Origin of the sequence: Runella sp. (genome assembly GCF_027484545.1) — a bacterium.
GTDB lineage: Bacteria > Bacteroidota > Bacteroidia > Cytophagales > Spirosomataceae > Runella.
The window spans coordinates 1-53,207 of record NZ_JAIXST010000276.1; the positions used below are offsets into that span (position 1 = coordinate 1).

The window sequence follows — 53,207 nt, forward strand, 5'->3', positions numbered from 1 at the left end:
AAAATGTAATGGACCTTGAACACACAAGGCATCGAAATCCAACCAATGCTTTTACTCACTCGTTGGCTGCTATCTGTGCCTATTCTTTTTACCAAAGAAAACCCAAAGTTAGTATAGCAATACCATTGGTATTGAGCCAGTATTGCCCTCAAATGGTTGCTTAGATTTGAAAAGTTCACGTAAGGTTAAGATTTTTTCAGCAGCTTCTAAAACGGCTACTGCTTGCTTATAATGGACTGAAGGAAAATCTACTAAAAATGTGGACAAAGTATCGCCTTCTTTGAGGTAGTCAAAGAGATTTTTTACAGGTACACGAGTGCCTGCAAATACAGGTTCGCCGCTTTGAATATTGGGAGATATGGTGATTAATGAGTTCATGGCTCGTTTTTTACAAATTTAAGGTTTTTCCAATCTATTGACTACAAATTAAACCAATACGTCAGCTTTGCCTGAATGGAGCGGTTGCGAGATTGACCGTTGGCGGTGTTGTAGTTGTCAATATAAACCAAGAAGAAATCAGATACCGGGGCAAATCGCCACTGAAAACGTGTATTTATGTTCATGTTTTCAAATTGACTGTTGTACTGCAAAAAAGTCGTCAAAAAAACCTTTTTAGAGAAGGTCCAATCTAACCGCGGACCCATTAAAAAAACGTTGTTTTTACCGATAGGCAAATCAATGTGATTGTAAGTAAAATTCATGGCCAACGCAATATAAGGTTGATAACGAAAATTGAGTGAGCCAGCCAAACTCACGATGTTCCCGTCGTAATATTGCCCGATGAGCGGTTGGGCAAAAAGCCACACTTTTTTACGTTGGTCGGAGAAATAATTAAGCGAGGCATTGTAATAGGTGTATCCTTGTCCTTTTTTCAAAGGAGGGAGTTTGTTGTTGCTGCGCAAAGCATCAAAGTCGGCAAACAGAAAGGTATAGTTCTGATTGACAGAGAATAACATCCGTGCAGAATTGTTGAAAAACATAGATAAAAAAGGACCCGCAGTACGGTCAGTTACGCCTACATTGGGCATGGTGTATTGTTCCAACGCCACTCCCACACTATACCGATTGACGAGTTTGGTACGCGGATAAAACGAAAGTCCAAAGGTAGGATTGATTCGTAAGTAATCTTTGCGCGGCACAAAACCCACTTCGGCATCGTAGCCTTTGCCCACCCAGTCGTGTGCCCAGCGGAAGGTGTATTTCAGTACGCTGTACATGAGTGAGAAGCCGTTCGCAAAGGCATTTTTTTGCTTGACTTCGCTAAATGATTGGTGATAATACGCTTTCCCCTGCCAACGACTGTCTTTGGACGTAAAATTGTATTCCAAGCCGCCAACCCGATTGAAATCAGTCAGTTTAGGGCTCATTTCGGGGTGAATCGTTTGTTTGTTGACAAAAATCCCCGCAATATTTGACCGGTTAAAGATTTTTCGTTGAAAGGAAGCTACCGTAAAGTTGGCTCCGGAAATCCCCTTAAATTCGTCGTCGGCCGTTTGGGCATTGAGCAAACCGACCCGCCAGTTATCATCCAATTTTCCACTTAAACGCGCTCCGTACAGAATCCGGTTGGGTACGCCCAAGCCTGTTGTAGAATCTTTGGCAATCCCGATTTGGCGAGAGAAAAAGGGGCTGATGATTTGATTGCCGGCTCCTCCCAAATTGCTCTGTGGCGGTAAAAAAGGATTGATGACGTAGCTTCCAAAACCCGAAAATAAATCGGAATTTTCAAGGAAAAACTGCCTTTGCTCGGGATAATTGATGTCAAAACGAGAAAGGTTAATGACTTGTCGGTCGGCCTCTACGTTAGAAAAATCGGGATTGATGGTCAAATCCAAATTAAGGCCCGACGTAACCGCGATTTTGGCATCACCCCCAAAATTGAGCCGACTTCCGTTGTTAGGGTTTTTGGGGTTGACAAAATCCTGCGCATTTCCTGCTGAAATATAGGGAATCAGCGAGATGTTGGCACCTGATTTTTTTAACGGCTTTTCAAATTGAATGGGAACGGCATACCCCAAATTCATGATGATTTGGTTTTGAGGAATTTGCACTAGTGTACTTTGCTCATTGATTTGAGTATCAAAGCGATAACTCTTAAATAGCCATTGAGGCGTGTTTTCTTTAAACCGCAGAGTGGTAAAAGGAATAGCTATCTCGGTGGTCCAGTAGTTATCATAAATTTTTGACTCACCTTTCCATTTGTTGTCCCAAAATTCGCTGAAAAATGAGTTGTCAGTAGCACCATTGTACAGCAATGCTTCACGCATCACGCCCAAGGGATTCATTCCAAACAAAAAAGCGTTGGTGCGGTCATTGAAGGTATCAAATGCAAAGGTAATATTGTCGTTGCCGCCAGCTCGGTAATCTCGCCGGTAGGACAAAATGACAAATTTGTTGCTTTTGGTATAGCACTTGGCACTGACATAAACGAACTTGTTGTCGTAGGCAATTTTTACCTCCGTCTTATAGGTCGCTTTCAAGGTGTCAGAAGGGAAATACTGCCAAAAGTCGCCCAAAGTGGTGCTTTTTCCCCAAGTATCTTCGTCTAAAACGCCGTCAATTTTAATCTTTTCCGTCGTAAAATTAACCTTGTAAGGGGCTTCAGATTGGGTAAAAGCAAGAATGGGTAATAAGAGCAAAAGTATAATTATTCTCATAAAGTTAGGTATAGCGAGGAATGAAACGATATAACACAAATTAAACCCCTATTTGTTCGACTACAGTGAGTCATTTTCAGACTCACTGTGCATAATTTTAAAAATCAGCTGTTTAAAGGTGCTTCTTCAACTCCGTACGTTTACATTCACAAATACTTCCAAAATCGCCACGCTTTTCTCGTTTTGAGATACGCTAAATTTTTGTCGTTAGAATAGGCCTCCCGCTCAAAACTGATGTTGAGATACGCCTGATGATGGTGTCCATATTGTACCCAACGAACCAAAAACTCCAGTCCATACCATACGTAAAACAAAAACAGCCCCAGTTCAACCTGTTGGCGCAAATGAATCCTTTCGTGATTAATGAGCCAGGCAGGCGGCTTGGCGTGTTTAAAAAATACCCATGGAAACAGTGTCAATCCACCTACCCAAAGGGAGGGAACGTGCACTGCAATCATGGGTAAACGAAAGCGGTTCAGCATGTGTTTTGAGCAAATTACGAAATCGGCGCTCCGGCCCACACTTCTTTGTGCGGTTGTAAAAGCGAAAGACTGCCGTCTTTATCTTCGGCCATGAGAATCATACCGTTGGATTCATTGCCCATAATTTTGCGCGGGGCAAGATTGGCAATGAACGTTACTTGGCGGCCAATCATTTCTTCGGGGGTGAAATGCTTGGCGATACCGCTCAGGATAGTGCGTTTTTCAAAGCCGTCGTCCACTAAAAACTTCAATAATTTATCACTTTTGGGTACCCGCTCGGCTTCGAGAATAGTCCCGATACGGAGGTCTAACTTGGAAAAATCATCAAATTGTACTGTAGGTTTCAGTTCAGGTACCGATTTGGTTGCTAACTCATTCATTTTTTTTGCGTCGTGTAATTTTTGGATTTGTTTCTCAATGACGGCGTCTTCCATTTTTTCAAACAATAAAAATGCTTCGCCAATCGCAGCACCGGTAGGCAGCAAATCGGCGTTGCCCGCATCCTGCCATTGGTGACTTAATGATTGGTGGTTGGTGATTGATTTCTGCATTCCCAACTGTTGGCATAACTTGGCTGCGGTAAAAGGCAGAAACGGTTCGCTTACAATGGCCAAACTCGCCGCGATTTGCAGCGCGATGTTCATGATGGTATTTACCCGTTCGGCATCCGTTTTGATGACTTGCCAAGGTTGGGTTTCGGCCAAATATTTATTTCCCAGACGCGCAAAATCCATTAAAAACGACAGCCCTTCCCGGAAACGATAATTTTCGATGGCTTCCCCTATTTTGGCAGGAAAATCAGCCAAAGTTGTCAGCGTCTCTTTATCAAAATCGGTCAATTCACCGCGTGCAGGTACTTTTCCGTCGCAGTATTTATGCGTCAGCACCATGGCACGGTTGACGAAATTGCCGTAAATCGCTACCAACTCGCTGTTGTTGCGGGTCTGAAAGTCTTTCCAGGTAAATTCACTGTCTTTGGTTTCGGGTGCATTGGCCGTTAGTACATAGCGCAGTACATCCTGCTTGCCGGGCAGTTCTTGCAAGTATTCATGCAACCAAACGGCCCAATTGCGCGAGGTCGAAATCTTATCGCCTTCCAGATTCATGAACTCATTGGCCGGGACGTTGTCTGGTAAAATAAACCCTTCTCCTTCTGCCATTAACGTAGCAGGAAAGATGATGCAGTGGAATACAATATTGTCTTTGCCGATAAAATGCACCAATTTGGTGTCCTTGGCCTTCCACCAGGTTTCCCAACCGGCATCGTTGCCGTTTTTCTGCATCAACCAGTCTTTGGTGGCTGAAATGTACCCAATCGGTGCTTCAAACCATACGTACAGCACTTTGCCGTCGGTGTCGGGCAGGGGAACTTTGATGCCCCAATCCAAATCGCGGGTCATGGCCCGGGGACGAAGCCCGTCTTTCAGCCACGATTGACACTGTCCGGCTACGTTGGTTTTCCACTCGGTATGGCTGTTGACGTATTCCGCAATTTGGGGCTGCATTTTGTCCAGTGGCAGAAACCAGTTTTTGGTGGACCGTAAAACGGGTTTTGAACCGGATAAAGTGGAATGCGGCTCCTTCAATTCCATCGGACTCAGGGCGGTACCGCAACGTTCGCATTGGTCGCCGTAGGCGTTGGGATTGGCGCAAACGGGGCAAGTACCTACAATGTAGCGGTCTGCCAAAAACTGCTGAGCCACTTCGTCGTAATATTGCTCGCTGACCTCTTCAATGAAGCCGTCTTTGTCGTAAATCGTCTTGAAAAATTCCTGCGACGTTTCGTGGTGAATGGGCAAACTCGTCCGTGAATAAACGTCAAACGAAATGCCTAAATCAACGAATGACTGCTTGATTTGGGTGTAGTATTTATCCACGACTTCCTGCGGTGTAATTCCTTCTTTTTTGGCACGAATCGTAATGGGTACGCCGTGCTCGTCAGTGCCGCTTACAAAAGCCACTTCGGCTCCTTTGGCTCGCAGGTAACGCACGTAAATATCGGCAGGTACGTAGCAGCCCGCCAGGTGGCCGATGTGAATGGGGCCATTGGCATAAATAAGCGCGGCTGTAACGGTATATCTCATAGGTAATGTCAAGTTTAGAGGGCAGAATGTCGAATTCTGCATAACAAATGTTCAAAGATGGATGTTTCGAACGGCAAAATTAGTAAAATAGCGTGGCAAAGGAGAATTGTTTAACTTTGAGCCTGCCGTTATTTCTTTTCAAACATGGATAATTTCATCAAAAACCTCGAAATCAAGAATTTCAAATCTATCAAGCACCTTACGCTCGACTGCAAGCGTGTGAATGTGTTTATTGGTAAGCCCAACGTGGGGAAGTCGAATATTTTGGAGGCTTTGGGGTTGTTTTCATCAGAATTCATGATTGATAATTTGAATGAATTGATAAGAATGAAAAAGTTGGATGATTTATTCTTTGACTTTTTTCTCTCAGACGAAGTTGATATACGACTTGATAATAAATTTCGTTTGAGCTTATCTTTCAAAAGTGAGCGCAATGGCGTTGCTGTATTCTTTTTAAATCTTTATAAGAATGACGATCATATTGAATCAATCCCTCTTATAAGAGATGGTTCAATCAAATGGAGCGATGGCTTTACTTCAAGAGTTATTTTGGCGAAATATTATAAATACACACCTTTTGAACCCAAAGAGACCTCGTATTTAAAAAGTTATTTATATCCTCCATTCGGTGAGAATTTGTATGAGATAGTTAACAACTATCCAGAAATACGTTCCAGAATTGTGGCAATGCTAAAAGAACAAAATTTAGAATTTGTCAGCATAGCCAAAGAAAGTGACTTTAAGCTGCAAAAAAATATTGATGGCTTTGTAACCCAATGCCCATACTCCAGCATTGCCGACACTTTCCAACGCTTTATTTTTTACTTAGCAGCTATAGAATCCAATAAAGACTCAGTGCTAATTTTTGAAGAGCCAGAAGTCCATTCTTTTCCACCTTATGTAAAGGAATTGGCCGAACGGATGATTCTGAAAGATGATAATCAATACTTTGTCTCCACGCACAGCCCTTATTTACTGCAAACTTTTATTGATAGTTTGGATGATACACAACTCAACGTGTACTTGACGTATTACAAGGATTATCAAACCCACGTCAAAGCACTGACTCCTGATGAATTAAGGGACATTCAGGATTTTGGGTACGATGTATTTTTCAATCTTCGGAAGTTTGAGCCCAATGACTAAACCTCGATTTCGGATTATACCTGAGTGTCATGCCGATACGGCTTTGGCGCGTTTTTTTGTGCCTAACGTCAAACAGGAAGACCACGCCAACGGCAGTTCAAACGTTGCCTCCGAAATGAAAAGAGCGGGTTTCTCAGAAGTGATTCTGATTGGCCTTATTGATAACGATAAGCTAAAGCATACACCTCGCTATTTTGATGATTTTATAGAGATAGAGCGTGGTCAATGCGTCAGTTTTCGGCAAAAAGAAGATGTCCGAGTCGAGCATTATTTGATTGTGTTGGAAAGAGCTATTGAGACTTTTTTGCTCTACAATGCCGCGCAGGTAGGCATCAACGTGGCTGATTTTGGTTTTTCAGAAGTACAAAAAGAATTTCAGAAAAACCTTAAAAGCCAACAGATTGAAGACAGTGAAAATTATCAATCATTGCTGAAAGCCCTTCGCGATCAACAAGCCCCTGATTTTATAAAAATTGAGGCATTTTTGAATCAGTTCCTTTAATCTGTGGGAATCTGCGTGTCATTCAATCTGCGAAAATCGGCGAGAAATCTTTATTCATCATTCCCGCGTTTGAGGTCGCGTTCTTTGATGGATTCACGTTTGTCGTAGGTTTTCTTTCCTTTTGCCAGTGCGATGTCAATCTTGGCGAGCCCTTGGTCGTTGATGAAGAGTCGGGTCGGAACAATGGTGAGACCTTGGTCTTTTAACTTCAACGCCAACTTTTTGAGCTCCCGTTTTTTGAGCAACAATTTGCGGTCACGTACTGGATTGTGATTGGCGTAGGTACCTTTTTCGTATGGAGAAATGTGCAAATGATGCACAAGAAGTTCGCCTTCCATAAAGATACAGTAGGCATCGGTCATGTTGACTTTGCCCTCCCGAATGGATTTGATTTCGGTTCCTGTCAGCACTACGCCTGCGGTATAGGTTTCCAAAAAGAAATACTCAAACGAGGCGCGGCGGTTGCTTATATTTATGTTCTTGCTCATTTTCTAACTTTCTTAACTTCTGATTTCTGATTTCTGATTTCCGATTTCCGATTTCCGATTTTTTGGGGTGCGAAGATAACGATTTCCTTTCTTTTCCCCCTTATCCGAACAGCTTAATCAACAACTCCTTAGAAAGTTCTCGCTCTTGATTACTTTTGTGATAGTTATACATTCATCCCTTCTAAATCCCTCAATTCGTATGAGAAAAACGTACTTTCTTTTTGGGCTTATCATTTCTTCAATGGTAATGGCTCAACCCAAACCTAAGCCCGCGATGGGCTGGAAAGATGTGCTCAACTGGCAGGCAATCCCCGCTTTTGGAGGAACGCAGCTTTCGCCCGATGGCCAATGGTACGCGTATGTGCTCGCTAAGTACGAGAGCGATGCTGAGCTTATTATCCAAAAAACGGCCGATACCACCAAATACGTATATTCAATCGGTACGCCTTCGTTTGCCCAAATGAGTTTCTCGGACAACAGTAAGTGGATTGCGTTCAAAGTGTTTGCAAAAGACAAAGACAAAAAAGCAGCCGCTAAACCGGGAGGAAAGCCGGTGCCTGACAAGCTGTTTTTAGTGGAATTGGCATCCAATAAAAAAACGGAATTTGACCGGGTGAAATCATTCGCTTTCAACGGAGAAAAAGCAACTCACTTGGCTGTACTACTTACCGCAGCAGGCGGTGGCGGTGCTCCTTCGGGAGCGGGCAGCGGTGCTTCGGATGCGGCGAAAGGGGCTGATTTACTGTTGTTTGACCTTGCTGCGAGCAAAACCCAAAACATGGGGAATGTATCAGAAATGGCCTTTGACAAAGCGGGAAATTGGTTGGCAATGACCATTGATGCCAACGAAAAAGCAGGAAACGGTGTACAACTTCGCAATATGAACACGGGCGTAACTTTGACGATGGACAACGACAAAGCCCGTTATCAATCGCTCAACTGGACTGAAAAAGGCGATGCATTGGCCTTGCTTAAAAGTACCAAAGACGAGAAGTACAAAAACGAAAGAGTAGGAGTGTTGGGTATCAAAAATTTTAGTGCGATGCCCGAATTGACGGTGTATGAGCCTAAAACGGACAGCGTTAATTTCCCGAAAGGAATGACCGTAAGTCCAAACCGAACTCCGTATTGGTCCGACGATTTGACTCGTCTGTTCTTTGGCGTTCATAAATTGGAATTGGCAAAAAAGGACGACAAAAAGCCGGCAGAAGCCAAAAAAGATACTACTAAAAAACTTTCTGACACAGAGAAGTTAGCCAAAATCAAGGCCGATACTACGCTCAAAACCATCGAAGATTTGCAGAAAGCATTGGCTAAAATAAAAGCAGATACCACCAAAAATGCCGTTGCTGAGAAAAAAGACGATATTGATAAACCCGAAGTAACGGTTTGGCATTGGCAGGATAAACGCCTGCAATCTCGTCAGCAAGTGCAGGAAATGCAGGATAAAAACCAGAACTATCTGTCAATGTATGATGTAGCAACTAAGAAGTTTGTACAATTGGCCGATAGTACTGTAAAAAATGTGTCGGTTGCTGCGAAACAATTGTATGGGTTAGGAACCGACAATACCAACTACGAGTTGGAAAGCAGTTTGGATGGGCAAAATTACGCAGATGTCTATTTGGTGGACCTCAAAACGGGCAAACGTGACAAAATTCGTGACAAACACTATCTGCCGAATTTTTGGGCAGGCCCTCAAACGTCGCCCGATGGTACTAAGTTTTTGTACTGGGAAGGGACGAATTATTTTCTGTATGATATGGTCAGTAAAACGTCACGCAATCTAACTCAAGACATAAAAACCTCATTTGTGGATGTTGACGACGACCACAACCAAAAAACGCCACCCCAAGGAATAGTCGGTTGGAGCAGTGACAGCAAATCGGTATTGTTGACGGACGGTTGGGATATTTGGCAAGTACCAACTGATTTGAAAGATGCCAAAGGAAAAGCACTTGTTGCGTTCAATTTGACACAAAACGGCAAACGCGACGGTATACGATACGAGCAGCGTTATCAGCTTGACCCCGAAGAAAAAGGGATTGATTTGAAGAAATCCATCTATGTACGCATGTATGGTGAGCGAACTAAGAAAAGCGGTCTTGCCCGGATTGAAAACACGAAAGTGTTGATAGTGAAACCCTTGTTGTGGGAAGATGCGGCTATCGGAAGCCTTACCAAGGCTAAAAAAGCGGATGTGTTTGTGTTTGCCAAAGAAACCTTTACCAAGCCCCGTCAGTATTTTGTGAGTAACAGTGTGGACTTGACGGCAGAAAAACAAATGACCAAAAATGCGCCTTCGTTTGATAAATATGCGTGGTCGGCGGGTACGCGTTTGGTGGATTATGTGAGCGACAAAGGTGATTCGTTGCAGGGGGCGTTGTTTTTGCCGGCAGGTTATGAGCAGGGCAAAAAATACCCAACCATCATTTATTATTACGAAAAGATGTCACAATCGCTGCACAATTTCGCGAATCCGGGCTATGCAGGAACGGGTTGGAGTCCTTCTATTTATACCTCCAATGGCTATGCTGTATTTATGCCCGATATCGTGTACAAACTCAACGACCCAGGCATGTCGGCTGTTTGGTGCGTATTGCCAGGCGTCAAAGCGGCCATTAAAACGGGCGTGATTGACGAAACTCGCATGGGCATTCACGGACATTCGTGGGGAGGATATCAAACCAGTTTCCTCATTACTCAAACCAATCTATTTAAAGCGGCGGCGGCCGGTGCTCCGTTGACCGACATGATTTCGATGTACAATCTGATCTATAAAAACAGCGGAACCAGCAACGGTACCATTTTTGAAGGCTCACAGGGGCGCTTAGTAGCTCCTTGGGAAAATTGGGACGCTTACCACCGCAATTCACCGATTTATCACGTTACCAAAGTGCAAACGCCTTTGCTGATGTTGCACAATGATGCCGACGGAGCCGTAGATTTCACTCAAGGGGTAGAGTTTTATACTGCGTTGCGTCGCTTGAAAAAGCCGGTCGTGATGATGCAGTACAAAGGAGAGAACCACGGATTGGCAAAACAACCCAATCGCAAGGATTATTCAGTACGGATGATGGAGTTTTTTGATTACCAACTCAAAGGCAAACCTGCGCCGGAGTGGTGGTCAAAGGGTATTCCTCGTCTTGATCTGGAACAACATTTGGACAAACGTATTTTTGAAGATTAAGCACAGTTACGTTAACCGTTATCTGTGTATCTGTTATCCGTAAGTACGCAATGACCCTGATGATATTCAAACCTTGTCAGGGTTATTTATTTCTTCTCGAAACTTTACATAAATATGCTCGTTCCACAGTTTTTCTTCTTTAAAAACCGACTGATGGAGAATGGCTTCTAAATGAAATCCCGCTTTTTCTAAAACCCGCATAGACGCCGGGTTGTACTCAAAAACACCCGCATAAAGGCGGTGAATATCAAAATGTTTGAAGGCATATTGGGTCATTTCCTGCACGGCTTCAGTCACAATTCCTTTTCCCCAAAACGGTTCCGCCAGCCAATAACCAATCTCGGCATTTTTACGAAAAATATCTTTTTGTAACACAATTCCGATAGCTCCTATTACCTCGCCCTCTACATCAATGGCAAAAACCGTAGGTTTGGTTTCGCTTTTACACAGCTCAATCCATTGACGGGCATCTTCCAAGGTATAAGGTTGGGGGAAAACATCGCGCACGTTCCGCCATATCTGATAGTTATCGGCATTTTTTGCGAGAGAGGTTTCATCGCCGTCGCGATAGGGGCGGAGGTGGAAGAAGGGACTCATAGCAACAAAATCAGATAGTATATCAGTAAATGAATAGTACCTGCGGGTATTATTTGGCACTTTTTTGAGAGTTTTTCAATCTAAAAATTCTGCGGGAATATGCTTTCGTACTGCACTTAATGATCGCATTAGCATCGTAAAAGACGATTTTCGAGACAGTAGCTTTTTAAGCTTAGTTTTTGCTTCAAATTTAGATTGGTCGTCCAAAGCTCCTTGCCATTCTATAATTGTGTTTAAAACTTCGTATTGCTTTTTTGCAATTAAGTGACGTAGGTTGGCGGTTTTTCTTTTAGACTCTTCATCACTTCCGTTATGAATTTTATCTAAAAGTTTTGCAGTATTTACCGCTTTGATATTATTACCATTCTGTGCTTCAAAACTTGCCTCTCCACCAAATAAAACAACATATAATATTTCTTTTTCCACATCGTCTTCCTCTGCACAAGGGTCTAAATAACCTCCTTCGGGTTCGTTGCGTGGCTTGACCATATTAGCGTCATGGTCGGCTGGATAGAGATTTGCCCATTCGTATTTCAGGTCAGGATATTGGTCAAACGCTTTTGACTTAAAATGTTCCACATCCATTGCCCATGAATTCTCAAAGCGTCTTTCGGTTAAATAACATTTGGCGAAAAAAACACTGTCAAAAGCATTAAATAAGTCCGCATTGCGGTATTCAGCGTTACATTTTGGTTTGGGTTGTTCAGCCCAGTTTGCTTCCGAAAGGCTTTTATAGGTTGCCAACTCATCAAGGTACTGTTTGATTTGTGGTGTTTGCAGCGATGCAGGTGCTTCGCCTCGTTGGACGTTAATCATCTGTATCGTAGTCTATTGAAGTTCCAAAATCATTGATTCTAATTCTAATTGCATTGCAGGAGAGAGATAACGCTCGTTTTCTGTCAAGACGGTTTGTAATCTTTTTTTGCGAGCTTGTGGGTCGGTTTCAGTTTTAATGATATGATTGATTTGGGCAAAAATATCATCTGCAATGTTGGAATATTCATTGTCTAATCCAAAGTGAGAAACCATTAATTCTGAAAAACTGCTTCCTACGATGCTTTCCGTTTCGGTACTTTTAGAAGTAAGATCAAAAACCGTTGCGTTTTTAATACTTGAAATGACAGCGGGCGAGTGCGTAGCGACAATAAACTGCACATTTGGGAAAAGCCCCGTTAGCAGTGGCATTACTTCATATTGTAATTTGAGGTGAAGATGGGTTTCGGGTTCGTCAATCAGTACAATACCGCAGGGGTTATAACTAAAATCCTTGACTTCTTTTCGGATAATGTCCACGCGCATGAACAAATCCATCAGGATGCTGATTAATGCAGAGAATCCATCGGATAGATTTTCAAAGGTGATTTTCTGACCGGTGGATAGTTGAAGATGAAAGTCGAAATTCTCCTTGACAAAAATTAACTCTAATTTTGGGTCTTCCAAAATATTCCGAAAACTCTGAGTCATTAAGCTGAAAAAACGTTCAGTATCAGCTATTTTGGCTTGGTTATTATCTAAAATATCAAAAGCCTGATTTACTTTTTTATTGACTAAATACTGCTTGAATTGTTTAATAAAAAATTCGGAAGAGTTTTGCTTTTCTAAATGGTCATTTAAATCATCATCTTTCACAACAGTAGAAACAGGTTCTATTTTACTGCTTCTTGTAGCTTGTAGGAAAGAATAAATCGAGAACCGATAGTTAAGAGACTCTTTAAAAGATATATCAGTACTATTTAAAAGTATAAATTCTTGTTTGTCTTGATAGTTTAAATTCTCATAAGCGACTAAACCACCATTTGAAATTCTGTTCATAAATTGTTGAATACGCTGATCTTTTGATATATGTTGGTAATAAAAATTACTCAAAGATGCATTTAGTGACTTTAAAATAGTAGTCTTTCCCGAACCATTTCTGCCTGTCAAAACCAAATGACTAAATGGGTTGTCTTTATTGAGGATGATATCAAAATTTTGATAAGCGTAACAATCATTAACGTGAATTTTGGTAATATAGGGAAAACCTTGCGGTACAAGGAGAAGCATAGTTTTAGAACTTTGTTTTTACAAAAATACATAAAACTTATGTAGAATTTATGAGGCAAATCAAGTGAAGGGGTTATTATACATTTCTCAACGGTTTGCCTCAATAAATGCCTGCTAATGGGTAATTTCCCGAATCCCCCACTTTTTTGTAAGATTGCAACAGAATTTAAAACCACCCAATCAATCATGCTTAAACTTGGATTTGTAAGCGCTATTTTAGCCGATTTTGGCTACGAACACGTCATAGATTTTGCGGCTAATCACAGTTTTTCCTGCGTGGAAATGATGTGCTGGCCTACCGATAACGCCGATGCTCGCCGTTATGCAGGGGTAACCCACATTGATGCTGACCGCGTACTGACGGATACTCCCTATGCGCTTCATGTCGTGCATTATGCCAAAGGAAAAGGAATAACTATTTCAGGGTTAGGGTATTATCCCAATCCTTTAGACCCCGATACAAAAAAGGCAGAGTACTATCGCGAGCACATCAAGCAGTTGATTCGGGCGGCGGCCAAGTTAGGATTGCACAATGTTAATACCTTTATCGGGAGGGACCCTTCCAAAAGCATTACCGAAAATCTCAAAACCTTCGGCAAAGTGTGGCCGGACATTGTGAAGGTAGCCGAAGAACACAACGTGAAAATCGGGATTGAGAATTGTCCGATGTTTTTTACGGATGATGAATGGCCCGGAGGTAAAAATCTGGCCACAACCCCTGCCGTTTGGGACCGAATGTTTGAGATTATTCCAAGCCCGATTTTAGGGCTCAATTACGACCCTTCGCACCTAATTTGGCAAATGATGGACGAAGCTAAGCCTATTTATGACTACAAAGACCGGCTGCATCACATCCACCTCAAAGACGCCAAACTCTACAAAGACAAACTCGACCGCGTAGGCATTATGGCCAATCCGCTCGAATACCACAGCCCCAAACTCCCTGGGCTGGGCGATGTGAACTGGCGAAAGTTTTTTGCGGCGCTCACCGACGTGCGCTACCGTGGCCCGGTCTGCATCGAAGTGGAAGACAAGGCCTACGAAGGCAGTATTGAAGATGTAAAATCGGCTATTTTGACGAGTCGAAACTATTTAAGGCAATTTTTGGGTTAACTTACAAACCTCACAGGTTTGATTAGCGACGATTATCAAACCTGTGAGGTTTCACAACAACCATGAATCGCAACTTCTCAGACGGACTTAATTTCTTTTCTAAACTTACGCGCAAGCGGGTTTGGAATGCGTTGAAGGTACTGTACAGTTACTACGAGTCCAAAGCCACGGGACGCGCCACGCACCGCGGATTGCCCATGAGTATTTCCTTTGAACCTACCACGTCGTGCAATTTGCGTTGCCCGGAATGTCCCAGTGGACTACGCTCTTTTACGCGCCCGACAGGTATGCTGGAGGGGGATTTGTTTCGTCGGACTATGGATGAACTTTCAGATACGTTGCTGTATCTTATTTTCTATTTTCAGGGAGAGCCTTATTTGCATCCTAAGTTTTTGGAATTGGTAAAATATGCTGCTCAAAAAGGGATTTACACGGCTACCTCCACCAATGCCCACTACCTGACCGATGCCGCCGCCCGCCGAACGGTCGAAAGCGGTCTTGACCGTTTGATTGTTTCGATTGACGGCACCACGCAGGAGGTCTATCAGCAATACCGAGTAGGAGGAAATCTGGAAAAAGTGCTGGATGGAACGCGAAACATTCTGAAATGGAAACGTGAATTGAAATCCAAAACTCCGCACGTGGTGTTTCAATTTTTGGTGGTTCGTCCCAACGAACATCAGATTGGAGATGCTGAACAACTGGCAAAAGAAATCGGCGTAGATGAAATAGGCTTTAAAACCGCCCAAATTTACGACTATGAGCACGGTGACCCGCTGATTCCAACCATTGATAAATACTCACGTTACACCCAACAAACTGACGGAACCTACCAAATTAAAAATGGCCTCGACGGTCATTGTTGGAAAATGTGGCATTCGTGCGTCATCACGTGGGATGGGAAAGTGGTTCCCTGCTGTTTTGACAAAGACGCTCACTACCGCCTCGGCGACGTATCGGAAACTTCTTTTAAACAATTGTGGCAAAGCGATGCCTATCGCCAATTTCGTCAATCCTTAATCCGTTCGCGGTCAGAGATTGAAATGTGTAAAAACTGCACCGAAGGCACGCAGGTGTGGGCATAAAGCTTTCATAAACTTTCTCCTTCGTTCGTTCTTACAAACACTCCTGTTTGTGGAATATCATTCCGTAAATAGTAGTATTTATCTTTAATATTCACTTTTTCTAAAGTTTTTAGCCCTTCTAATTTTCCGAGTTTTTCCTCAAATGACATTAATTTAATACCAGTACTGCCTCTCCAACTGCTTGGAATAATCAATTTTGTATTGAATATAAATACTTTGGACTGATTATTCTCAGCTTTGCTGTGAGCTAAAAGGTCTAAATCATTTTCAATATAAGAAATAAAACATAAATTTGATGTTGATATATAAACCTCTTCCAAGTACTGATTATAAGTTTGATAAGCATTTAAATAGACTTTTAATATTCTGCCATTTTCAAACGCAAAAAGCATAAAGCCTTTAAAATTGGTTGTGCCACAGCAATAAATATGCTTTTCATCTTTTTCAAAAGTTAGATTTGATAATACATCTTCAGCATTTCTAAAATTTTGATTTTTGATAGAATAAACGCGCTTATAATTTGTAAATACTAATATAAAAGCGTGCTTAAATGTCTCAGGATGCCACTTTGATTTGCTTATTCCTTTTTCAAGTATAAAATTTTTTACTTTTTGTTGGCCTGTGTCTGTATCCCTATCCTCAGTGATGGGTCTTTCTGTATGAACTTCAGCTTCTTCTGTTGATCCAACGATTTCTCCAACTGCTGTTTCAAGCTCTGAAAGAGCAACTTTTGAGATTTCTCCTTTGATAGTTGAGATGAGAGTATCTGTAGTTTCGATTATTTCGATTATTTTGTTGGCCTGTGTCTGCATCGCTATCCTCAGTGACGGATCTTTCTGCATGAACTTCTTCTGTTTATCCAACGATTTCTCTAACTCCTGTTGCGAGTTTTGCAAGATTGTCCTTTGAGGGCTCCCCTTTGGTAGTCGAGACAAGAGTATCTGTAATTTCGATAGCAGCGTCTGTCTTTTGGACAGTAGCTGCAAGTGTAGTGAATTTATATTTTCAGAATTCTTTGGTTGATTTACATCATTTATGGGTTCTGATTTGGGTATTTTTTTTTCATCCTTGTTTACTTTTGGCTCCTGTATATCAGGTTGGTTGAGGTTGGGTATCCTGCCTGATGGGATTATCTGTTCAAAAAGTGTAGTTTGCTGTGGGAAATTTTTAGTTTGTTGAGAGACTAAAGAAGTTTTATTATCAAAATCTTTAACCATTTTATCATTTGTAGAACAATTGCGTTCCAAAAGAACCCAAAGTTGTTCTAAGGCTTTTTCTTGATTATAATAAAAATCACCTCCGCGAACTCTGAAAAATTGCCAACCTGCCCGTTCTAAGATTTTTTGGCGTGCTATGTCATTGGCTATTTGTTCCGGTGTACTATGGTACTTGTCCCCATCACACTCAACGGCTATTTTTACACCATTGGGCAGTATTACCACTAAATCAATCCGATAATGGCTCACACTATATTGTGGGGTAACAGTATATTCACGTTTGACAATTTCATTATAAACATCTACTTCAAATTGACTGTCAAAAGGTCGTGGAATGCCTTCTATCTCTTTACTGATTGTAATAGATGGTTGTAATGGATTTTGAAAATAACTTAAGAGTTTATAGCGTAAATCATCATGATTCGTTAAATCTTCGAGTTGTATTGAATGAAAGAGCCAAACTTGTTCAACGGCACGGCTAACTGCTACATTAAACATTCTTTCAAATTCGGAAGTAGTCAAGGCACGACGGTTGTGATTAGTAGCCGTTACTAAACTTAAAAACATTATATCTCGCTCATCGCCTTGGAAACTTTTAGCATCTCCACAGATAATTTTCCTTTTTTCAAACTCTTGGGAGTCAAGAACAGTCAAAAGTTTTTGATTAATAATTTGCGCTTGGGCTTGCCCTTGCAATGCTATAATACCAAAGGTTTTGCCGGCATATCGTTTATCATTTAAACAAGCTTGGATAGTTTCTACAAGTTCGTCTGCTTCGGGTTTGTTTCTAATGGTGTTGGTTTGCCCTTCTATATACCCTCCTTTTACAAATACTGTTTTAAGGGGTTCGAGACGGTTATCATCATATTGTTTGAGAGGATGGAGGCCAATTCCGGCTGACTGATAAAAGTGCCTGTTACAAAATTCGATGATTTCTGGCATACATCTAAAATGCTCCCGCAACACCACTTTTTGGCCAGAACAAAAAGCATTAGCATGGTCAAAAAAGCTATAATCTATGTTGAAAAAGCTATTATAGGGTATGTTTTTGAGGTACTGATTTATTAAGTCCTGTACTTTATCGTTCTCGACACCAACGTATTGAGGAGCTGTTTGCTTATCATCACCTACAATGATAATATTCTTAGCTAAGTACATCAAGAACATAGCATCAGGACCTAATTGACTGGCTTCATCCACAATAACATAGTCGTAAATAGCTGCTTCAGGTTGTAGAGTCTCTACTAATTTAGGCAATGGCATAATCCAGCATGGGACACTCTGTTGGCAATCGGTCATTAATGCTTGTGCCGCTTTACGGTTTTGCAAAGCCTTCTTGCCTTTTCCATGAGCTTTATTCATTGCCATCGCCCAAAGTGTAAGCTTTCGTGATAAGTCATTATCTATTCTTCCCAACACTTCTATCCATGCTTTGTCAGCTGCTAACTTGGCCGTTACATCACGAATTTGTTTTTCTTCTTGTTTTAAATTTTCATATAGTTCAGCTTCGGATTGACTTAAAAACTTTTTAAATTCACTATTTGCCACTTGCCAATAGATTGCTTTTGGCAGTAAGTCTATTTGTTCGCTATTGGCGCGACTTTCTACAATAAGTTCGGTGAATTCAGGAAAAATGCTTTGGCAAGTTTGGATGAGCTTTTGGTAGCGTTCCCATTCCTGCTGTTGTCGATTTAGCTGTTTTAAGTTATCTTTTTGAATTTGGTAAGTATTCCAATCCTGTTGTTCAATCGCGTTTCGCAATAGCCCTGTAATAGGATGAAGTTGTGGATTTGAAAGAGAAGTTAAAAGTATATTTAGTTGCTGCTGCGCAGTTTTATAAATTTGTACGTCTCTTGTATATTTAATTCTAAGGGATATTTCATTAATAACTTCTTCGTTTAATCCTTTTATTTTTACCAGTTGACTAATTGACTCTTCTCCGATTCGGTAGCGTCCAGATTGAGTTATAATTGTGTCTAATACTCCTAAATTCTCTTCAAGTTCAGCATAAAGGTTGTCATTATAAACTAATGAATTATCCCAAGAATTCAAGATATTTTCACACTCAATTCTAAAGTCAAAATAACGAATTACTAAATTAAATTCTTGTATTTCGTCGCATGGACTGCCGTTTATAAATACAGTTTTTGTAAAATACTCTCTCTCTTTAATGTGTGGCGGTAGTAGGAATTTATCAAAAATACCAAAAGAAACTTTCGATTTATTACTGCTTATTAAATACCTAAGAAGTATATCGGCATCGCTCCTTAATTGTTGTAAAGTGAAATTATTAGGTATAATAATGCGGTTTTTTTGTTCGAACTCACGGTATTGAATTTCGAATTTAACTTTTCCCAAAAAAATAGTAGTCAGTTTAAGACGATTGTTCCATTTAGCTGCTATGCCATTCTGACAATCGTTTAGGGCTTTTTTAGACCAATCTAATTTAGCAACTGCGCTATATTTTTGAAATGCATCTTTACATATATGAATTTGATTTTCTAATAAGTCTATGTTTATTCCTGATAAAATTGACAAATCTTGGCTCTTGTGTGTTTTTTCAAAATCATTAATTACCTGAAAACAGTTAGCTAATGACTCAATTGATAATAGGATTTATTCACTTGGTAAAGGTTGTTCAAAGTCTTTTAATGTATACGTTTTAAATAGAGTAGATAGTCGCGAAGTAAGCTGGAATAATTCCTTGAATTCGTTGTTGACTATTGTCAAATCATACAGTAAGTGAAGTTGATTCGGTAGACAAAATTCAGGCTTAACACGTTCTCTTAACTCAGCTACTGTGTCCTTAAACCAATCGAAAGCAATCTGTTCTTTTACCAATCTTTTCGCTAATTGGTCGAGAGTGTCTTCATATTGACTGTTTAATCTTTGTTTTCGAGTGTCTTTTTCTTTGAGGATAAGTAGCTCATTGTCATATTCTGCCTTAGATTTTTTAAGCTTCTCTAATTGTTGCTCGTTGGCTTCTATTTGTTTTTTTAGAACATCAAGATTTGCGTTATTTAACCTTCCTGTAATTGTATTAACCGATTGCTCTAAATCACTGGCCGATTTGCTGTCATCGCCTAACATGCTTACCGCCAAAGATTGAATTTCTAAAGGGATTTTATCTTTTAAACTTTCGAGGGCGCGTTTGGTTTGAGCAGTTACCAAGACTCGATTTCCATGAGCCAATAAATGACACATTAAATTTGCAATTGTGTGGGATTTTCCTGTACCGGGAGGGCCTTGTACAAGAACTTTGTTATTAGCACGCAAACGATTGACAATGCTGATTTGCTCCTCGTTGTAGAGTTTAGGGAAATAAATAGTATCGTCTTTAAAAGTGCGTGTACGTTGAATATCATTATAAATAGGAGCATTGGTTTCTAAAATAGCACGTACACAAGACGCGTCGAAGTTCTCACCTTCTTCCAGTTGCTCAATAATTTTCTTATAAACCGCAGTTAAACTTCGTGTAGTACGTTTTCTTAAAATGAGGGCCGGAGCAAAGTAAATATTTGGCTTTGATTGATTTGCAGTTGGTCGTTGCACATCAGGATAATACTGTGCCTGTGTATGAAGCACATTGGTGTATTGATTTAAAAAACCTTCTTTGCCAAAAAAATGTCTGGAGAAATAGTCATCCATTTCAGCACTTTCAATAGCACTTGACAGTGTGCGTTGTGCGTCCTCTACATTAAAACCTTCGAGGTCTTGGCACATATCCGACTCAATAAAATAACGGCTATTACTCAAGTCAGGTTTTACTTCAATATAAGCTGTTCGGGTATTGCTTACAAACTCAATCGCTGCTCGAACGGTAAATATGTGCCTTTTTATGAAAGTTCCTTCCGATTGGCAAAGCAGCCCCATACCCATTACCAACTCATACTCATCACCAAAATTTTGAATCTTTTTGAAGGTATCAAATAGTTGCCGGTAAATTTCAGATATACGTTGATATTCAGCCTCGTTTTCTTGAAAGGCTTTTGTTTCTTCTTTATAAACCTGATTTTGCTGAGGCCAAATGTTTATGCAATAACTTAAAAAAGCGTCTTCGACTTGGGAAGGACAAATGATGGTAGTGCCCTTTGAATCAATAATCGAAGCTCTTAGTTCAGGTTCTTTCGTAGCATGAATTAAAGTCTCTTCTATGACCCAACCCCGTAAATCAATAGGTAATTCAGGAAAAACAGGTTTGGGAAAAGGAGGAGTTGGTTTAACTACTTTTAGCCAAAAGTCTGCATTGGTATTATTTGCCTGTATTATGGTCTGTACAGATTCAGGTAAATCACTCAACCAAAATACTGAGTCATATTTTTCAACATCACGGATTACACTGTCACGCAACTGAGAAAAATTCAATAGAAAGCGGAATACTTGCAGATATTGATTCACAGAGAAAAGATGTAAATAAACGTATATTTACAAATCTATTGAAATGATGGATGGTGACCAAACAATTTGATAAGATATTTATTTTATGCTCTATTAGTCTGCTTTTGGTTGAAAAAATAAATCTGTAAGGTAAAATTCCGTCAATCCTTAATCCGTTCGCGGTCAGAGATTGAAATGTGTAAAAACTGCACCGAAGGCACGCAGGTGTGGGCATAAAGCTTTCTTATTTTGCCTGATAAAATTTTACATTTTGTTGCCGTAAAAAATCCTTAATTATATCTGCACTGATACAAACTCCTACGTGCAGAAAAGGGTGATTGGAGACTTTGGCGCGGTGCGTACCCACCCATACGTCGCGATTGACCATGTCGAAACCCAAGTGCAAATGCCGGGTCGATTGCTGCATCCCATACACTACGCCTTTGGTGTCAAAAAGCGGCCCGCCGCTTTGCCCAACTAATCCCGGGGTACTCATTTCGAGGGCAAACGCCTGTCCGGTCTCGTCTCCGATGTAGCGTGTTAAAATCCCGTCAATCGGAAACGCAGGAGTTACTTTCGGCATCGTGCCGTCCCACTCAATGTCGTCAATTTCAGAGTTGTATCGGTAGTTGGTAAACTCAGCAAAAGGGTAGCCCAATCGGCAAAGCGATTTTCCCTGTTTCGGAATTTGTCCATCGGCAATAAATTCTGCGGGGCGTCCGTAGTGCGCCTTTCCGGTAGTCCGAAATCGCAGTAGCGCTAAATCATGTTTGGAATGGTAGGTTACGTCGATGTGGGTGAGGTTATCAAAGCAATTGATAAAATCCATTTTTTGCGTAATCACCGAACCCAACGCCAATCCATACTTCTGTTCGAGTCGTTTTAAGTGCTGTTTCTGCTGGGGGTCACGCATCACTTTGCGGTATTCCGCCATAAACTGGTTGTAATTCTGTTGAACCGCGCCCGAATTAACGATGATTTCGGCAACGTGCCGACAGGTAATGGCATATCCTTCTTCGTTGATAAAAAAAAGAGTGGCGGCGCCGGTCAATATATCTGCCTGGTGATAAAGACGGGTAATGATATGGGTAGGTCGCGTAAACTCACTTACGCGTTCAATGGCTTCGACAAACATGCTGTTGTGGTTATTGAGAATAGTTATGCAATGATAATGCAATTCTTATACCACAAAACAACAAACCCGCAGAATCTATCGGCGGGTTTGTCAGTCATTTCTATAAAAGGCTTATTGTAAATTGATTAGGCTAAAGGCGCTCCCGCTAAAATTTGCGGGCTTGCAAAATCGGCGTATTTGTCAAAATTGCTGCGGAACAAATCGGCTAAGTGCAACGCTGCATGGTCGTAGGTTGTTGAGGCAGCCATCCGGATGATTGGGTACGTAGGAAATTACTCCTCATTATTCTCCTCGTTGAAAGCCACCTCCAGTTTTGCTTTCACCCATTCGGTATAGCGAGTGTGCTTATAGGTAAACCATTGCTCACGGAGTGCATCGTAGGTATCTACAATGTCTTTGAAACGGCGAAACGGTTTTGAACGCTCTAAGGCATCTATCAATTTGCTTTGCCAAAAGCGATTTGTCACTTCCTGTTCTGCAAAATCGGTCATAATCAGAAAACTTTTGCGGGACTCCATGGGTCGCATTTCAACATAATCATCCGGATTTGCTTCTATTTTATCAATATCTTCCTGATACAACTCCTGATTGTCACTGAATTCACTGAAATCAGGCATTGAAATGTATTCTTTGGTGGTACGATGTACATAACAAATGAGTCCCATTTCAAGATCCTGCGCTAATCCGTCGTAATAGTTGTCGTCCATATTTTTGATAGTTTTGTGTTTGAGCAGTTAAAAATAATTCTCTTCATTTCTTTTTGCAAACACAACATCGTTCAGCTAATGTTTACGCTTGATAATTTTGAAGAACAAATCAGCCGCGAGATAGTACAAAGAGGTCGCAATTACTTCCAAAATGATGCAGTTATCTATTTGGAGGACTCAGAGGAAAACCTTTGGACAGCCGAAGTCGAAGGCTCTGAAACATACCAAGTGGAGGTTGAATTGGAAGAAAAAATGGTCAAACACTATTTCTGCGATTGCCCGTACGACGGTCCTACCTGCAAACATGTAGTAGCGGTGCTTTACGCTTTACGAAAAGAAGTAAAGCAAAAAAAATCAAGCCCGAAGCCTAAAAAGTCCCAGAAGTTGACGTTAAAAGAGTTGCTCGAAAAAATTGATTTGAAAGAGTTGAGAGGGTTTGTTCTTGACTATGCTGCATCAGATAAAACGTTCAGTCAAAAATTTGAACTCCATTTTGCTGAAAAAGACGAGCGCATTGATGTTCGGCAGAAATATAAAGATTTGGTCACTAAAGCGATTCGTACTCATTCTAATCGTGGTTTTATTGATTACAGTGCTTCGCGTAAGTTAAGTCATGAAATAGATAAAATCATTCAAATGGGTTATCAGGCTGCTTCCAACGAAAACTTCAAAGATGCCTTTACAGTGGGGCAAGTCGTATTGGTGGAACTCATGGAAGCATACGAACAGAGTGACGATTCGTCGGGCGAATTGGGCGGCACTGTTCAGGAAGCCATTGAGCTTTTGGACAGCGTTGCTACTTCGGAGGCAAGTCGCGATCTCAAAGAAGAATTGCTCGAATTTGTGGCCAAAGAATTGCTCAATAAAGTGTATTTTGATTATGGTGATTATGGCTATAATTTGCTGGAGATTGTCCCCAAAATTGCGATAGATTTGGGTGAGCTGGACTTGTATCTAACTGTTTTGGAACGTCTTGAAAGAGTTGCTGGTGACTACTTACGAAATCATTTACGAACTGAGCGCATTGATTTTCTAAAAAAAATAGGCAAAGCAGAAGAGGCAAAACAACTCATTGAGGCTAATCTTGACATTGTGGAGATTCGCCGAGGGGTGGTTAAAGAGGCATTAGCTGCCAAAGAGTATGAGAAAGCTAAAACGCTGATTCGAGGCGGTATTTTAGTGGCAGAACAGCAAAAACATCCGGGAACTGTCAGTGATTGGGAAGGCCAATTGTTGGAAATCGCAATACTCCAAAAAGACACGGTTCAGATACGGTATTTTGCTAGAAAATTTGCGTTTGACCGTGGGTTTGACAGGAAATACTATCAGCAGTGGAAAAATACGTTTTCGGCGCCGGAATGGGTCAAAGAAATTGATGACCATATTCAACAAACCATTAAAAAATCGAACGTAAAACCCGAAAAAGGCTACTGGTGGGATCCAAAATCAGAGCGATTCAGGACGTTATCGCCGATTTTTATCGAAGAACAACTTTGGGAACAATTGTTTGAGTTAGTTCAGGAAAATGCCACACTCGACTCGCTCAATAAAGTCAGTCCTTATTTGGCTAAATTATACCCGCAGCAGTTATTGGATTTGTATATTCCATTGCTCAAAAAGTGGGGGACTGCCGTCAGTACTCGCCCGGAATATCATCAACTGGCTGAGCAGATGAAACAAATTAAGAAAGAAATTCCAAATACGGCAACAGCTATAGACGAATTGGTAAATTCACTCAAAGTTCAGAATCCTAAGCGCCCCGCTAGGCATGAAGAACTGAATGAGGTACTGCGGATGAAGTGATAAATGAAGCAAGTAAATAATGCCTTTTTCGTTACCTTTGTCATACTACTATACTATTTTAGACCATGATAACGATCACACTTTCAGGGGGAGGAGAGCCTAGCAATGAGCGTGCTATTGCGTTCGCAAAGGCGCTTGCAGCAAGTAAGAAGCAAATGGAGGAAGACTCCAAGGCATTTGCTAAAACAGAAAAGTACCAGGAATATCTACGAAAATTGGACGAACTCAATGCAAAAGCAAATACCACGGACGTATGAGTATCTTTTTGCAGGAGGGCAAGAGAATTCATTTTTCTTTAAGACGGACAATAAAATTGTGCATGAAGTAAAATTTAAAGACACATCCTACTTATTTACCAACTACTCCAACATATCATTTGAGGCTTTTGAGTTAGGTATTATTGTTTCTGAAAATTTTACTGAACAAAAACCTCCTTTAGATTCACGTATTCCTGTCACAATTGCAGCTATATTCTACGATTTCATTGGTAGAAATAATGAACAAGTGGTCATCTACATTTGCGACTCATCCGACGACAAACAAGCCATTCGTCATCGAAAATTTACGCAATGGTTTGAGTCATTTAAGGGGAATGATTTTGTTAAAATCAATGCCCCTATTACAGACAACAGGACTGTAGTTTATTACACTTCTCTGATTATACACCGCTATAACCCTAAGCGACAGGAAATTACAGAAGCCTTCATCAATCTAACTGACGACCAACAGAAATAAGACTCCTACAATGAAACGCCTTTTCCTTCTACTTTTTTCGACATTCTGCACGCTAAGTTTGACATTTGCGCAGCAAATTACCCCTCCTTTTCTCCAACACCCCAATCAACGCTGGATAGACTCCGTTTTTAACAGTTTGTCGCCCGATGAACGCATTGCGCAACTCATCATGGTAGCGGCACACGGGTATCCTACCAATCCCAAACGGGTGATTATTGATACCACTTTCTCCAACCCGCGCGTGGTGGCGCAGTACATTCGCGACTATAAAGTGGGTGGGGTGATTTTCTTTCAGGGCGGCCCGGTACAACAGGCACAACTGACCAATTATTACCAATCCATTTCCAAAGTACCGTTGCTGGTAGCGATGGACTCAGAATGGGGCTTGGCCATGCGATTGGACAGTGCGGTGCGGTTCCCGTACCAAATGACGATGGGGGCGATTCAGGGAAACGACGATTTGATTTATCGAATGGGTCGTGCGCTTGCCGCTCAGAAGAAGAGATTGGGCGTCCATATCAATTTTGCGCCTTCGGTCGACGTCAATAACAACGCCAATAACCCCGTCATTAACTTCCGTTCCTTTGGCGAAAACCCTCAAAAAGTGTTTGAGAAATCGTACGCGTACATGAAAGGGATGCAGGACGGTGGTATTTTGAGCTCGCTTAAACATTTTCCTGGTCACGGCGATACGGGAGTGGATTCGCATTTTGAATTGCCCGTCATTCCTCACAAACGCGCTCGCTTGGATTCCGTAGAGTTGTATCCTTTTCGTAAACTGATTGAAAAAGGTGCCGATGGTATCATGATGGCGCATTTGGCAATCCCTATATTAGATACCGCCAAAAATGTACCTTCTACGCTTTCCAAGCCCATTGTAACGGGGTTGTTAAGAGACCAACTGCATTTCAACGGCCTCATTTATTCGGATGCCATGAACATGAATGGCTTAGTCAAGTATTTTCCCAACGGAACCGGCGATGCCAAAGGATTGGAAGCTGGGATGGACATACTGGAGTTTAGTCCCAACGTACCCGCTGCCATTGCCGAAATCAAAAAATCCATTGCTGAAGGCCGCATCAGTCAGGCCGAAATCGACGCGCGGGTCAAGAAAGTGCTGGCGGCGAAGGCGTGGGTGGGGTTGGACAAATTTAAACCCATTGAAACTAAGAATCTGATTGCCGATATCAACGATAAAGAATCCGAGCTCCTCAATCGCCTGCTCACCGAAAATGCGCTGACGGTGCTTAAAAATGAAGGCTATATTTTGCCCATCAAGCATTTGGAAAAAGTAACCATCGCGTCTATTTCCCTCACCGACGCCCCTGCCGCGACTACAGCAACCAAAGAGGGGGTTGTAGCTCTTGGTATGCGCAATGAAACGACCAATACGAGTAATCTGACGGTGTTTCAGAAAACCCTTTCATTGTATACCAATGTGGATCACTTTGTGGTTCACCCCAAAACGCCGGACAGTGTTCAGAATGTGATTCGTGCCGCGTTGAAAAGCTACGATGTGGTATTGGTAGGGGCACATTTGAATAACATTCGCCCGGGTACGAACTACGGAATTACGCCTACCACGGCGGCTTGGGTGAAAGAGCTGGCCAACAACGGCAATGCCGTTATTACAGTATTTGGAAATGCATACTCACTCAATAAACTGGAAGATGTATCTAAAGCTAAAGCGTTGGTGATGGCGTACCAATTGACGCCTTTTACGGAAGAATTATCTGCGCAGTTGTTGTTCGGAGCCATTCCTGCCAAAGGGAAATTGCCAGTGACGGTCAATACGCAATTCGGCTACGGAGCCGGTTTGGATATTCCTGCCATCGGGCGTTTGAAATACACCATTCCGGAAGAAGTGGGACTGGACAGCAAATGGCTTTCCTTTAAAATTGATTCTATTGCCAACAATGCCATTGCCCAAAAAGCAACGCCGAGCATCGTAGTACAATTGGCCAAAGACGGAAAAGTGTTCTACCGCAAAGCCTATGGTACCCATGTGTTTGCGACTCCGTTGACGATGGTAAATGTGCCACCGCGCCCGGCGCAACTGACCGACCTCTATGATTTTGCTTCCGTGACCAAAATTGCCGGCTCCACCATGGCGTTGGCGCGTTTGCACAGTGAAGGAAAATTCAACTTAGACGGAACCATGAAGGACTACCTGCCCGATTTTAAAAACTCCAATAAAGCCGATTTGGTATGGCGGCAGGTGCTGACCCACCAAGCCGGCCTTCGTGCGTTTATTCCGTTTTGGCAGAATGCCAAAAATGCCGATGGAACTTGGAAAAAAGGCACATTTGTGTGGGGAAAAGAAGCGCACGGACCTTATACGGTTCAGATAACCGATAGTTTATGGTTGCACAAAAAATACCACAAAAAGATATTCAAGGCAATTAAAGACTCGCCGCTTAACGCGCGCTCCGCTGTTGCTGAAAAGAACTACGTGTATTCGGATTTGTCTTTTATGCTGTATCCGCAGGTAGTAAAAAACATCACTGGTGTGCCGTTTGAAGACTACCTGAAAACCAATGTGTACCGCAAGATAGGGGCCAATTCCCTTACTTTCAATCCGCTTCGTTTCAATGATTTAAGTACCATAGTTCCTACGGAGCGCGATACTTTCTACCGTCAGGCACTTGCGCACGGGCGCGTACACGACGAAGGGGCCGGTATGCTCGGCGGCCTAAGCGGTCATGCGGGATTATTTGGAAATGCCAACGACCTGATGAAAGTGACGCAGTTGTACCTCCAAAAAGGTAGCTTCGGCGGCGAATCGTTCATTTCTGAGAATACAATGAATGAATTTACAAGTTATCAATTTCCCGAATCACGTCGCGGTATTGGCTTTGATAAACCTTGCCGGGGGAGAGATTGCGGTAATGCTCCCAAAAGTGCCACGGCGATGAGCTACGGTCATACCGGCTATACGGGCATTATGATTTGGAACGACCCTGCCTATAATTTCAACTATGTCTTTTTGTCCAATCGAGTATATCCCACGCGCGACAACAACAAAATCTCCACCCTCAACGTCCGCACGGCCATCATGCAGGTGGTGTATGAGGGGTTGGGAGTGAAGTAGAATGCTTGGTTTTGACCTCTTTTTACGGTGCGGCATTCCGCAAAGTGGTCAAGGCTCAAATCAAAGAAGTTTTTAAAATCAAAGCAAATTTATTGGTGCGTACTGAAATAGACATCTTAGAAAACGAAATAATTGAGCAATATCCTGATGTGCTCGACATATTACTGCGTGACCACACTACACAAAAAAATATATTCTGGGCTACCGACAATTATGAACACCTCGGTGAAGCATACTGTTTTAGTTCTCCTATTTTGCCTGCTTTAATCACTGGTGATAATGGCAATATCATTATGCCCCGAGTCCATAAAGACAAAATTTTACAACAAATCAGGTCCAAGGAAATGGCAGAGGTCTTTACACCTTCGTGGATATGCAATGCTCAAAATAATTTAATTGATAATGCGTGGTTTGGAAGAGAAAATGCCTTCAATGCTGAAATTGTAACTACTGAGGGTTTTAGAACGTGGGAAGTAAACAAAGAAATAATAACCTATCCCGAAGGTAAAACCTGGAAAGAATATGTTCGTGACACTCGCTTAGAAATAGCTTGTGGAGAGGCTCCCTATATCACCAGTCGTTATGATACTACCACAGGGGCGTTTATCCCCACTGAAAATCGTATCGGAATATTAGACCGAAAATTGAGAGTCATTAATGAAAATGTACACACAACCGGAGAATGGTTGAAAGCCGCTCAAACTGCCTACAAAAATACGTATGCGTTTGAATGGCAAGGAGATAGTTTGTTGCTTGCACGTGAGGCTATGCTCATCACCTTTATCGAAAACTATACGTTCAAATTTGGAAAAGAACCTTTACTGAAATCTATTCAATATATCGCCTACATTATATCGTGGAATATTTGGCAGATGGACGGTTTGAAGGGGGTTGTTCCCAATACCTGTGGCGATAAAATTGAAACAAGTGTCGAACTTTTTGGGGAAATACAAACAAAAATCGTTTGTGAAGGCTGCAAAACAGATAATATCAATAAGCACAATGGCATTTATTGCCTCATAAAAGATTGGTCTAACAAAGATTTAAAAACAGGGAAAACCGGGCGGAAAATCAAATTTATTGATGTTTTAAAAAAGTCGAGAAAATGAAATTTACATCCTCACTCAAGTTAAAGTTGATCTATGTGTTTCGTATCAATGATGAGGCACACAGGGGATGCTTGAAAATAGGCGAAACAACTTCTGACAATGACAATATTTGGGGATTAGAACCCAATAGTTCGGCTCTCAATAAAGCCGCCAAAAAGCGTATAGACCAATATACCCAAACTGCCGGTATTGCGTATGATTTACTTTATACAGAAGTGGCTGTTTATGCCCAAAAAGGCACCATCAAAGCCTTTTCTGATGCAGAAGTGCATCAAGTCCTGATTCGTTCAGGGATAAAAAGAAAAACCTTTGACACAAAAAATAACGCCAATGAATGGTTTATTACTGACCTTGAAACTGTAAAAAAAGCGATAGCTGCGGTAAAGCAGGGCAAAGAGTCGCTTCATGCTGGCGAGGTTACAGACACTCAGAATCCGGTACTGTTTAGACCTGAACAGAAAGAGGCGATTGAAAAAACCATTAAGCAATTCAAAAAAGGGAATGAAATGCTTTGGTTCGCCAAAATGCGCTTCGGAAAAACGCTTTCTGCCCTTCAGGTGGTTAAAGAACATAAATTTGCCAGAACACTCATTTTAACGCACCGCCCCGTAGTCGATAAGGGTTGGTTTGAAGACTTTGGGAAAATATTCTATGATTCGCCTCAATACTCCTATGGTTCTAAAAACCAAGGAAATTCGTTTTCAACGTTAGAAAAAGGCTGCCAAACGAAAGAATCAAAGTACATCTACTTTGCCTCTATGCAAGACCTGCGAGGTTCAGAATTGGTAGGTGGTAATTTTAATAAAAATGATCAATTATTCGGTACGCTCTGGGATTGTATCATCGTAGATGAAGCCCATGAAGGCACTCAAACCGACCTTGGTAAAAATGTGCTTGATGTACTGAAAAAAGCGAATACCAAAATCCTGCACCTCTCCGGTACCCCTTTTAATCTTCTCGACAATTACAAAGAAGAAGAAATCTATACTTGGGATTATGTCATGGAGCAAAAAGCCAAGGCAGAATGGGACAAAATTCACTTTGGTGACCCCAACCCGTATGCGTCGCTTCCAAAACTCAACATTTACACGTACGACCTCGGCAAACTGTTGCATGAATACATTGACGAAGAAGTAGCATTTAACTTTCGTGAATTTTTTAGAGTGACCGACACCGGAAGTTTCCTTCACCAAAAGGATGTGCTTTCTTTCTTAAATCTCATTTGTAAAAAAGACCCGGCAAGCAACTATCCGTATTCTACCGATGAATACCGGGATAATTTCCGGCACTCCCTCTGGATGGTGCCCGGGGTCAAAGAAGCTAAAGCCTTGAGCAAAATGCTCAACAATCATGCTGTTTTCGGCCAATTTAAAATTGTGAATGTGGCCGGCGATGGCGATGAAGAAGAAACCAACGAAGAAGCACTCCATAAAGTAGAAAAAGCAATTGGTGATAAACCTCACGAAACCTACACCATTACGCTCTCTTGCGGGCGTTTAACCACTGGCGTTTCGGTCAAAGCTTGGACGGCGGTTTTCATGCTTTCGGGTTCGCACAATACCTCGGCGTCCGGGTACATGCAAACCATTTTTCGAGTGCAAACGCCCGCTACCATTAACGGCAAAGTCAAGGAAGAATGCTTTGTGTTTGACTTTGCCCCGGACCGCACCCTCAAAGTGATTGCCGAAACAGCCAAAGTATCAGCCAAAGCAGGGAAGACCTCCGGTGAAGACCGAACGATAATGGGGGAGTTCCTGAACTTCTGCCCCATTATCGATATTCATGGCTCTCAAATGAGAAGTTATGATGTCAATGGCATGTTGGAACAGCTCAAAAAAGTATATGTGGAGCGAGTAGTGCGTAATGGTTTTGAGGATACTTATCTGTACAACAACGACCAATTGATGAAATTGCAATCTATTGACTTAGAAGAGTTTGATGGATTGAAAAAAATAATCGGCAGCACCAAGGCTATGCCTAAAAGCGGTGATATTGATGTAAACAATCAGGGTTTTACGAACGAAGAATATGAGGAACTGGAAAAAGCCCAAAAAAAGAATAAAAAGGAACTGACAGACGAACAAAAACGACTCATTGAAGAAAAAAATAAAAAGAAAGAAATCAGAGACAGCGCCGTTTCCATCCTCAGAGGTATTTCTATTCGTATGCCTTTGCTTATCTATGGCGCAGAAGTAACCAACGAAGAAACGGAAATCTCGATAGACAACTTTGCCGATTTGGTTGACAACCATTCTTGGGAAGAATTTATGCCCAAGGGCGTGACCAAACAAACCTTCCGAAAGTTTAAGAAATACTATGAGCCGGATGTGTTTCGTGCTGCCGGCAAACGCATCCGGGCGTTGGCCCGTGCCGCCGACCACCTTAGTGTGGAAGAGCGTATTGAGCGAATCACTTCTATCTTTGGCACCTTTAGAAACCCCGATAAAGAGACCGTATTGACCCCGTGGCGGGTCGTAAATATGCACTTGGGCGACTGCCTCGGGGGCTATGTGTTTTTAGATGAAAATCGCGAAAAGACAATTGCCCATCCCAATTACGTTTCTCATGGGGAGGTAACCGAAAGTGTGTTTTCTCCTAAGGCTCTCATTCTTGAAATAAACTCAAAATCAGGTCTTTATCCGCTTTATATCACGTACAGTATTTTTCGTAATCGCCTCAAAGATCGGTACCCCGACCAAGATGCCAACACACTGACCATCACCCAACAACAGGCACTTTGGGATAAAACGGTAGCCGAAAACGTTTTTGTGATCTGCAAAACGCCTATGGCGAAAACCATCACCAAACGAACGTTGGTAGGATTCAGAAAAGCAAATGTAAACACCCACCATTTTGAAGATTTGGTAAACCAAATCACGCACAAAGCCGATAACTTTATCAAAAAAGTTAAAAAAGGGCAAACGTATTGGAAAGCAAACACCAATGATACTATGAAATTTGACGCAATCGTAGGCAATCCGCCTTATCAAGTAACCACTGAAGGGACGAGTGACAATCCTATATATCATTTATTCATGGACATCGCTTTCAAAACTTCTGATAAAGTAACATTTATAACACCAGCTCGGTTTTTATTTAATGCGGGGAAAACACCAAAGGAATGGAACTCAAAAATTCTTAAAGACCCACATTTTAAAGTAATTTGGTATGAGAGTGATAGTACAAAAGTGTTTCCAAATGTGGATATTAAGGGAGGCGTAGCTGTTACTTTCAGAGATAAACAGCAAGCATTCAATAAAATTGGAACGTTTACACCATATCCTCTATTGAGCATTATTTTGAGTAAAGTAATATCTTCATCAAATTTTTATTCAATTGATAGTATAATACATTCTCAAAATAAATTCAAGTTAAATGTATTGTATAACGATTTCCCAAATTATAAAAGCATTATAGGAAGTAATGGAACGGAAAAACGATTAACAACTTTAATTTTTGAACAACTCGAAGTTTTTAAGGAAAATGCCACCGGCGATAATGAAATTCAAGTTCTTGGTCTGATAAAAAACAATAGAATTTACCGATACATCCACACAAAATATATTGAAGAGCATATATGCTTGTATAAATATAAGGTTTTTTTACCATTTAGTAATGGCTCTGGGATTTTTGGAGAAACCTTATCATCACCTGTTATTGGCAAACCATCTATTGGCTTCACACAATCATTCATTTGCATTGGGAATTTTGAATCTTTAAATGAGGCAGAGGCTTGTGATAAATATATAAAATCCAAATTTACCAGAGCCATGTTAGGTACGTTAAAAGTGACACAGCATAATAGTAAAGATGTCTGGAAGTTCGTCCCATTACAAGACTTTACAAACAAGTCAGATATAGATTGGAGCAAGTCTATTTCGGAGATAGACAGGCAGTTGTATAGTAAATATGACTTGACCACAGAAGAGATTGGTTTTATAGAAAGCATGATAAAGCCAATGGCAGAAAAAACACAGGAGTAAGAAGGCTGTAGGGCTTGCCACACCCTGTAAAAACAACTAATCTAACTTTGTGCAGATGGATGACAAAAGACTCTATATTATTGCGGGATGCAACGGGGCAGGGAAAACGACGGCATCTTTTACAATTTTACCTGAAGTTTTGGACTGTAAAGAATTTGTCAATGCCGACGAAATCGCAAAAGGGCTATCCCTTTTTCAGCCTGAAAAAGTTTCGTTTGAAGCAGGACGAATCATGTTGCACCGAATAAACGAGTTGCTTGCTGAAAATGAGAATTTTGCATTTGAAACGACGTTGTCCACCCGAAGTTACAAGAACAAAATAATCGAAGCAAAGGAAAAAGGGTATCGAGTTACGTCATTATTTTTTTGGCTTCAAAATAGTGAATTGGCCAAAGAACGGGTCAAAATCAGAGGGAGGGCACAATATCGAACCCGAAGTTATTGAAAGGCGATATGTCAAAGGGATTAGAAATCTGTTCGATATTTATCTTCCAATTGTAGATGGCGCTTTAATTTTTGACAACTCTAAGGGGAGGCATGAACTCTTGGCCGAAAAACAAACCGGCAGCTTATTGATCGTTATAAATGAAGAGAAGTTTAACCTTTTAAGGAATTATTATGAACACAAATGAAATTCAAACTGAAGAGAAACGTAAAATTTTGAAAGGATTGGAGAAGGCTTACGAAAAACTTTTGGAATTTAAGAGGTTAAAAAACAGTGAATTAGTTGTTTTACGTGATAACAAAATCGTAAAAATCAAACCCCAACCATAGACCCGCAGCTATACCGCAAATATGGCCTCTCCGAAGCCAAGGTGGTGTTTATGGAAAGTATAATAAAACCCATGGCCGAGAACGAAAAAACGGAGTGATAAAATGGAATACATGCGACAATCTTACTACCTCTTGCTCACAGGGCTATTGACCTTTAGCATGGCTTGCCAAAAGTCTGCCAACGAAGCCACTACTTTTGCCCCCAAATTTAAACTCATTCCTGCCGATACGGTGCATTTCAACAACTTTGTGGACTGCAATATGGCCGAGGCGTGGGTGGGCGATACCTTTCGAATTTTTCCCGGCAAGTACGGCGAAGACCCCGTTTGGGGATACTCGCACGAGTTGAAATTTGCCGATGGTCGCCACGCTGAAGAAGCATTTCACCGTAAAGCCAATGAATTTACCGAACCCAAAATGCCGCCAAACGCTCCTATTGGCCAGAAGGGACTGCACGGAGCTGCTTGGTTTGAGACCGTCTATCAAGACCCTAAAGACGTCTCGGGCAAAACCCTCTACGCCGTTTATCACAACGAAAACTACCCCGCGACCCTCCCCTACGACTCCAAAACAGGCGAAGGCTACATTGACCATAAATGGCCCGAAGGACTCACAGGTCCCAAATCACCCGCCGCCGTATGTCGCATCGGCATTATGAAGTCAACTGACGGTGGACGTAGCTGGGATAACAAAGGGCTATTTATCGAAGACCTCCAACCCCGCATGATTCTCAAACCGCACAACACCTCCAAAACCTTTGCGGGAGGCGTCGGCGACCCGTCGGCGGTAGCAGTCGGCGAGTACTTGTATTTGTTTTATGGTGAATATGGCTTTCCGGGTATATACGACGAAGCCGCCTACAAACGAGAGGACGAATACAAAGGTCAGTGTATCAGTGTGGCTCGCATCGCACTCAGAGATTTAGACAATCCCGTTGGAAAAGCGCTGCGCTGGAATGGGAAAGAATTCAGTGCGGCTTATAACGGTTTTGGTGCGTCCATTGCCTCCTTGCAGATTCCTTCCGGCGAAGGCGGCGGCCCGGCCTCTTCTCCCACGGGCGGTTTTCACTGGGGGCCTTCGGTCAGTTGGAACACCTATCTCAACTGTTGGGTAATGCTCATGGGAAAAGTAACGGGCAGCTCATGGAAAGGCAGTAGCGTGTATATTTCGTTCAATAAAAACAAAGACTTAGGCGAAGGCAACAATTCCCAAGCATGGACAAAGCCGCAACTATTACTTGACAAACCCGGCTTCATTATGTGGTATCCATCTCTCCAACCCATGAACACCCCTGAAGACATCGCTCAAAAACACACTTGTATGCGCTTAGGCCAAAAAGCCCGCCTCTACATTAAGTACATTAAACCAGAAAAAAGCGATTATATGTCGGAGTATATCATTGAGTTTGAGAAATAGAGATAAATTTTGTCAGGCTGAAGCGCCTGATTGTTTGTTGATTAAATAGTTTATGTTCCTTACCCCTACTTTACCCCATGAGCACGAAAAAGAAAGTACTCTTTGCCCTTTTAGCTATCCCCCTCATCGGCATAGGCTACGCCGCCAATTACGCTTATCGCTACGCGCTGATTGGGGCGGGATACAATGCCAAAACCGTTTGTTCATGCGTGTTTGTGTCAGGGCGGAGTTTGGAATCAGTCGTGGCGGAGGATTTATACGGGATTCCGTATGGTACCAAAACCATTGATACGGTTGCAAAAACAGCCACGGCGACTCTTTTTGGGATTGCCTCCAAAACGGCGCTTTATCGCCCCAAGTTAGGTTGTACGATTTTGAATGAAATGACTGCCGAAGAACTTCGCCAACAACCCAGCATCACGGCAAGTAGTACACCAACGGAGGTCTTGACGGATTCTGTATTACCACCATCTCAACAAGACGCCATCAAAAAAACGTTGGATTGGGCATTTGCTGAGCCTGATCCCAAACATCCCGTTCGTACGCGGGCGGTAGTGGTTTTGCACAAAGGGAAAATAGTGGCTGAACGCTACGCCAACGGCATTACCCCAACGACGGCATTGACGGGCTGGTCCATGACCAAAAGCGTGACCAATGCCATGATGGGTATGTTAGTAAAAGATGGAAAATTGGACGTAAACAAACCCGCCCCTGTCATGGAGTGGGCGAATGACAACCGAAAGATAATTACGCTGGATAACTTGTTAAGAATGAGCAGCGGCCTGAAGTTTGATGAGGTGTACAGCGGAGTCAGTGACGCTACCAAGATGCTGTTCAGCGTGGCCGGTGCTGGAAAATATGCTATTCAAAGCCCCGTGGAAGTGCCGCCTGCTACGAAATGGTATTATTCGAGTGGCACGAGCAATATTTTACAGGAAATCATTCGTCGGCAGAGTAAAACTCATGCGGAGTATTTGAATTTCCCGCATCAACGACTGTTTCAAAAGTTAGGAATGAACACTGCCCACTTAGAACCCGACCCATCAGGTACGTTTGTAGGTTCTTCGTTTTTGTATGCTTCGGCCCGCGATTGGGCTAAGTTTGGACAATTGTACGCGCAGGATGGTATTTGGAAAGGCGAACGCCTGTTGCCCGAAGGTTGGGTCGCGTATTCGTCCCGCGAAACGCCTCATTCAGAAGGCAAGTACGCAGCCCAATTTTGGATTTATGTACGAAAAGATGGCTTACCTGCCGACAGCTTTACTATGAATGGTTTTGAAGGGCAATTTGTGTTGATTATTCCTTCTAAACAATTGGTAGCTGTACGTTTGGGATGCAGCCCCGAAGAAAAATACTTTGACGAAGTGAAGTTCTTTAAAGAAATTGCAGCGGCCTTTTAATGATACGTAGAGCCGCACTATTTTGCGTCTCTACGTATCATTAGCCGCAAAATAGTGCGGCTCTACTGTTTGAATTTTAGCGTCAGCTTTGTCATGCGCGGAGGGTCATAGAGCGTGCTGCGGGTTTCCATCTCAAAATGGTCTTCATACACGTTTCGTGGGTAAATGTTCCAACCGCCTGTTTTGGCAACCGTATCACGCAGAGCAATCACGTTTTGTTTTGTATAAAGTTCCCATTGAAATTTTTTGGTGTCAGCAGCATCCTTAAAATGCCCTTCAAAAACACCATTTGGCAAGAAACGCACCCAATCCATGTAGGCTTCAAATTCTATCCCGCTGATGTGGGGAATATGTTTCCCGTTTTTAAACACGGGGGCTTCATCCATCAGGATTTCCTGAATCTGCCATTTGGGTACGGCCGTCAGGCGCTTTTGGGCTTCCTGTACGTCGCTTGCTGGGCGATTGCAGGCCGTCAGTCCGGCAATAATCACTAAAAAAGATAAAATAAAGCGTTTATTCATGGTTTTTTGTCAATTTTGAAATCTTATTCAATACTATGATGTATCAGACAGTTTACAAAATTCTGCCTGAAAATAACTGTAAATTGCAGCCTCAAATCCTGATGACTATCGGGAGTAAATCTCAAAAACAGCTATGAACCGCATCGACCGCCTCACCGCTATTTTGATTCAGTTACAATCCAAACGGGTCGTTAAAGCGCAGGAAGTAGCCGACCGTTTTGGTATCAGTTTGCGAACGGTTTATCGCGACATACGCGCGTTGGAAGAAGCAGGCGTACCCATTGGGGCCGAAGCCGGTATCAGCTATTTTTTGGAAGATTATCATTTGCCTCCCGTCATGTTTTCCAACGAAGAAGCAAGTGCGCTGCTTTTTGGGGCAAAACTCATTGGTAAAATGGCGGACGAATCTTTGCGTGAAGGGTTCGAGTCGGCCTTTTATAAGATTAAATCAGTGCTGAAACGCGCTGAAAAAGAGCACTTAGAAGACCTCGAAACCCGCGTAGCCGTGCTTGCTCGCCGACGAAATGAGCCATTTTCTTTAAACGTGCTGAATGAAATCCAACAGGCCATTGTCCGCCAGCAGGTGTTATGCATTGATTACGTCGCCAATTTTCAAAGCCAAAGTTCGCAACGCGAAATTGAGCCCATCGGTTTGGTTCATTACAGTTCTCATTGGCATTTGATTGCTTTTTGCCGTTTGCGTGGGGATTATCGCGATTTTCGAACCGACCGCATTCAGAGCCTGACCAATACCGAGCAGTTTTTCCCGAAACAGAATTTACTCATGCTGCAAGCCTACCTCGACCGACTGCGGGTGCAGGAACATTTGGAAGAAGTTACGCTTTGGGTGCACAAAGGCGCGGCGTTGTTTATGCAGGAACAGCGCTATATTTGGGGGTTTATTTCGGAAGAGTCTCACGACAAATACATCAAAATGAAATTCATGACGCAGTACTTTGAAGGAATGGGTCGTTGGCTGATGACGTTTGGCAAACACGTTAGTATAGAAAGCCCCCAAAAGATAAAAGAAATGATGCAAACTTTAGCCCTCGAAATTCAGGAACATTATCTGCAACCCTACTGACATACCGTTGTCACTTGCCCCCTGTACCTTTGTTTCAGTTAAATAATCAACCAATTATTCATCCTAAAACACAACGGACAACCATGGCAGCAATCAATCCTTATCTAAACTTTATTGGGCAACACCGAAGAGGCTTTTAACTTTTACAAATCGGTCTTTGGTGGAGAATTTGCAATGATTCAGCGTTTTAAAGACACGCCTGAGGCAGACAAACTATCCGTCGAAGATCAAAACAAACTCATGCACATCGCCTTACCCATCGGTAATGGAAATGTGTTGATGGGAACTGACGCGTTGGAATCTATGGGACATACGCTTACTTTTGGCAATAACTTCTCGCTGTCTATCAGCGCCGACAGCAAAGAAGAAGCTGAAAAAATCTTTAATGGCTTGGCCGAAGGAGGTGATGTAGAAATGCCGTTACAGGATACCTTCTGGGGAGCTTACTTCGGAATGACCGCTGAAAAATTCGGTATCAAATGGTTGGTGAATTACGATTACCCCAAAAACTAAACTACTTTACTTAACCCCACAAAAAAACAGCCATGATTATCAAAGAAACGCAGCCTTTTAATGCGCTTACCTTCACAACGCAGGCTACCCTTCCTGAACTGAGTAAGTATGGTCCGGTTGGTCAGAAATTATGCAGCGAAGCCGAGCGACTCGGTATACAACCCGGCGGCCTTCTTCAATGGAACTACTACGAAATAGACGGAAAGCCCGAAACGGTTTTTACGTTGGAGATAGCCTTACCTGTTCATGAAAAAGAGGCAGAAGTGCAGGGTTTTGAAAGTAAGCCAATTCCTGCGATCAAATGCCTTTCATTGGTGCATGAAGGACCGTGGGAAAACTTGCCCCAATCGTACGGAAAAGCGATGGGTTATCTTTCTGCCAATGATCTTACGATGACTGGTGAATGTCGGGAGATTTATGCAACGATAGATTTGGAAGAAACCGCCAATAACATCACCGAAATTCAAATAGGAATTAATTAAGTGCTAAAGCACAACGGGGCTGCCCGTGCGGTTAATCGTTATTTGTCAACCGTTATCCGTTTAAAATCAACGAATTATATCGAAGCAAATACCCTAAAACTTCTGCTCATTTACTTAACAGCCATTTACTGAATAAACAAAAGTGCGGAGTAGGGAAGAGGATTGACTCTCCCTTACATCGCACTTTCAGTTTTTAGTAACTTTTCAAACCAATTCCATTGCCCTTTCTTCGGCTTTTTCTTCTTTCCAGTGTTTCCAGCGCGGTCCTAATACTCTATTCATTCCTTTGTCAATGGCAAAGTGGCGGGCAATATTCCATAAACCGCGCAAACGGGTATAGACACTGTCATTGGAACGAAGCGCTATGGAGAATCCTCCGTCCACATATTGAATAAAATGCCAATACATGGAAGGAATAAATAGGGTTTCGCCGTGTTCGAGAGTTGTATCCCAGCCTTGAGCATTTTTAAAGGCGGGATAGTTTTCATAGTCGGGCTTCAACACGTTCATGTGGCTCTGTACCGTGAACGGATGTTGATATAGGTAAGGACTTTGGTCGGGGGAAAAAAGCACAACCCGCTTTCGGGTTTGAAACTGCGTCAGAAATACAGAAGAGCAGTCGATGTCGTAATGTAAACTGACAACCGCGTCCTGCCCTCCAAAAAACATGAACGGATACTCTTTTACAAAGCCGTCAGTAATGGTAGGCATTTTAATATCTTTCACCATATCGGGTGCATGTTGAAAGATATTATACAAAAACATCCTCAATTCGGTAGGGCCTTCCTGAATTAAGTCCAGATAATCCCCAAAAGGCATGTGCACTTTAGGAGCCATGTAGCCTTTGCCTGCGTTGTGGAAATCATTTCCAAAAAGAGGGACTTTCAAATGTCCGTAATTGGTCTTCAGATAATCGAACGTCCATTTGTCAGTGGCAGGCCAATCGGCAGCTAAATCGCGAAAAACTACCGGACGCGAAGGTAAAAGGTATTGTTCTCTGAATTCTTCAGGAGTAAGTCCCGAACGTTTTTCAATAGGCTGTAATTGCATTTTTTAACGATGGTTTTAAGTGGAGAATACATACTTTAGTATATATGATAAATCACTAAAAAATCGTACCAACACGTGTGTATTTTATGCCCATTAGCACCATTTGGCTCCAATGCTCTTTCTCTTCTACTTTTTTTAGCCAATAAGTGCGGTTTATTTGACCATAAAACTCTAACAAACAGTGAATTTGTTCCATAAACCACATTAAAATCTCTTTGAATTACACAAAAAATAATTCAACAGGTTGGATATACAGAATTACAATGGTTTTTGGGTATTCTAATTCTTTTACCTCAAACAACTACTTGGAAGATTCGAGCGAGTTAGTAAATTTGGGGACTTTGAATCTTAATAACTTTGATGAACTAAATTTCTCTAAACTACAATGCTTGAAGCTGCTGTACAAACCAAAATAGACCAATGGCTCGGTGGAAATTACGATGCCGATAGCAAAGCTACTATTCAACAACTTGTTGATCAACAAAGCTTTACTGAGCTGACAGACTCATTTTACAAAGATTTAGAGTTTGGTACTGGGGGATTGCGCGGATTGATTGGGATTGGTTCTAACCGCATGAATCAGTACACCGTAGGAGCTGCTACACAAGGTTTAGCCAATTATCTGAACAAAACTTTTGCTGGCGAAAAAATCAGTGTCGCTATTGCTCACGATTGCCGTATCAAATCAGATGAATTTGCGCAGGTGATTGCCAACATATTTTCGGCCAACGGAATTGACGTTTATTTATTTAAGTCATTGCGCCCAACTCCCGAACTCAGTTTTGCCATTCGACTTTTGGGCTGTAAAAGTGGCGTAGTCGTAACGGCTTCTCACAACCCGAAGGAATACAACGGCTACAAAGCGTATTGGGATGACGGCTCGCAGGTGGTGGCTCCGCACGATAAAAATATAATCGACGAGGTCAATGCCATCAAAACGATCGATGATATTAAATTTCAAGGAGATTCTTCCAAAATTCACCCTATCGGTGAAGAAGTCGATGAAAAATACATTGACCAAATTTTATCATTGTCAATTTCAAAAGAGGCAATTGCGCGGCAAAAAGACCTGAAGATTGTGTACACGCCCATCCACGGAACCGGTGTAACGCTTGTGCCGACGTTGCTGTCGCGTATGGGATTTGAGAACGTAACCGTCATTACTGAACAAGCCGAACCCAACGGAAACGGACAATTCCCGACAGTGGTTTATCCTAACCCCGAAGAATCGGAAGCGATGTCGATGGCGGTAAACAAAGCCAAGGAAATTGACGCTGACCTTGTGATGGGAACCGACCCGGATGCCGACCGTGTAGGAATTGCCGTTAAAAACCACCACGGTGAAATTCAATTACTGAACGGGAATCAAACCGCTACTGTATTGATTTATTACCTGCTCCAGGCGTGGAAAGAAGCGGGTAAGTTAACGGGGAAAGAGTTTGTGTGCAAAACCATTGTTACCACCGATTTGATTGATAAAATGGCTGCCGGTTACGGGGTTCATTGTTACAATACACTGACCGGGTTTAAATACATTGCGCAGGTAATCAGAGAGTTGGAAGGACAACAACAGTTTATTGGCGGAGGAGAAGAAAGCTACGGATACCTCATTGGTGATGCCGTACGTGACAAAGATGCCATTGCAAGCTGTGGGATGATTGCCGAGTTGACAGCTTACGCCAAGGACAAAGGCCTGAGTTTGTTTGATATGCTGATGGAAGTTTACAAGAAATTTGGATTCTATTACGAAGGTCTGATTTCTTTAACCAAAAAAGGTAAAACAGGTGCCGAAGAAATTCAACAAATGATGGCTGATTTTCGGGCGAATCCGCCTCAGTCATTGGCCGGTTCTCCGGTAACGCGCATCGACGATTACAAATTTTTGAAGCGCACCGAAAATGGCGTTACGGTAGATATTCCGTCGGGAAGTATGGGAATTGAATCATCAAACGTACTTCAATTCTTTACGGCCGATGGGACCAAATTTACGTGTCGTCCCTCGGGAACAGAGCCTAAAATCAAGTTTTACGTGGGAGTCGTGGGCGCTTTGGAGAAAAATGAAGATTTTGATACAGTTTATGAGTTACTCAAGCAAAAAGTGAAGGCAATTGGTGAAGAATTGGACTTAAAATAGGATTAATTACTAAATTTTTTAAAAAATATTTGCTTGAACGGAATAAAAACGCGTATATTCACGTTACGTTTAGAGTCCTGATGAAAATCAGGGCTTCTCATCATAGGTTAAGTGTGAGAAAAGCCATTCGCTTATAGCGAAATGGCTTTTTTGTTTTGAGTCTTCTTCCTTATTTTTACATTTCATTTGTGTCCTGAAAAGTTTAAGTTGAATCATAATAAGAGTTTTGAAAATTAATGCTCTTTTATTATTACTTCTTAATACTCAACTTTCAAATCCTAACTCTTTCATAATGAGGAATATTAAGATTGTTTTTTGCCTGCTTCCCCTTTGCGTCGGGGTGATGCTTACATTAGGAAGCTACGCTCAGGATGCCAATTATGAGCGAGATTATAAACGTGCGGTAGCCCTCTATAAAACAGGTGAGTATGAATTGGCAATGAATGATTTGACTCCTCTTACTTCGCGTAAACACCAGAATGGCATGGTGCCGTTTGCGCATTATTATTATGCTTTAGCAGCCCAAAAGACCAATCGCTTTGCTGAAAGCCGCCAAATGCTTATTCAGCTGCGGGAGCGCTATCCGGATTGGAAGAAAATAGATGAAGCGAATTATCTATTGGCTGATTTGACCTTTCGCGAAAAACAGTTTGGTGAAGCGCTGGACTATTTAAGCGAAATTACCAATGCGTCCGTTAAGAAAGATGCAGAAGTACTGAAAAAGATGTACATCAGCCAATTGCAGGACATCAAGTACCTGAAAAACTTAAATAAGCAATATCCTTCCGATAAGTTGATTGCCCATACACTGATTGATTTGATTCAAAAGACCTCCAACGATAAAGCGGATTTAGAACTTTCGGATGAACTTACCAATCGTTTTGGCGCGACTGCGACCAAATCGGCCTCTTCTGCTTCTACTTCGGCAGCAGTTACGCCTATCCGGCAAAATGCGAATAATCCCCAAAAAGGCTACTACAACGTAGCGGTCGTTTTGCCGTTCAGACTGAAAGAGTTCAGTGGAAATCAGCGCGTTCGCTCTAATCAGTTTGCCTTTGATATGTACGAAGGCATGAAGTTGGCAAAAGTTAAATTGCAACAGGAAGGAATACTGGTGAATATGTTTACGTACGATGTCGGAAATGACGCGGAAGAAATGCTGGATATTGTCAACAATACGAACTTTGCTCAAACCGATTTAATTGTAGGACCGGTGTACAGCGAGCCGGCTAAACTTGCGGCTGATTTTGCGGAAACCAACAGCATTTATTACGTACATCCAACGACTCTGGCAACTGATATTTTAATAAATCATCCCAATACGCTGATGCTGCAACCCTCGTTTGAACGTCAGGCGGCTCAAGGGTTTGAGTTTATGCGTTCATTGCCTGCCAATACAAATCGTAAAGTAGCGATTTACTACGGCTCGACTCGGCGTGACTCTACGTTGGCGGCGGCTTATCGAGCCAAAGTTACGGAAGCAGGTTTTCAGGTGGCTGATTTTCGTAAAACCCGTGAAAAATTGGATTCGACAGCGGCCATTACCGAGGCAAATAAACCGGGCCACGTAGCGGTATTCAGCGGCACCGAAACGGATGGAACCAAAGTAATGAATATGTTGACCAAACGGCGTTTAAATGCGCCTTTGTTGGCAAATGCATCCTGCTTCAATTTGCAAAATATTCAACCCTCTTCTTTGTCGGGTCGGGATGTGTATTTAATGGACACTGAATTTATTGATACTTCTAAGCCTCAAGTGCGTGATTTTCAGATTCAATATTTTACAAAACGCAATACCGTACCTTCCATTTATGCCTTGCAGGGTTATGATGCTTTGCTTTTCTTTGGACGTATGATGCATAAATACCGCAATCAACTTCGTAGCGGGTTAGATGCCAAAGCCTATTCGGATGATTACCTGCTGTCAGGATTTAATTACCTGCGTTCCAACGATAACCAAGTGGTTCCCATTGTTCAAATGGATGATACGAAGTGGGTTCGGGTCAATGGGCAGTAATCCACAGTTTATAGTCTAAACCATAGTTTACAGTTTATAGGTGTAATGGTTTGTTACGTTGTGGATATAGGTCAGACGGTAGTCAGACCGTCTTCTGCTCTTTTGGGTCTGACTATCGTCTGACCCGACTGCCCACAACTTAAACAACTAATTCACATAAGTTCAGTAAACGGTTAATTTTTGTATATTTTCCACCATCAATAGATAATTTTTAGATGTCAATTACAGAGAGTCAATCGCTTTTCGAAAAAGCAAAACAATACATTCCGGGGGGAGTCAATTCGCCGGTAAGGGCGTTTAGAGCCGTGGGTGGCTCACCTATTTTTATCAAATTGGCCAAAGGCCCTTATATCTACGACGAAGACGGAAATCAATATTTGGAATTCATTAACTCGTGGGGGCCAATGATTTTGGGACATGCTCATGAATTGATTGAAAAAGCGGTTTCGGATGCCATCCAAAATTCATTTTCCTTTGGAGCACCTACCCGCAAAGAAGTAGAGATGGCAGAATTGATTGTGAGTATGGTGCCTTCGGTGGAGAAAGTACGGATGGTGAATTCTGGTACAGAAGCAACCATGTCGGCCATTCGGGTAGCGCGAGGCTACACCAGACGCGACAAAATGATCAAATTTGAAGGTTGCTACCACGGCCACGGCGATAGCTTTTTGATTGCGGCCGGAAGCGGTGCCGTCACGATGGGGGTGCCCGATAGCCCGGGTGTTACCAAAGGCGTGGCCAATGATACGTTGACGGCTCCCTTCAATGATTTGGTAGCGTTGGAACAGCTCATTGATGCCAACCGAGGTCGAATCGCCGCCCTGATTTTAGAGCCGGTCGTTGGAAACATGGGTTGTGTGTTGCCCAAAGAGGGCTATTTGGAAGCCATTCGTTCGCTGTGCACCAAAGAAGGCATTGTTCTGATTTTTGACGAAGTGATGACCGGTTTTCGCTTGTCCAAAGGCGGTGCGCAGGAACGTTTCGGTATTGTGCCCGACATGACTACGATGGGTAAAATCATCGGCGGCGGGATGCCCGTAGGAGCTTATGGAGGCAAACGTGAAATCATGGATTGCGTTTCTCCTGCCGGGCCTGTGTATCAGGCCGGGACGCTTTCGGGGAATCCCATTGCCATGTCGGCAGGGTTGGCGATGCTGCGTTATTTAGACGCTCATCCCGAAGTGTACATGCGTTTGGATGAAGTGGGAAATACCATTACCGCCGGTTTCAAAACTTCTCTACAGAAATTAGGGTTGAATTATACCATTAACCACATTGGGTCGATGTTCACGCTCTTCATGACCGACCAACCCGTTACTGATTTTACTTCGGCCAAAGCGGCTGATTTGCCGTTGTTTGGCCGTTATTTCCAAGCGATGCTCAGGCGTGGAATTTACTTGGCCCCTTCGCAATTTGAAAGCCTGTTTTTCTCTTACGCCTTGGAAAATGCGCACATTCAGCAATTGATAGAGGCCAATGAGGAGGCCTTGCGTGAGGTGATTTAAAAGCTGTCCGTTATACGATTATGTCAGAACGCTGATTGTTTAAGATTTTTATGATGGAATTATGTTTTGTTGAAGCGTAAATAATCATAAAATTCTCTTAATAATCAGCGTTTTGTATCAATGTATGCGTGCCCTGTTTCTAAAATTTTCGGATCACATACACCCCTGTACACAAAAGCACGACACCTATTAATCATTGCCAAGTGATGGGATGAAGTGTGGCGCCCAGTAGCCCAAATTGGTCAATCACCATCGCTGCGATGATTTGTCCCATCAGTACCAAAACAGTCACATTTCCAATGCCCAGTTTAGGGGCAAGCCAAACAATGAGCAAAACGTAGGTGCCCCCTAAAAGACCGCCGATATAACTCCACTTGGGAGTGGCAGCAAAATGCGCCATGTTCGGAGCAGTTTGTCGGGACAGCAATATATAGGCTGACAGCCCGATGACGGCAACAATAAAGATGGTAAGTGCTGAAAAATAAGGGTTTTGCAGACCTTTTCCCAAAACCGAATTCATAGCACTCTGAAAGGGAATGATTACGCCATCGGTAATGGCGAGCATGACGTAGAGAATAGAATTGTTCATTTTCACTGGTCTAAAAGTAACGTTTTTTCGAAGTCTTAAATATACTGATAAATCGGAGGTGACAATCAATACATGCCGTGAAAGATTTGAAACACCATTTACAGAAACGACACGGTCAGTTGCTAAGTAACCGTGTCGTTCTACAAAAATCGGAATGTGTTCCTATCAAAAGCCGCTTCTCAATTCATCCCTATCACAAAGCCATACTTCCCTCTCTGTGCCAATGCCTTATTGGTCAATAAAATGCGTTGCACTGGGTGATTGTCCCATTTGGTTTTAAAACTCACGTATTCCATTCCTTCGGTGGAAGGCAAATCGGTCGAAATACTCCAGAGTTTGGAGTCATATTGCAGCGTGACGGTTTGGTTTTTCCACGTTTTGAAAATGATTTTCCCTAGCGTGGCGATATCAATGTCGCAAACCGTCATGAAGACCTGTTGCAGCGAATTGGGTTTTTGATTGAGCGCATAATCGTCGCTGATTTCAATCGTGTTTTTAGTTCGGTTCAATTTTACGGTTCGATTCCACGACGCAATACCTGCCTCTTTGTCGTAACTTGGGGCAATGTTCATGCTCAAAGAAGACTCTTTATCGTTCACTACACTTTTTACGTTAGCCGCTTCGTAGGCTCTTCCCGCAATTTGTCCTAATCCGTTGATGATAGGTAAATTATGGTACTGCGATTGCGTAAACCACAATTCATAGCGTTTCGAGGAAAACGTACGGGCTGTGTAGTTTCCGCGTCCGGCGTCAATGATAACAGGCTCACCATTGGCATAAAGCAAAAAATCGCCCACGTCGTTGTGGTTGTGACTTTCGGCATTGTGGCCGCCGTGCGTAGCCATGTAAAAACCGTTGTCAGCGCGGGTAGTGAGTACTTGAATGTCGTTGAACCAGGCATTTTTAACGGGATTATAGCTATTCTTTCCGGATTCTATGTTCTTAACCGTCAGTAAATTCTGAACTTTACGCATCCGATGAAAACCATTGTTGGAGATAGCTGTCGGATATTTTTCCACCGCCCATTTGCCAAACTGTTTCAGTTGAGAATCATTGATTTTTTGTCCGAAACGGTACAGCATAATCCCGTCAGGTTTGAGCTTGGGGTCGGCATCGGCAAAATTGACGAAGTAATCGTCGGAAATGTGTGTTTTGTAAACGTAAGAAGCCATCTTTTGAATCAACGGCTCGCTATAGATGGCTACTTTGCCTTTGGTAGCTTCGTCCAGCAGTTCCAGGCAGTCAAATACGCAGGCACCCGCTGCAAACCAATAACTTGGACCTTCGTCGCAACCTCCGTCTTCGCCCAATCCGTTTAAATACAAATCCAATCCCACCATCGAAGCATGCAGCGATTGAGCGCGACGGGCTTCGTCTTTTTCGAGTAATAAGGCAGCTGTCATCCAGTTGGACATAATCCACGGATTCCAATTGTTGACCGCATTCTTTTTGCTCATCCAACTGTAATGGTCGGAATGGGTGAGCATGGGTTCAAAGAGGCGATTGTTGGTTTCGTAATAAATCCGCTTACGGACAAGTTTGTTGATTTTATCTAATTTATCCCCCACAAAATAATCAGCTAAGGCCAATACAGAGGCGGTTTCGGCGGCGAAAAGATCAACCACACGATTTTCGACATTAGGCAATCCAGTACCCCCGATATGGGCTGGAACACCCCAGAAACTTTCTTCACAAATAGACCAAACGCCGTTAAGAATGGCTTCGGTAAAGCGACCTTTGTCTTCGATGCTTTCGGCTACTACTAAATCAATCAACGCATTCCGCTTTCCAAACGAAATCTTGCTGTGACGTTCGCGGTCGCCGGAGCGTACGAAATCAAGTGAAAGGGTGGCGGAAATCGGTTCAAATTTGTAATTGAGTACGTCTTCTCCTGCTTTGATGGTTTTTGTGATAACAGAGTCGGGGAGGGCGGCTTTCCACTCAGCAGCGGTTTTGGGATAGGGCTTGAATTGGTTCTGTGGAATCAAGGATTGTTTGACTGCTTCTAACGAATATTTGTTCCCCAGAATATTTCGCTGAGTCACTTGAGAGTGAGCGCAAACAGTCAGCAATAGCAAGAAAAATGTAAATAACTTTGTCATGAATTTGGATATTGGATTTGAAAAATAATCGGTAAAAACTCCTCAATTGTTCTGGTATTTCTGCTGTGCAGGCTTTTAATTGTGCCACTGGCATTTCAAATCCGAAAGAGCATAGTGATTTAACCTAAAAATTTGCCTGTCAATAAGTAAAAACGGGTAACCGGTCGTTTTACTTAATCTATAACCGTTTATTTTTGATTCTCTCTAACACAAAAACGTTCTATATCGATGCATCTTAAAAAACAGGCTAACATCAAACTCGCCTCATCACTGGGAGTAGCCTTTTTGGTGGTTTCGTGCATGAAGATGCCGCGCAGCAGCCAACCCGTTCTCATCAAAGAAGATCCCGCAAAGGCTCTTAGCAATGCGAAGGAAATTCGCGAGAAAACACCCGCAAAATTGGCTGATGGACTTCAAATGACCCTTTGGGCTTCTGATTCGTTGGCACCCGATCCCGTGGCGATGTCGATTGACGATAAAGGACGTGTATATATCAATCGTACCAATCGCCAAAAAAACTCGGAATTTGACATTCGAGGACACCGCGATTGGATGACGGAGTCTATTGGTTTGCAAACCGTCGAAGACCGTCGTGCGTTTTTGCATAAAACCTTTTCACCTGAGCGCTCCAATGAAAATGCGTGGCTGGATGATTTGAACGAAGACGGCTCGCACGATTGGAAGGATTTGGCCGTTGAAAAAGACGAAATTTGGCGTTTGGAAGATACCAATAACGATGGCATAGCCGATGTTTCGTTGCGAATTCTGGAAGACTTTTACGACGAAATCACCGACGTGGCCGGCGGAATGTTGGTACGTGCCAAAGATATGTTTGTGGCCATTGCCCCGGATTTGTGGCGATTGGAAGACCGTAACGGTGACGGAATCATTGATAAAAAAACATCTATCAGTCACGGCTACGGCATACACATTGGCTTTAGCGGACACGGTATGTCGGGTGTAACGGAAGGGCCTGACGGACGGATTTATTGGAATATCGGTGATATCGGAGCCAATATTACTTCTCCCGATGGAAAAAAACATGAGCACCCCAATTCAGGTATTATTGCTCGCTCTAACCCGGACGGCAGCGATTTTGAAATCTTTGCCCATGGCCTGCGCAACACCCACGAGTTTGTATTTGACGAATATGGCAACCTGATTTCGTCGGATAACGACGGCGACCATCCCGGCGAAAGCGAGCGCTTGGTGCACGTGGTGCAGGGTTCGGATGCAGGTTGGCGCTCCAACTGGCAATACGGCAAATACACCGATCCTAAAAACAATAAATACAAAGTGTGGATGGACGAAAAATTGTTCAAGCCACGCTGGGACGGACAGGCCGCTTATATCATTCCTCCCATTATGAACTACCACAACGGCCCTACAGGGATGGTGTATAATCCCGGTACGGCCCTGGGTTCTGATTGGAAAAAGAAATTTTTCTTAGTGGAATTTGTGGGTACACCGTCACGTTCGCATATCTGGTCGTTTGGCCTAAAACCCAAAGGTGCTTCCTTTGATTTGGATGGTGAAAAAGATATTTTGAGCGGCATTTTGCCCACAGGTATTAAGTTTGGCCCGGACGGTGCCTTGTATGTCGCTGACTGGATTAACGGTTGGGGTACCAAAAACTACGGCCGTGTGTGGAAGTTGGATGTAACCAAAGAAAAAAATGATTTGGCAGCTATTCGATTGGAAACCAAACGTTTGATTCAATTGGATTATGCTTCGCAAACGGAAGATATGCTGTATTCGATGCTTTCTAATGTCGATATGCGCATTCGTCAGAAAGCCCAGTTTGAATTGGTGAATCGGACCAAAAAAGGAGTACCTATGCTGACCCAAGCCATTGAACAAACCCAAAGTCAATTGGCGCGTGTTCACGGGATTTGGGGAATTGGCCAATTGGCTCGCCAAGATAAAGCGTATGCTTCGACTTTGATGCCTTTGTTGAAAGACAAGGATTCGGAAATCATTACCCAAGCCGCCAAAATGCTGGGCGATGCCCGCATCGCTACGGCAGGAAACGACCTGATTCCATTGCTTAAAAACACCAATCCGCGCGTTCGTTTTTACGCGGCTGAAGCATTAGGGAGAATTGCTTATGCTGATGCAGTAACACCCCTAATTGAAATGATTGCTGCCAATAACGACGAAGATGTGTATCTCCGTCACGCAGGTGTATTGGCATTATCGAGAATCGGAAAAGTGGAGCCGATAATCAAATTGTTTGAAAATCCAAGTAAAGCCCTACGGATAGCTGGGGTGTTGGTATTAAGACGTTTACGGAATGAAGGTGTAGCTCTTTTTCTTAATGATGAAGACGAGTATATCGTAGCTGAAGCTGCCCGTGCCATTAATGATGATTTATCTATTCCGGGCGCATTGCCTTCTCTTGCTGCAAAATTACAAAGCATGAATATTTCCTCAGAAGTCATTTTGCGAAGAGCTATCAACGCTGCTTTGCGCGTGGGCGGAGACAAAGAATTGGATCTGCTCATAGCATTTGCAACCCGTACTTACATTAAGGATGACATCAAAGCAGAAGCCTTAGCGGCCTTAGGCACGTGGGCGAATCCTTCGCTCATGGATCGGGTGGATGGTCGCCACCGGGGTAAAATTGAAAGAGACCCAGCAGGTGTGAGAGCTAAAGTAGCACCTTATATCGCAGGATTTTTGAAAGAAAAGAATCTGGAAACCCTTATTGCAGTAGCAGGTTTACTGGCTGATTTGAAGATTACCACTGCGAATGCACAGTTAGTTCAAATCTATGACGCGACGGAGAACGTCAAAGTGAAAGCCGCCATTTTGCCTGCTCTGAATCAATTAAGCTATGCCCAAATGGACGGCATGATTAAAAAAGGCATGGACGATAAAGACGAAAGTGTACGTACGGTAGCTTTGGGATTGTTGGATAACAAAAATATGACCAAAGAAATGTTGCCTATCATCGTGAATTCGGTATTTACGAATGGCACGGTACGCGAGCAACAGAAAATGTTGGAAGTATTGGGTAAAATGGATGCCGACAAAACGCAGGTGATTCTGGATGGTTTGATCGACCAACTCAAAGATAAGAAACTGTCAACTAATCTTTCATTGGAATTGAAAGAAACTGTCGAAGCCTCCGGTATAGCGGCATTGAAGACCAAAATGGCATCTTTGAAGCCGGGTGCTACGTTGTTGGACGAATATGCAGAAACTCTTTTTGGCGGTAACCGTTTCCAGGGTCGCAATATTTTCAACAACAACTCAACGGCTCAATGCGTACGTTGTCATGCCATTGGCGGTACGGGTGGAGCAGTAGGGCCTTCATTGACGTATATCGGTGATGTCTTAACCCGCGAGCAACTGTTGCAGGCATTGATCGAACCAAGCGCTCGACTTTCGCCGGGTTTTGGAACGGTGTCTCTCACACTCAAAGACGGACAGGTAGTAAACGGCACATTGGCTAAAGAAACTGCCACAGAATTGACCGTCAATACGTCCGATGCGGAGCCGTTGGTGATTCCGGTAGCGCGTATTACCAAGCGCGAAAACATGCCGTCAGGTATGCCACCGATGGGTTCATTGATGTCAAAAAGAGAGATTCGCGACGTGGTTGAGTATTTGGCGAATTTGAAGAAGTAGGAGCAAGACCGTTATTGGTTAACCGTTCATTATAAAAACCGCCGCAGAGCTTGGGCTTTGTGGCGGTTTTGTGTGAATAACATTAATCTTTAAGTAGTTTATAGAGTAGCCCCTTGTAATTTGGCTCCTCGTATGTTCGCTTTTAGTAATTTGGCTCCTTGTAGATTAGCTCCTTGTAGATTAGCCTCTTGTAAATCAGCTCCTTGTAAATCAACTTCTTGTAAGTTAGCTCCTTGCAAAATTGCATGATTAAAACTACAGTTTATAAAAATTGAGCGGTAAAAGTCTGCCTTGTAAAAATCTTTCATATCAAAATGGGAATTTGGGTACTGGGTTTATAATTTATGATATTTAACTTTGCGTCATGAATGTTATAGATTTTGACAAATTTAAAGAGTTACAATACTTCAATAATGAATTGTGCAAGTATCATAACAAAATAG

Annotated in this window: 38 protein-coding genes and 1 pseudogene; 21 read left to right on the forward strand and 18 right to left on the reverse strand. The window is 42.5% G+C overall.

The annotated features are described in order from the left end of the window. Positions 1–108: 108 nt before the first annotated feature. From Q0081_RS24740 to metG, 4 genes are all read right to left on the reverse strand, one after another. Complete coding sequence (locus Q0081_RS24740) at positions 109–378, reverse strand: DUF433 domain-containing protein (RefSeq protein WP_298360073.1); 270 nt, start codon at positions 376–378, stop codon at positions 109–111. A gap of 41 nt (positions 379–419) precedes the next feature. Continuing rightward, positions 420–2,657: a DUF5916 domain-containing protein gene (locus tag Q0081_RS24745; RefSeq protein ID WP_298360076.1), complete on the reverse strand. Its 2,238-nt coding sequence runs from the start codon at positions 2,655–2,657 to the stop codon at positions 420–422. Between the two features lie 146 nt (positions 2,658–2,803). Further along, positions 2,804–3,139 (reverse strand): hypothetical protein, encoded by a 336-nt coding sequence (locus Q0081_RS24750; protein WP_298360078.1) that lies wholly within the window; start codon positions 3,137–3,139, stop codon positions 2,804–2,806. 14 nt (positions 3,140–3,153) lie between these two features. After that, complete coding sequence (gene metG / locus Q0081_RS24755; RefSeq protein ID WP_298360080.1) at positions 3,154–5,223, reverse strand: methionine--tRNA ligase; 2,070 nt, start codon at positions 5,221–5,223, stop codon at positions 3,154–3,156. 144 nt (positions 5,224–5,367) lie between these two features. Here metG and Q0081_RS24760 point away from each other — a divergent pair, with 144 nt between their 5' ends. Both Q0081_RS24760 and Q0081_RS24765 read left to right on the forward strand, forming a co-directional pair. After that, on the forward strand, positions 5,368–6,369 hold the full coding sequence (locus Q0081_RS24760; RefSeq protein ID WP_298360082.1) for an AAA family ATPase: 1,002 nt from the start codon (positions 5,368–5,370) through the stop codon (positions 6,367–6,369). Then, complete coding sequence (locus tag Q0081_RS24765; protein WP_298360084.1) at positions 6,362–6,871, forward strand: hypothetical protein; 510 nt, start codon at positions 6,362–6,364, stop codon at positions 6,869–6,871. The genes Q0081_RS24760 and Q0081_RS24765 overlap by 8 nt, the downstream gene beginning before the upstream one ends. A gap of 50 nt (positions 6,872–6,921) precedes the next feature. On the opposite strand, the gene smpB is transcribed toward Q0081_RS24765, so the two are convergent. Further along, positions 6,922–7,359, reverse strand: coding sequence for an SsrA-binding protein SmpB (gene smpB, locus Q0081_RS24770; RefSeq protein WP_298360086.1), 438 nt, complete (start codon positions 7,357–7,359; stop codon positions 6,922–6,924). A 199-nt stretch (positions 7,360–7,558) separates the two neighbouring features. Between smpB and Q0081_RS24775 the strand changes: the two genes are divergently transcribed. Further along, positions 7,559–10,549: a prolyl oligopeptidase family serine peptidase gene (locus Q0081_RS24775; protein WP_298360088.1), complete on the forward strand. Its 2,991-nt coding sequence runs from the start codon at positions 7,559–7,561 to the stop codon at positions 10,547–10,549. 66 nt (positions 10,550–10,615) lie between these two features. Here the strand turns inward: Q0081_RS24775 and Q0081_RS24780 are convergent, their stop codons facing one another. From Q0081_RS24780 to Q0081_RS24790, 3 genes are all read right to left on the reverse strand, one after another. Continuing rightward, positions 10,616–11,146, reverse strand: a complete 531-nt coding sequence (locus Q0081_RS24780; protein ID WP_298360090.1) for a GNAT family N-acetyltransferase — start codon at positions 11,144–11,146, stop codon at positions 10,616–10,618. A gap of 75 nt (positions 11,147–11,221) precedes the next feature. Then, the gene (locus tag Q0081_RS24785) at positions 11,222–11,962 is read right to left on the reverse strand and encodes a hypothetical protein (protein ID WP_298360092.1); all 741 of its coding nucleotides are present in this window, start codon (positions 11,960–11,962) and stop codon (positions 11,222–11,224) included. A 12-nt stretch (positions 11,963–11,974) separates the two neighbouring features. Next, complete coding sequence (locus tag Q0081_RS24790) at positions 11,975–13,189, reverse strand: AAA family ATPase (RefSeq protein ID WP_298360094.1); 1,215 nt, start codon at positions 13,187–13,189, stop codon at positions 11,975–11,977. 186 nt (positions 13,190–13,375) lie between these two features. Between Q0081_RS24790 and Q0081_RS24795 the strand changes: the two genes are divergently transcribed. Continuing rightward, on the forward strand, positions 13,376–14,302 hold the full coding sequence (locus Q0081_RS24795) for a sugar phosphate isomerase/epimerase (RefSeq protein WP_298360095.1): 927 nt from the start codon (positions 13,376–13,378) through the stop codon (positions 14,300–14,302). Positions 14,303–14,364: 62 nt separating this feature from the next. Then, on the forward strand, positions 14,365–15,387 hold the full coding sequence (locus Q0081_RS24800) for a radical SAM/SPASM domain-containing protein (protein WP_298360097.1): 1,023 nt from the start codon (positions 14,365–14,367) through the stop codon (positions 15,385–15,387). A 5-nt stretch (positions 15,388–15,392) separates the two neighbouring features. Here the strand turns inward: Q0081_RS24800 and Q0081_RS24805 are convergent, their stop codons facing one another. From Q0081_RS24805 to Q0081_RS24825, 5 genes are all read right to left on the reverse strand, one after another. Further along, positions 15,393–19,142: an AAA domain-containing protein gene (locus Q0081_RS24805; RefSeq protein WP_298360100.1), complete on the reverse strand. Its 3,750-nt coding sequence runs from the start codon at positions 19,140–19,142 to the stop codon at positions 15,393–15,395. Between the two features lie 78 nt (positions 19,143–19,220). Continuing rightward, positions 19,221–21,002 carry an AAA domain-containing protein gene (locus tag Q0081_RS24810; protein WP_298360102.1) on the reverse strand — a complete coding sequence of 594 codons (1,782 nt, stop codon included), beginning with the start codon at positions 21,000–21,002 and terminating at the stop codon, positions 19,221–19,223. 223 nt (positions 21,003–21,225) lie between these two features. After that, on the reverse strand, positions 21,226–22,116 hold the full coding sequence (locus tag Q0081_RS24815) for a serine protease (protein WP_298360104.1): 891 nt from the start codon (positions 22,114–22,116) through the stop codon (positions 21,226–21,228). A 125-nt stretch (positions 22,117–22,241) separates the two neighbouring features. Continuing rightward, positions 22,242–22,364, reverse strand: coding sequence for a hypothetical protein (locus tag Q0081_RS24820; RefSeq protein ID WP_298360106.1), 123 nt, complete (start codon positions 22,362–22,364; stop codon positions 22,242–22,244). A gap of 24 nt (positions 22,365–22,388) precedes the next feature. Beyond that, positions 22,389–22,823: a UPF0158 family protein gene (locus tag Q0081_RS24825; RefSeq protein ID WP_298360108.1), complete on the reverse strand. Its 435-nt coding sequence runs from the start codon at positions 22,821–22,823 to the stop codon at positions 22,389–22,391. A 78-nt stretch (positions 22,824–22,901) separates the two neighbouring features. Here Q0081_RS24825 and Q0081_RS24830 point away from each other — a divergent pair, with 78 nt between their 5' ends. From Q0081_RS24830 to Q0081_RS24870, 9 genes are all read left to right on the forward strand, one after another. Next, a complete protein-coding gene (locus Q0081_RS24830; protein WP_298360110.1) occupies positions 22,902–24,626 on the forward strand; it encodes an SWIM zinc finger domain-containing protein in 1,725 nt (574 codons plus the stop codon). 65 nt (positions 24,627–24,691) lie between these two features. Next, complete coding sequence (locus Q0081_RS24835; protein WP_298360112.1) at positions 24,692–24,883, forward strand: hypothetical protein; 192 nt, start codon at positions 24,692–24,694, stop codon at positions 24,881–24,883. Beyond that, entirely contained in the window at positions 24,855–25,361 is a 507-nt protein-coding gene (locus Q0081_RS24840) for a DUF6169 family protein (RefSeq protein ID WP_298360114.1), read from the forward strand. Before Q0081_RS24835 ends, Q0081_RS24840 begins: the two co-directional genes overlap by 29 nt. 10 nt (positions 25,362–25,371) lie before the next feature. After that, the gene (locus Q0081_RS24845; RefSeq protein ID WP_298360116.1) at positions 25,372–28,452 is read left to right on the forward strand and encodes a glycoside hydrolase family 3 N-terminal domain-containing protein; all 3,081 of its coding nucleotides are present in this window, start codon (positions 25,372–25,374) and stop codon (positions 28,450–28,452) included. 11 nt (positions 28,453–28,463) lie between these two features. Further along, positions 28,464–29,561: a hypothetical protein gene (locus Q0081_RS24850; RefSeq protein ID WP_298360118.1), complete on the forward strand. Its 1,098-nt coding sequence runs from the start codon at positions 28,464–28,466 to the stop codon at positions 29,559–29,561. Continuing rightward, the gene (locus Q0081_RS24855; protein WP_298360119.1) at positions 29,558–33,544 is read left to right on the forward strand and encodes an Eco57I restriction-modification methylase domain-containing protein; all 3,987 of its coding nucleotides are present in this window, start codon (positions 29,558–29,560) and stop codon (positions 33,542–33,544) included. Before Q0081_RS24850 ends, Q0081_RS24855 begins: the two co-directional genes overlap by 4 nt. Before the next feature lie 55 nt (positions 33,545–33,599). Beyond that, complete coding sequence (locus Q0081_RS24860; RefSeq protein WP_298360121.1) at positions 33,600–33,989, forward strand: zeta toxin family protein; 390 nt, start codon at positions 33,600–33,602, stop codon at positions 33,987–33,989. 431 nt (positions 33,990–34,420) lie between these two features. Then, a complete protein-coding gene (locus Q0081_RS24865) occupies positions 34,421–35,734 on the forward strand; it encodes a hypothetical protein (RefSeq protein WP_298360123.1) in 1,314 nt (437 codons plus the stop codon). A gap of 77 nt (positions 35,735–35,811) precedes the next feature. After that, complete coding sequence (locus Q0081_RS24870) at positions 35,812–37,134, forward strand: serine hydrolase (protein WP_298360125.1); 1,323 nt, start codon at positions 35,812–35,814, stop codon at positions 37,132–37,134. A 62-nt stretch (positions 37,135–37,196) separates the two neighbouring features. Here the strand turns inward: Q0081_RS24870 and Q0081_RS24875 are convergent, their stop codons facing one another. Next, positions 37,197–37,655: a hypothetical protein gene (locus Q0081_RS24875; protein WP_298360127.1), complete on the reverse strand. Its 459-nt coding sequence runs from the start codon at positions 37,653–37,655 to the stop codon at positions 37,197–37,199. Between the two features lie 133 nt (positions 37,656–37,788). Here Q0081_RS24875 and Q0081_RS24880 point away from each other — a divergent pair, with 133 nt between their 5' ends. The 3 genes from Q0081_RS24880 (at position 37,789) to Q0081_RS24890 (ending at position 39,734) form a co-directional block, all read left to right on the forward strand. Further along, positions 37,789–38,739, forward strand: coding sequence for a YafY family protein (locus Q0081_RS24880; RefSeq protein WP_298360129.1), 951 nt, complete (start codon positions 37,789–37,791; stop codon positions 38,737–38,739). Positions 38,740–38,853: 114 nt separating this feature from the next. After that, positions 38,854–39,252, forward strand: coding sequence for a VOC family protein (locus tag Q0081_RS24885; RefSeq protein WP_310586529.1), 399 nt, complete (start codon positions 38,854–38,856; stop codon positions 39,250–39,252). A 32-nt stretch (positions 39,253–39,284) separates the two neighbouring features. Beyond that, the gene (locus Q0081_RS24890) at positions 39,285–39,734 is read left to right on the forward strand and encodes a GyrI-like domain-containing protein (RefSeq protein WP_298360130.1); all 450 of its coding nucleotides are present in this window, start codon (positions 39,285–39,287) and stop codon (positions 39,732–39,734) included. A 204-nt stretch (positions 39,735–39,938) separates the two neighbouring features. On the opposite strand, the gene Q0081_RS24895 is transcribed toward Q0081_RS24890, so the two are convergent. After that, positions 39,939–40,784 carry a cupin-like domain-containing protein gene (locus tag Q0081_RS24895; RefSeq protein WP_298360132.1) on the reverse strand — a complete coding sequence of 282 codons (846 nt, stop codon included), beginning with the start codon at positions 40,782–40,784 and terminating at the stop codon, positions 39,939–39,941. Positions 40,785–41,169: 385 nt separating this feature from the next. Between Q0081_RS24895 and Q0081_RS24900 the strand changes: the two genes are divergently transcribed. From Q0081_RS24900 to hemL, 3 genes are all read left to right on the forward strand, one after another. After that, positions 41,170–42,918 (forward strand): phospho-sugar mutase, encoded by a 1,749-nt coding sequence (locus Q0081_RS24900; RefSeq protein WP_298360134.1) that lies wholly within the window; start codon positions 41,170–41,172, stop codon positions 42,916–42,918. A 292-nt stretch (positions 42,919–43,210) separates the two neighbouring features. Beyond that, positions 43,211–44,935 (forward strand): ABC transporter substrate-binding protein, encoded by a 1,725-nt coding sequence (locus Q0081_RS24905; RefSeq protein ID WP_298360136.1) that lies wholly within the window; start codon positions 43,211–43,213, stop codon positions 44,933–44,935. Positions 44,936–45,150: 215 nt separating this feature from the next. Beyond that, positions 45,151–46,440: a glutamate-1-semialdehyde 2,1-aminomutase gene (gene hemL / locus Q0081_RS24910; protein WP_298360138.1), complete on the forward strand. Its 1,290-nt coding sequence runs from the start codon at positions 45,151–45,153 to the stop codon at positions 46,438–46,440. 193 nt (positions 46,441–46,633) lie between these two features. On the opposite strand, the gene Q0081_RS24915 is transcribed toward hemL, so the two are convergent. Both Q0081_RS24915 and Q0081_RS24920 read right to left on the reverse strand, forming a co-directional pair. Continuing rightward, positions 46,634–47,029 (reverse strand): DMT family transporter, encoded by a 396-nt coding sequence (locus Q0081_RS24915; protein ID WP_298360140.1) that lies wholly within the window; start codon positions 47,027–47,029, stop codon positions 46,634–46,636. A 179-nt stretch (positions 47,030–47,208) separates the two neighbouring features. Then, a complete protein-coding gene (locus Q0081_RS24920) occupies positions 47,209–49,131 on the reverse strand; it encodes a heparinase II/III family protein (protein ID WP_298360142.1) in 1,923 nt (640 codons plus the stop codon). A 228-nt stretch (positions 49,132–49,359) separates the two neighbouring features. On the opposite strand from Q0081_RS24920, the gene Q0081_RS24925 reads away from it, so the two are divergent. Then, entirely contained in the window at positions 49,360–52,764 is a 3,405-nt protein-coding gene (locus Q0081_RS24925; protein WP_298360144.1) for a HEAT repeat domain-containing protein, read from the forward strand. A gap of 98 nt (positions 52,765–52,862) precedes the next feature. On the opposite strand, the pseudogene Q0081_RS24930 reads toward Q0081_RS24925, so the two are convergent. Continuing rightward, a pseudogene (locus Q0081_RS24930) lies at positions 52,863–53,084 on the reverse strand (pentapeptide repeat-containing protein); the annotation flags it as partial. Between the last annotated feature and the right edge of the window lie 123 nt (positions 53,085–53,207).

Bases quoted from the DNA above. Each gene is read 5' to 3' on its own strand.
- Q0081_RS24775 (WP_298360088.1), top strand. From the start codon at position 7,559: ATGAGAAAAACGTACTTTCTTTTTGGGCTTATCATTTCTTCAATGGTA.
- Q0081_RS24915 (WP_298360140.1), bottom strand. From the start codon at position 47,029: ATGAACAATTCTATTCTCTACGTCATGCTCGCCATTACCGATGGCGTA.
- smpB (WP_298360086.1), bottom strand. From the start codon at position 7,359: ATGAGCAAGAACATAAATATAAGCAACCGCCGCGCCTCGTTTGAGTAT.
- Q0081_RS24845 (WP_298360116.1), top strand. From the start codon at position 25,372: ATGAAACGCCTTTTCCTTCTACTTTTTTCGACATTCTGCACGCTAAGT.
- metG (WP_298360080.1), bottom strand. From the start codon at position 5,223: ATGAGATATACCGTTACAGCCGCGCTTATTTATGCCAATGGCCCCATT.
- Q0081_RS24870 (WP_298360125.1), top strand. From the start codon at position 35,812: ATGAGCACGAAAAAGAAAGTACTCTTTGCCCTTTTAGCTATCCCCCTC.
- Q0081_RS24760 (WP_298360082.1), top strand. From the start codon at position 5,368: ATGGATAATTTCATCAAAAACCTCGAAATCAAGAATTTCAAATCTATC.
- Q0081_RS24825 (WP_298360108.1), bottom strand. From the start codon at position 22,823: ATGGACGACAACTATTACGACGGATTAGCGCAGGATCTTGAAATGGGA.
- Q0081_RS24795 (WP_298360095.1), top strand. From the start codon at position 13,376: ATGCTTAAACTTGGATTTGTAAGCGCTATTTTAGCCGATTTTGGCTAC.
- Q0081_RS24820 (WP_298360106.1), bottom strand. From the start codon at position 22,364: ATGGCTGCCTCAACAACCTACGACCATGCAGCGTTGCACTTAGCCGAT.
- Q0081_RS24740 (WP_298360073.1), bottom strand. From the start codon at position 378: ATGAACTCATTAATCACCATATCTCCCAATATTCAAAGCGGCGAACCT.
- Q0081_RS24840 (WP_298360114.1), top strand. From the start codon at position 24,855: ATGCAAAAGCAAATACCACGGACGTATGAGTATCTTTTTGCAGGAGGG.
- Q0081_RS24880 (WP_298360129.1), top strand. From the start codon at position 37,789: ATGAACCGCATCGACCGCCTCACCGCTATTTTGATTCAGTTACAATCC.
- Q0081_RS24815 (WP_298360104.1), bottom strand. From the start codon at position 22,116: ATGTTTGTCGAAGCCATTGAACGCGTAAGTGAGTTTACGCGACCTACC.
- Q0081_RS24780 (WP_298360090.1), bottom strand. From the start codon at position 11,146: ATGAGTCCCTTCTTCCACCTCCGCCCCTATCGCGACGGCGATGAAACC.
- Q0081_RS24860 (WP_298360121.1), top strand. From the start codon at position 33,600: ATGGATGACAAAAGACTCTATATTATTGCGGGATGCAACGGGGCAGGG.
- Q0081_RS24875 (WP_298360127.1), bottom strand. From the start codon at position 37,655: ATGAATAAACGCTTTATTTTATCTTTTTTAGTGATTATTGCCGGACTG.
- Q0081_RS24750 (WP_298360078.1), bottom strand. From the start codon at position 3,139: ATGCTGAACCGCTTTCGTTTACCCATGATTGCAGTGCACGTTCCCTCC.
- Q0081_RS24765 (WP_298360084.1), top strand. From the start codon at position 6,362: ATGACTAAACCTCGATTTCGGATTATACCTGAGTGTCATGCCGATACG.
- Q0081_RS24920 (WP_298360142.1), bottom strand. From the start codon at position 49,131: ATGACAAAGTTATTTACATTTTTCTTGCTATTGCTGACTGTTTGCGCT.
- Q0081_RS24745 (WP_298360076.1), bottom strand. From the start codon at position 2,657: ATGAGAATAATTATACTTTTGCTCTTATTACCCATTCTTGCTTTTACC.
- Q0081_RS24925 (WP_298360144.1), top strand. From the start codon at position 49,360: ATGCATCTTAAAAAACAGGCTAACATCAAACTCGCCTCATCACTGGGA.
- Q0081_RS24865 (WP_298360123.1), top strand. From the start codon at position 34,421: ATGGAATACATGCGACAATCTTACTACCTCTTGCTCACAGGGCTATTG.
- Q0081_RS24895 (WP_298360132.1), bottom strand. From the start codon at position 40,784: ATGCAATTACAGCCTATTGAAAAACGTTCGGGACTTACTCCTGAAGAA.
- Q0081_RS24890 (WP_298360130.1), top strand. From the start codon at position 39,285: ATGATTATCAAAGAAACGCAGCCTTTTAATGCGCTTACCTTCACAACG.
- Q0081_RS24790 (WP_298360094.1), bottom strand. From the start codon at position 13,189: ATGCTTCTCCTTGTACCGCAAGGTTTTCCCTATATTACCAAAATTCAC.
- Q0081_RS24900 (WP_298360134.1), top strand. From the start codon at position 41,170: ATGCTTGAAGCTGCTGTACAAACCAAAATAGACCAATGGCTCGGTGGA.
- Q0081_RS24905 (WP_298360136.1), top strand. From the start codon at position 43,211: ATGAGGAATATTAAGATTGTTTTTTGCCTGCTTCCCCTTTGCGTCGGG.
- Q0081_RS24785 (WP_298360092.1), bottom strand. From the start codon at position 11,962: ATGATTAACGTCCAACGAGGCGAAGCACCTGCATCGCTGCAAACACCA.
- Q0081_RS24835 (WP_298360112.1), top strand. From the start codon at position 24,692: ATGATAACGATCACACTTTCAGGGGGAGGAGAGCCTAGCAATGAGCGT.
- Q0081_RS24800 (WP_298360097.1), top strand. From the start codon at position 14,365: ATGAATCGCAACTTCTCAGACGGACTTAATTTCTTTTCTAAACTTACG.
- Q0081_RS24855 (WP_298360119.1), top strand. From the start codon at position 29,558: ATGAAATTTACATCCTCACTCAAGTTAAAGTTGATCTATGTGTTTCGT.
- Q0081_RS24830 (WP_298360110.1), top strand. From the start codon at position 22,902: ATGTTTACGCTTGATAATTTTGAAGAACAAATCAGCCGCGAGATAGTA.
- hemL (WP_298360138.1), top strand. From the start codon at position 45,151: ATGTCAATTACAGAGAGTCAATCGCTTTTCGAAAAAGCAAAACAATAC.